The 57,671-nt window shown below is 39.2% G+C and carries 55 protein-coding genes (1 of these 55 running past the window's edge); 8 read left to right on the top strand and 47 right to left on the bottom strand.

Annotation, left to right across the window (positions count from 1 at the left end; genetic code table 11):
- The first annotated feature begins 185 nt into the window (after window positions 1-185).
- The gene (locus tag T498_RS15275; RefSeq protein WP_155951011.1) at window positions 186-1,604 is read left to right on the top strand and encodes an IS1182 family transposase; all 1,419 of its coding nucleotides are present in this window, start codon (window positions 186-188) and stop codon (window positions 1,602-1,604) included.
- Between the two features lie 134 nt (window positions 1,605-1,738).
- Here the strand turns inward: T498_RS15275 and T498_RS0107590 are convergent, their stop codons facing one another.
- The gene (locus tag T498_RS0107590; protein WP_028235388.1) at window positions 1,739-4,546 is read right to left on the bottom strand and encodes a glycoside hydrolase family 3 protein; all 2,808 of its coding nucleotides are present in this window, start codon (window positions 4,544-4,546) and stop codon (window positions 1,739-1,741) included.
- Window positions 4,547-4,798: 252 nt separating this feature from the next.
- Here T498_RS0107590 and lepA point away from each other — a divergent pair, with 252 nt between their 5' ends.
- The 3 genes from lepA (at window position 4,799) to rpsT (ending at window position 8,201) form a co-directional block, all read left to right on the top strand.
- Window positions 4,799-6,604, top strand: a complete 1,806-nt coding sequence (gene lepA, locus T498_RS0107595) for a translation elongation factor 4 (protein ID WP_028235389.1) — start codon at window positions 4,799-4,801, stop codon at window positions 6,602-6,604.
- 1 nt (window position 6,605) lies between these two features.
- The gene (gene hemW / locus T498_RS0107600; protein WP_028235390.1) at window positions 6,606-7,805 is read left to right on the top strand and encodes a radical SAM family heme chaperone HemW; all 1,200 of its coding nucleotides are present in this window, start codon (window positions 6,606-6,608) and stop codon (window positions 7,803-7,805) included.
- A 132-nt stretch (window positions 7,806-7,937) separates the two neighbouring features.
- Complete coding sequence (gene rpsT, locus T498_RS0107605; protein WP_028235391.1) at window positions 7,938-8,201, top strand: 30S ribosomal protein S20; 264 nt, start codon at window positions 7,938-7,940, stop codon at window positions 8,199-8,201.
- Between the two features lie 55 nt (window positions 8,202-8,256).
- On the opposite strand, the gene T498_RS0107610 is transcribed toward rpsT, so the two are convergent.
- On the bottom strand, window positions 8,257-9,132 hold the full coding sequence (locus T498_RS0107610) for a phosphotransferase (protein ID WP_028235392.1): 876 nt from the start codon (window positions 9,130-9,132) through the stop codon (window positions 8,257-8,259).
- A gap of 150 nt (window positions 9,133-9,282) precedes the next feature.
- On the opposite strand from T498_RS0107610, the gene T498_RS0107615 reads away from it, so the two are divergent.
- Entirely contained in the window at window positions 9,283-10,233 is a 951-nt protein-coding gene (locus T498_RS0107615; protein ID WP_028235393.1) for a phosphatase PAP2 family protein, read from the top strand.
- A 68-nt stretch (window positions 10,234-10,301) separates the two neighbouring features.
- Here the strand turns inward: T498_RS0107615 and T498_RS0107620 are convergent, their stop codons facing one another.
- The 20 genes from T498_RS0107620 to argC all read right to left on the bottom strand — a co-directional run bounded on the left by T498_RS0107620 (window position 10,302) and on the right by argC (window position 30,578).
- Window positions 10,302-10,760 (bottom strand): C-GCAxxG-C-C family protein, encoded by a 459-nt coding sequence (locus tag T498_RS0107620; protein ID WP_028235394.1) that lies wholly within the window; start codon window positions 10,758-10,760, stop codon window positions 10,302-10,304.
- A gap of 3 nt (window positions 10,761-10,763) precedes the next feature.
- The gene (locus T498_RS0107625; protein ID WP_028235395.1) at window positions 10,764-11,570 is read right to left on the bottom strand and encodes a PilZ domain-containing protein; all 807 of its coding nucleotides are present in this window, start codon (window positions 11,568-11,570) and stop codon (window positions 10,764-10,766) included.
- Window positions 11,571-11,614: 44 nt separating this feature from the next.
- Complete coding sequence (gene holA, locus T498_RS0107630; RefSeq protein ID WP_028235396.1) at window positions 11,615-12,595, bottom strand: DNA polymerase III subunit delta; 981 nt, start codon at window positions 12,593-12,595, stop codon at window positions 11,615-11,617.
- Window positions 12,596-12,661: 66 nt separating this feature from the next.
- Window positions 12,662-14,197, bottom strand: a complete 1,536-nt coding sequence (locus T498_RS0107635) for a methyl-accepting chemotaxis protein (protein WP_028235397.1) — start codon at window positions 14,195-14,197, stop codon at window positions 12,662-12,664.
- A gap of 124 nt (window positions 14,198-14,321) precedes the next feature.
- On the bottom strand, window positions 14,322-15,221 hold the full coding sequence (locus T498_RS0107640) for a radical SAM protein (RefSeq protein ID WP_081779723.1): 900 nt from the start codon (window positions 15,219-15,221) through the stop codon (window positions 14,322-14,324).
- A 24-nt stretch (window positions 15,222-15,245) separates the two neighbouring features.
- Window positions 15,246-17,012 (bottom strand): threonine--tRNA ligase, encoded by a 1,767-nt coding sequence (thrS, locus tag T498_RS0107645; protein WP_028235399.1) that lies wholly within the window; start codon window positions 17,010-17,012, stop codon window positions 15,246-15,248.
- 320 nt (window positions 17,013-17,332) lie between these two features.
- Window positions 17,333-17,971 (bottom strand): hypothetical protein, encoded by a 639-nt coding sequence (locus T498_RS0107650; protein WP_028235400.1) that lies wholly within the window; start codon window positions 17,969-17,971, stop codon window positions 17,333-17,335.
- A gap of 106 nt (window positions 17,972-18,077) precedes the next feature.
- Window positions 18,078-18,365 carry a hypothetical protein gene (locus T498_RS0107655; protein ID WP_028235401.1) on the bottom strand — a complete coding sequence of 96 codons (288 nt, stop codon included), beginning with the start codon at window positions 18,363-18,365 and terminating at the stop codon, window positions 18,078-18,080.
- A 19-nt stretch (window positions 18,366-18,384) separates the two neighbouring features.
- Window positions 18,385-18,852: an NUDIX hydrolase gene (locus tag T498_RS0107660; RefSeq protein ID WP_028235402.1), complete on the bottom strand. Its 468-nt coding sequence runs from the start codon at window positions 18,850-18,852 to the stop codon at window positions 18,385-18,387.
- A gap of 14 nt (window positions 18,853-18,866) precedes the next feature.
- Window positions 18,867-19,334: an NUDIX hydrolase gene (locus tag T498_RS0107665; RefSeq protein ID WP_028235403.1), complete on the bottom strand. Its 468-nt coding sequence runs from the start codon at window positions 19,332-19,334 to the stop codon at window positions 18,867-18,869.
- Window positions 19,335-19,454: 120 nt separating this feature from the next.
- Window positions 19,455-21,746 carry a DNA internalization-related competence protein ComEC/Rec2 gene (locus T498_RS0107670; RefSeq protein WP_028235404.1) on the bottom strand — a complete coding sequence of 764 codons (2,292 nt, stop codon included), beginning with the start codon at window positions 21,744-21,746 and terminating at the stop codon, window positions 19,455-19,457.
- 3 nt (window positions 21,747-21,749) lie between these two features.
- Window positions 21,750-22,745: a GerMN domain-containing protein gene (locus T498_RS15280; protein WP_051524670.1), complete on the bottom strand. Its 996-nt coding sequence runs from the start codon at window positions 22,743-22,745 to the stop codon at window positions 21,750-21,752.
- Complete coding sequence (locus T498_RS0107680) at window positions 22,745-24,187, bottom strand: sensor histidine kinase (protein ID WP_028235405.1); 1,443 nt, start codon at window positions 24,185-24,187, stop codon at window positions 22,745-22,747. Before T498_RS0107680 ends, T498_RS15280 begins: the two co-directional genes overlap by 1 nt.
- Window positions 24,188-24,198: 11 nt before the next feature.
- Complete coding sequence (locus T498_RS0107685) at window positions 24,199-24,897, bottom strand: response regulator transcription factor (RefSeq protein ID WP_028235406.1); 699 nt, start codon at window positions 24,895-24,897, stop codon at window positions 24,199-24,201.
- Window positions 24,898-24,918: 21 nt separating this feature from the next.
- Complete coding sequence (locus T498_RS0107690; protein WP_028235407.1) at window positions 24,919-25,488, bottom strand: ComEA family DNA-binding protein; 570 nt, start codon at window positions 25,486-25,488, stop codon at window positions 24,919-24,921.
- Window positions 25,489-25,571: 83 nt separating this feature from the next.
- Window positions 25,572-26,771, bottom strand: coding sequence for an aspartate aminotransferase family protein (locus tag T498_RS0107695; protein WP_028235408.1), 1,200 nt, complete (start codon window positions 26,769-26,771; stop codon window positions 25,572-25,574).
- Entirely contained in the window at window positions 26,764-27,660 is an 897-nt protein-coding gene (gene argB / locus T498_RS0107700; protein ID WP_028235409.1) for an acetylglutamate kinase, read from the bottom strand. Before argB ends, T498_RS0107695 begins: the two co-directional genes overlap by 8 nt.
- 11 nt (window positions 27,661-27,671) lie before the next feature.
- Window positions 27,672-28,895: a bifunctional ornithine acetyltransferase/N-acetylglutamate synthase gene (gene argJ / locus T498_RS0107705; RefSeq protein WP_028235410.1), complete on the bottom strand. Its 1,224-nt coding sequence runs from the start codon at window positions 28,893-28,895 to the stop codon at window positions 27,672-27,674.
- A 108-nt stretch (window positions 28,896-29,003) separates the two neighbouring features.
- The gene (locus T498_RS0107710) at window positions 29,004-29,504 is read right to left on the bottom strand and encodes a GNAT family N-acetyltransferase (RefSeq protein WP_242839218.1); all 501 of its coding nucleotides are present in this window, start codon (window positions 29,502-29,504) and stop codon (window positions 29,004-29,006) included.
- A 21-nt stretch (window positions 29,505-29,525) separates the two neighbouring features.
- Complete coding sequence (gene argC / locus T498_RS0107715) at window positions 29,526-30,578, bottom strand: N-acetyl-gamma-glutamyl-phosphate reductase (RefSeq protein ID WP_028235412.1); 1,053 nt, start codon at window positions 30,576-30,578, stop codon at window positions 29,526-29,528.
- Between the two features lie 265 nt (window positions 30,579-30,843).
- Between argC and T498_RS0107720 the strand changes: the two genes are divergently transcribed.
- Window positions 30,844-32,067: an argininosuccinate synthase gene (locus tag T498_RS0107720; protein ID WP_028235413.1), complete on the top strand. Its 1,224-nt coding sequence runs from the start codon at window positions 30,844-30,846 to the stop codon at window positions 32,065-32,067.
- Between the two features lie 122 nt (window positions 32,068-32,189).
- Here T498_RS0107720 and T498_RS16895 read toward each other — a convergent pair whose 3' ends face one another.
- The 14 genes from T498_RS16895 to T498_RS0107795 all read right to left on the bottom strand — a co-directional run bounded on the left by T498_RS16895 (window position 32,190) and on the right by T498_RS0107795 (window position 45,171).
- Window positions 32,190-32,357, bottom strand: coding sequence for a hypothetical protein (locus tag T498_RS16895; protein ID WP_207638273.1), 168 nt, complete (start codon window positions 32,355-32,357; stop codon window positions 32,190-32,192).
- Between the two features lie 65 nt (window positions 32,358-32,422).
- Window positions 32,423-33,178, bottom strand: a complete 756-nt coding sequence (locus T498_RS0107730) for an exodeoxyribonuclease III (protein ID WP_028235414.1) — start codon at window positions 33,176-33,178, stop codon at window positions 32,423-32,425.
- Between the two features lie 8 nt (window positions 33,179-33,186).
- Complete coding sequence (locus T498_RS0107735) at window positions 33,187-34,440, bottom strand: ABC transporter permease (RefSeq protein ID WP_028235415.1); 1,254 nt, start codon at window positions 34,438-34,440, stop codon at window positions 33,187-33,189.
- 10 nt (window positions 34,441-34,450) lie between these two features.
- Window positions 34,451-35,980 (bottom strand): biotin/lipoyl-binding protein, encoded by a 1,530-nt coding sequence (locus tag T498_RS0107740; RefSeq protein WP_028235416.1) that lies wholly within the window; start codon window positions 35,978-35,980, stop codon window positions 34,451-34,453.
- Window positions 35,967-36,671, bottom strand: coding sequence for an ABC transporter ATP-binding protein (locus T498_RS0107745; RefSeq protein WP_028235417.1), 705 nt, complete (start codon window positions 36,669-36,671; stop codon window positions 35,967-35,969). The genes T498_RS0107740 and T498_RS0107745 overlap by 14 nt, the downstream gene beginning before the upstream one ends.
- 2 nt (window positions 36,672-36,673) lie before the next feature.
- Complete coding sequence (locus T498_RS0107750; protein WP_028235418.1) at window positions 36,674-37,867, bottom strand: efflux RND transporter periplasmic adaptor subunit; 1,194 nt, start codon at window positions 37,865-37,867, stop codon at window positions 36,674-36,676.
- A gap of 133 nt (window positions 37,868-38,000) precedes the next feature.
- Window positions 38,001-38,459, bottom strand: coding sequence for an HD domain-containing protein (locus tag T498_RS0107755; RefSeq protein ID WP_028235419.1), 459 nt, complete (start codon window positions 38,457-38,459; stop codon window positions 38,001-38,003).
- Window positions 38,460-38,473: 14 nt separating this feature from the next.
- The gene (locus T498_RS0107760) at window positions 38,474-39,403 is read right to left on the bottom strand and encodes a hypothetical protein (RefSeq protein WP_028235420.1); all 930 of its coding nucleotides are present in this window, start codon (window positions 39,401-39,403) and stop codon (window positions 38,474-38,476) included.
- A 5-nt stretch (window positions 39,404-39,408) separates the two neighbouring features.
- The gene (locus tag T498_RS0107765) at window positions 39,409-40,071 is read right to left on the bottom strand and encodes a PilZ domain-containing protein (RefSeq protein WP_028235421.1); all 663 of its coding nucleotides are present in this window, start codon (window positions 40,069-40,071) and stop codon (window positions 39,409-39,411) included.
- A gap of 683 nt (window positions 40,072-40,754) precedes the next feature.
- The gene (locus tag T498_RS0107775; RefSeq protein ID WP_028235422.1) at window positions 40,755-41,606 is read right to left on the bottom strand and encodes a bifunctional 5,10-methylenetetrahydrofolate dehydrogenase/5,10-methenyltetrahydrofolate cyclohydrolase; all 852 of its coding nucleotides are present in this window, start codon (window positions 41,604-41,606) and stop codon (window positions 40,755-40,757) included.
- Window positions 41,607-41,617: 11 nt separating this feature from the next.
- Window positions 41,618-42,232: a cyclodeaminase/cyclohydrolase family protein gene (locus T498_RS0107780; protein WP_028235423.1), complete on the bottom strand. Its 615-nt coding sequence runs from the start codon at window positions 42,230-42,232 to the stop codon at window positions 41,618-41,620.
- A gap of 75 nt (window positions 42,233-42,307) precedes the next feature.
- The gene (locus T498_RS16735) at window positions 42,308-42,478 is read right to left on the bottom strand and encodes a hypothetical protein (protein WP_155951037.1); all 171 of its coding nucleotides are present in this window, start codon (window positions 42,476-42,478) and stop codon (window positions 42,308-42,310) included.
- Window positions 42,479-42,550: 72 nt separating this feature from the next.
- A complete protein-coding gene (locus T498_RS0107790) occupies window positions 42,551-44,230 on the bottom strand; it encodes a GGDEF domain-containing protein (protein WP_081779720.1) in 1,680 nt (559 codons plus the stop codon).
- 20 nt (window positions 44,231-44,250) lie between these two features.
- Window positions 44,251-45,171 (bottom strand): carbohydrate kinase family protein, encoded by a 921-nt coding sequence (locus T498_RS0107795; protein ID WP_028235425.1) that lies wholly within the window; start codon window positions 45,169-45,171, stop codon window positions 44,251-44,253.
- 129 nt (window positions 45,172-45,300) lie between these two features.
- Between T498_RS0107795 and T498_RS0107800 the strand changes: the two genes are divergently transcribed.
- Entirely contained in the window at window positions 45,301-46,233 is a 933-nt protein-coding gene (locus tag T498_RS0107800; protein ID WP_028235426.1) for a GTP-binding protein, read from the top strand.
- Between the two features lie 653 nt (window positions 46,234-46,886).
- On the opposite strand, the gene T498_RS0107805 is transcribed toward T498_RS0107800, so the two are convergent.
- The 4 genes from T498_RS0107805 to T498_RS0107820 form a co-directional block, all read right to left on the bottom strand.
- Window positions 46,887-48,122, bottom strand: coding sequence for a 3-isopropylmalate dehydratase large subunit (locus T498_RS0107805; protein ID WP_028235427.1), 1,236 nt, complete (start codon window positions 48,120-48,122; stop codon window positions 46,887-46,889).
- Between the two features lie 15 nt (window positions 48,123-48,137).
- Window positions 48,138-48,623, bottom strand: coding sequence for a LeuD/DmdB family oxidoreductase small subunit (locus T498_RS0107810; RefSeq protein WP_028235428.1), 486 nt, complete (start codon window positions 48,621-48,623; stop codon window positions 48,138-48,140).
- A gap of 129 nt (window positions 48,624-48,752) precedes the next feature.
- Complete coding sequence (locus T498_RS0107815; protein ID WP_028235429.1) at window positions 48,753-49,991, bottom strand: 3-isopropylmalate dehydratase large subunit; 1,239 nt, start codon at window positions 49,989-49,991, stop codon at window positions 48,753-48,755.
- A 3-nt stretch (window positions 49,992-49,994) separates the two neighbouring features.
- On the bottom strand, window positions 49,995-50,468 hold the full coding sequence (locus T498_RS0107820; protein ID WP_028235430.1) for a LeuD/DmdB family oxidoreductase small subunit: 474 nt from the start codon (window positions 50,466-50,468) through the stop codon (window positions 49,995-49,997).
- 168 nt (window positions 50,469-50,636) lie between these two features.
- On the opposite strand from T498_RS0107820, the gene T498_RS0107825 reads away from it, so the two are divergent.
- Entirely contained in the window at window positions 50,637-51,155 is a 519-nt protein-coding gene (locus tag T498_RS0107825; protein WP_028235431.1) for a YgjV family protein, read from the top strand.
- Window positions 51,156-51,173: 18 nt separating this feature from the next.
- Here T498_RS0107825 and T498_RS15290 read toward each other — a convergent pair whose 3' ends face one another.
- The 7 genes from T498_RS15290 to T498_RS0107860 form a co-directional block, all read right to left on the bottom strand.
- Entirely contained in the window at window positions 51,174-52,370 is a 1,197-nt protein-coding gene (locus tag T498_RS15290) for an EAL domain-containing protein (protein ID WP_051524671.1), read from the bottom strand.
- An 11-nt stretch (window positions 52,371-52,381) separates the two neighbouring features.
- Window positions 52,382-53,551 (bottom strand): alanine racemase, encoded by a 1,170-nt coding sequence (gene alr / locus T498_RS0107835; RefSeq protein WP_028235432.1) that lies wholly within the window; start codon window positions 53,549-53,551, stop codon window positions 52,382-52,384.
- 84 nt (window positions 53,552-53,635) lie between these two features.
- A complete protein-coding gene (locus tag T498_RS0107840; protein ID WP_028235433.1) occupies window positions 53,636-54,373 on the bottom strand; it encodes an amino acid ABC transporter ATP-binding protein in 738 nt (245 codons plus the stop codon).
- 9 nt (window positions 54,374-54,382) lie between these two features.
- Entirely contained in the window at window positions 54,383-55,888 is a 1,506-nt protein-coding gene (locus T498_RS0107845) for an ABC transporter substrate-binding protein/permease (protein ID WP_028235434.1), read from the bottom strand.
- Between the two features lie 104 nt (window positions 55,889-55,992).
- Window positions 55,993-56,736 (bottom strand): sce7726 family protein, encoded by a 744-nt coding sequence (locus T498_RS0107850; protein WP_028235435.1) that lies wholly within the window; start codon window positions 56,734-56,736, stop codon window positions 55,993-55,995.
- A 12-nt stretch (window positions 56,737-56,748) separates the two neighbouring features.
- Complete coding sequence (locus tag T498_RS0107855; protein WP_028235436.1) at window positions 56,749-57,570, bottom strand: hypothetical protein; 822 nt, start codon at window positions 57,568-57,570, stop codon at window positions 56,749-56,751.
- A 28-nt stretch (window positions 57,571-57,598) separates the two neighbouring features.
- A protein-coding gene (locus T498_RS0107860; RefSeq protein WP_028235437.1) for a hypothetical protein crosses the window boundary here: on the bottom strand, window positions 57,599-57,671 show its 3' end. The gene runs 839 nt beyond the window's last position; only the last 73 of its 912 coding nucleotides appear in the window; its start codon lies beyond the right edge, outside the window; its stop codon occupies window positions 57,599-57,601.

Genomic DNA, 57,671 nt, shown 5'->3' on the forward strand with positions numbered 1-57,671 from the left:
CAGAGTGTAGACAAAGTGTCGCGGGTTTCGCCGCGACCTTTTCTTTTTAATAAGGAGGAACTGGAGTCAGCGGACTCCAGTTCTTTCATTTTTTGGATATCCAAATGATGATAAAGCCTTGATTTTTCAAGCTTTCTCTCCTCTTTTTTGGTATAATAGAATTATCAAAACAAGGGGTTAGAATAATGATTACAGAGCAAAAAGAGAAGGCTAGAAAGCAGATTGCATTTGTATGTACAGATGATTTGGTTCCTCAAGATCATCTTCTTAGAATCATTGATAAAGCTATTGATTGGTCGTTTATATATGATTTAGTCAGAGATAAATATTCTCCTGATCAGGGCCGTCCAAGTATTGACCCTGTCACTCTCATCAAAATCCCATTGATTCAATATTTATACGGAATAAAAAGCATGCGCCAAACTATAAAAGAGATTGAGGTGAATGTTGCTTTTAGATGGTTCTTAGGTCTAGAACTCTATGACAAGGTTCCTCATTTTTCGACCTTTGGAAAGAACTATTCAAGAAGATTCGAAGGTACTGATTTATTTGAGCAAATCTTTCAGCACATTTTGGAAGAATGCTATCGCTTTAAACTTGTTGACCCAACAGAAATTTTCGTGGATGCAACTCATGTAAAAGCAAGGGCTAACAATAAAAAAATGCAGCGAAGAATTGCGCAGCAGGAAGCTTTGTTTTATGAGGAGATGCTGAGAAAAGAAATATTATCAGATAGAGCTGCTCATGGTAAAAAGCCATTAAAAGATAAAGACGATGATGACCACTCATCTGGTTCGTCAGGTGGTAATGATAAGTTTGAGGATTACACTGATGATGTTCCTTTGGATGGTAAAACAATCAAGTGTAGCACTACCGATCCCGAAAGTGGATGGTTTAGAAAAGGTGAGCACAAGCATGTCTTTGCATATGGAATTGAAACAGCTTGTGATAAGAATGGGTGGATTTTAGGCTTCGATGTTAATCCTGGCAATGAGCATGACAGCAGAACTTTCAAAGGTCTGTATGATAAACTTCAGGACATTGGTATGGAAAAATGTGTTGTTGATGCAGGTTATAAAACTCCTGCCATTGCAAAGCTACTTCTTGATGATGGAGTCAAACCAGTTTTTCCATACAAGAGACCTCAGACCAAAGAAGGATTCTTCAAGAAATATGAGTATGTCTATGATGAATACAATGACTGCTATATTTGTCCTAATGACCAGATATTAAAATACAGCACTACAAACAGAGATGGTTATAAGGAATACAAAAGCTGTGGTCACATATGTGAGAAGTGTGAGTTCTTAGGACAATGTACAGCCAGCAAGAATCATGTAAAAATTGTAACTCGTCATGTCTGGGAAGAATACATGGAAACATGTGAAGACATAAGACATACCTTAGGAATGAAAGATTTATACTCTCACAGAAAAGAAACCATTGAAAGAATCTTTGGAACAGCTAAAGAGAATCATGGTTTTAGATATACACAGATGTATGGTAAGGCGCGCATGGTAATGAAGGTTGCGCTTACCTTTGCGTGTATGAATTTAAAGAAGCTAGCAAAAATACAGCAAGAATGGGATTTAGAAATGGCCTAAAGAAAGGCCTTTTTTAACAAAAATCAGAAAAGAAGCTTAGAAAAAAGGAAAGGATGCTGCAAAACTCAGTTTTGCAGCATCCTCTTTGTCTACAGTCTGAAGGAGCAGTGATTACTCACTGCCCCTTTTCTTATCTATTCACCCATATTGGTAAAAAGGTTCTTAATTTCCTCTTCCTTAGATTCCTTTAAAGATACGCTTACATTTTTGATTTCCATTCCATCCTGAGCGAAGTACAGCTTTACATAGAATCCTGACATGCAGAACTCAAAATCTACTGTAATAGTCTGCCATTCCTTGTCAGCACCTGTAAGAGTAATCATCTTTACCATGTTGCCATCTCTGAAAATGCTAAGTGGAATCTGTGCCAGGTCACTGATTGCATTTGCTCTGATATCCATAGTAAGACGATAATCTCCTCTAGTCTTCACACCTACATTTATGATGTTTGTGCTGTTACGACTAGTCTTGATAAGACTTGCATCTACAGGTATAGGCTCTTCGTTTTCAAAGAGACATTCTATCATGTTGTCGTAGATTAATTCATCCTCATCTGTCTCATCTAACAGCTGATTATCAAGCTCATTGTTTTCTTGGATGTATCTGAAAAATACAGGCTTATTCATTATAAACTTGCAGATATTTGCTGCATTTCTTTGATATTCAGCCCTTGAGACAATGCCCTTTTCCAATGCTTCTACAGAATTATCCTGATTTGTGTTTTCTGCAGCATTTGGTGTTACCATATAAAGATCATTCTGGGCAGAAACAATAGCTGCCATGTTTCTGGCATCCCCTTCTTTGACCTTTCCACCTTTAGCCCACCAGTCAGTCATTACTATACCATCAAAGTGCCACTCGCCACGTAATATCTTTGTAACCAAATCATAGTTAGATGAAGAGTATACGCCATTAATTGGACCGTATGTAGTCATAACAGCATGAGCATTTCCCTCTTTAACTGCAATCTCATATCCCTTTAAATAAATCTCACGAATTGCACGAGCTGATGCTACATGCTCAACAAAATGACGTCTAGCTTCCTGTGTATTCATAGCAAAATGCTTGATTGTTCCTGTAACATCGTACTTATGCATTCCCTTAAGCTGAACTGCAGCACACTTTCCAGCAACAAGTGGATCTTCCGAAAAATACTCAAAGTTACGTCCATTAAGTGGATTTCTATGAATATTCATTCCAGGTCCTAAAAGTACATCTACCTTATTCTTGCGAAGCTCTAATCCTTCCCACTGGTATAATTCTTCCATTAATTCAAGATTCCAGCTGCAGGCAAGTGATGTTCCATTCGGCATTGCAAAAGCCTTTTTGCCAGAATCCATTCTGATACCTGAAGGGCCATCTGTACAACATGCAACAGGGATACCCTTTTCAAGTAATGATTCGGTGACACCGCCAAATGCACCGCCGCAACCTGGTGTAACCTTAGGAGAGCTCATGCCCTCACCTCTTACGATAGTCACAAGATCTTCATCACTAAACTGTGCAATGAATTCATCCATCGTTGCCTTGCCCTTTTTCACATCAACAAGCTTGATGCCCTTATCACCTGTTTGAGTAAGCTGTGCTGGCACATTGGCATCTCTGTGTTCAAAAGGTGTGACTGTCGCCTTTGGTGCTTTTTCGTATGAAACCTTGAAAGTGCCATCAGCACACACTTCCGGCTTCATTCTTTCGAAATCCATAATTGGAGCCAAGGCTTCATCTAGCTGCTCTACAACCTTTAGCTCTGGCAATTCAAAGCTTATATTTTCAGTAGCTCTTACATTATCTCCTACGTATATACGATATGTTCCCGCTTCCATTACATAAGCATTCTTGTGTCCTGTCACTCCAGAATCATCAAATGAAGACATAAAATAATCTGGTATAGTAACAACCACATTCTGAGCCTTACCTGCCTCAATAATGCCTGTTTTAGCAAATCCTACAAGCACCCTGGATGGATTTCCAAGCTTTCCCTGTGGCTTTTCTAGATAAACTTGAGCCACCTGGCTTCCAGCTCTGTCACCAGTGTTTGTCACCTTTACTGATACATTTACTTCATCATTTTTGTATTCAAAACCATCAATTTTAAAATCAAAATCAGTGTAAGACAATCCATATCCAAATGGATAAAGCACTTTGTCTTTGGCAAAGGTCTCAAAATATCTATACCCCACATAGATGTCTTCAACCTGAACATTAAGATCCTTGTCGCCAAAATTAGCAGTTGAAGGATAATCCTCTATATCGTAAGCGATTGTATCTACCAGATGTCCTGATGGATTCACATCACCTGATAAAACATCAACTGCACCACTGCCACCTTCCTGGCCTCCCTGCCAAATATAAAGTACTGCAGATGGGTTGTACTGCTTAACCCATTTCATATCGATGATATTTCCAACATTTAAAAGTACGATAGTCTTATCAAATGCGTCTGTAACGTTTTTTAGCATCTCATGCTCATCATCTGTAAGAAGATAGCTTCCCTGTGTTGCAGAGTTATCCTGGTCCTCTCCTGCTGTACGTCCAATCAATATAATGGCTACATCAGAATCCTCTTTTGCTTTAGCCGCAACTTCTGATGTTATCTGCATTTCCTTTTGAAACCATGGTTCTGAAGCCCAACCGCATCCAGCATCGAATGGATTTTCCTTTACCCAATCCTCGTATGTCTGTCTAAGCCATGGATTAATAGTAAATCTATCATCATCCTCAAGTGCCTCATACACACCTGTAACATACTTCGTATTTACCATACCTCCAGAGCCAGTTCCACTTTTGTAATAATTAAACTGGCTTCTTCCAAATAATGCGATTTTAGTACCTTCTTTTAAAGGCAAAACCTGATTATTATTTTCTAGTAAAACAACGCCTTCTGCTACTGCCTGTCTCGCCAAGCTGGCAAATTTTTCTGTGTCGAATAATCTTGATGTCATTATTATCCCTCTCCTACATTATTTCTTGTCTAAACTGTACATTTATTTTTCTATTATAGAATCTTTATTCAAATTTAGATACGAAGATTTTTACTCAAACATATCAATTTTTTAATATTTCTTATTAAATACTGCATTTCTCCCCATAGTATAATTGTTATTTTTACTAAGCTTTGGTAATATATTTAAGCAATCATTTTTGCCATCAGGCTAGATTTTTGGCAAGAATAATTACAATTTATGAGGTGTAAAATGGATCAAAGTAAAATCAGAAATTTTTGTATAGTAGCACATATCGATCACGGCAAATCAACACTTGCCGATCGTATCATACAGATGACAGGCACTCTCACTGACCGAGAGATGCAGGCACAGGTTCTTGATAACATGGATCTCGAGCGTGAGCGTGGTATCACAATCAAGTCTCAGGCCGTTCGTATTATTTACAAGGCAGATGATGGCGAAGAATATATCTTCAACCTTATCGATACTCCAGGTCACGTGGATTTCAATTACGAAGTTTCACGTTCACTGGCTGCCTGCGATGGAGCTATCTTAGTTGTAGATGCAGCTCAGGGTATCGAGGCTCAGACTTTAGCAAATGTTTATCTTGCCCTCGATCACGACCTTGATGTTATCCCTGTTATCAATAAAATCGATTTACCATCAGCAGACCCTGACCGTGTAATCGAAGAAATCGAGGATGTCATCGGCCTTGAGGCGCAGGATGCACCAAAGATTTCTGCAAAGACAGGTCTTAATATACACGATGTTTTAGAGGCTATTGTTCATCAGCTTCCTGCTCCAAAGGGCGATACTAAAGCACCTCTTCAGGCGCTTATCTTCGACTCACTTTACGATCCTTACAAGGGCGTTATCGTATTCTGCCGAGTAAAAGAAGGCACACTTAAAGTAGGCGACAGTGTCAAGATGATGGCCACAGGTGCACAGTTTGATGTTGTAGAAGTTGGATATTTCGGTGCAGGCCAGTTCATCCCATGTGACGAGCTTCCTGCAGGTATGGTTGGCTACATGACAGCATCTATCAAAAATGTTAGAGACACTCGCGTAGGTGATACAATCACTCATGTTGAGAATCCTGCTCCAGAGCCACTTCCAGGCTACAAAAAGGTCAATCCTATGGTTTACTGCGGAATGTACCCAGCAGATGGAGCTAAATACCCAGATTTGCGTGATGCCCTCGAAAAGCTTCAGCTCAACGATGCGGCTTTACAGTTTGAGCCAGAGACATCAGTAGCTTTAGGCTTTGGTTTCCGTTGCGGTTTCCTTGGTCTTCTTCATTTAGAGATTATTCAAGAGCGTCTTGAGCGTGAGTACAACCTTGATTTGGTTACCACAGCTCCTTCCGTTGTATACAGAGTTCACAAGACAGATGGCACTATGATTGAGCTTACCAATCCAAGCAATCTTCCTGATCCATCAGAGATTGATTACATGGAAGAGCCTATCGTTGAAGCCGAAATCATGGTTACAAGCGATTACATCGGCGCCATTATGGATCTGTGTCAGGAGCGTCGAGGCCAGTACATCAGCATGGAATACATCGAAGAATCCCGTGCTGTTATCAAGTACACTCTTCCACTTAATGAAATCATTTACGATTTCTTTGATGCTCTTAAGAGTCGTTCACGTGGATATGCCAGCTTCGATTACGAAATGAAGGGTTACATGAAATCAGAGCTTGTTAAGCTTGATATTCTTATCAATAAAGAAGAAGTTGATGCCCTTTCTTTCATCGTCTTCTCTGGCACTGCCTACGAAAGAGGTCGCAAGATGTGTGAAAAGCTCAAAGATGAGATTCCACGTCACTTATTCGAAATTCCTATTCAGGCAGCTGTTGGCTCAAAGGTTATCGCCCGTGAGACTGTAAAAGCTATGCGTAAGGATGTCCTTGCCAAGTGTTACGGTGGTGATATTTCACGTAAGAAGAAGCTCCTTGAGAAGCAAAAAGAAGGTAAAAAGAGAATGCGTCAGGTGGGCAATGTAGAGATTCCTCAGTCAGCCTTCATGAGCGTTCTTAAGTTAGATGAGGATTAAAATGACACCTATCGAACTATACATTCACATACCATTTTGTGTTAAAAAATGCTTATATTGTGATTTCCTCTCTGGGGTTTTCGATGAAAAAATGCAGCGGCGTTACGTCGCTGCTTTGTGCACTGAAATAAAATATGTCGCCAAGACTCATCCAGGCTGTCTCGTTAAGACGATTTACGTAGGCGGAGGCACTCCATCATGGCTTTCAGAAGATTTGATGGATGCCATCATTACAACTACAAAACAAAGCTTTAAGCTTGATCCTCTTGCAGAGATATCAGTGGAATGTAATCCTGGTACTCTCACTGCCGAAAAGCTAAATGTCTATCGGTCAATCGGAATCAACAGGCTTAGCATCGGTCTTCAGTCTGCCAATGATGATGAGCTCAAAGAGCTAGGACGTATCCACGATTTCAACCGTTTCCTACACACCTACGATTTAGTTCGCAAGGCTGGCTTTGATAACGTAAATGTGGATATTATGACAGGCTTGCCTCATCAGACAATAGAAAAGCTTGAGCGCACTCTAAATTCAGTCACCATGCTTCGCCCTGAACATATATCAGCCTATTCTCTCATTATTGAAAAAGGCACACCTTTCTATGAGAAATACAAGTTTGACGCTGTAAAACAGCAGGCTGGAATGGAAACTGAAGATTTGCCTACAGATGAAGAATCATATCGCCTATATAAGTACACCATGCAATATCTTGAAAGCAAAGGCTATAAGCGTTATGAAATATCCAACTACGCTAGAAACGGCAAAGTATGCCGCCATAATATAGGTTATTGGGACCGTGTACCATACTTAGGATTAGGTCTTGGTTCCGCTTCTTTATTTGACAATGTCCGCACAAACAATGTAAGAGACATATATAAATACGTAGAAACATCAGAAGCAATTGAAAAAGGGCTAGACCTAAACTACGAGCTATCTTCTCCTTATATCGAGTCGGAAGATGTTTTATCCAAAAAAGATGCAATGGCAGAATTCATGTATTTAGGCCTGCGCAAAATCGATGGTGTTTCACGTGCTGATTTCTTCCAGATGTTTGGAATAGATATAGAAGCAATCTATGGCCCTGTTATCACTGCCCTGAGAAATCAAGGCTTTATGGATGCAAAAGAGGGTCGTCTTTTCTTAACCGATATAGGCATAGATGTTAGTAATCAGGTTTTATCAAAATTTTTATTAGATTAATGGCTAAACCTATTGACAAAATAGCATCTATTCACTATTATATTTGAGTATGCGTTGAACTGTCCGTGTCCGGCTACAGCGCAATTTAATTAGAACATTTTATTTTTATACAAATTGGAGGTGTAGCAACACATGGCAAATATCAAATCTGCAAAGAAGCGTGTTCAGGTTACAGCTATCAGAACAGAGCGCAATAAGGCAATCAGATCAGAGGTTAAGACATACGTTAAGCGTGTTGAGGCTGCTGTTGAGTCTGGTGACAAGGCTGTAGCTGAGTCAGAGCTTAAGGCTGCTATCAAGGTTATCGAAATGGCTGGTTCAAAGGGTGTTTATCATGATAACACTGTTAGCCGTAAGGTATCACGTCTTACAAAGCTTGTTAACAAGTTAGGTTAATATAAGAAATATAAAATTTAAAGCATCGGTCCCGTCAGCCGATGCTTTTTTTGTTCTATATTAGTTCTTCTAAAAACTCCAAACACTTGGTTCGAACTATTTCTGACGTTGCCCCATCAGGGATTCCCCCTCGATTTACATAATCTAAGATTCTTACAATTCCAAGTATCTGACATCTAATCTTTTCTTTATCAATGTCTTCCTTACTCTTATCTTTTAAATAAAGCGAAAGTGTTCTGTCCCAAATATATTCTGCATCTTTAACAGATATGCCAAGATGCTGGACAGCGGCAGCCTCGTTGATATGCGGAAATATCAGATAGGAATTAGTAATGGTGGCCAAATCAAAAATCTCATCCCCATAGCACAGCGTATCCATATCAATAAGCATTAGCTCACCACCACTATATATAATATTTTTCATATGGAAATCACCATGAAGGAGCTTTCTGGAGTCCGGGATATTATTGATAATAGCTTTTATCTTTTGATATTTATCTTCTCCAATTAATTCTCTTATACTATCATTCCATTTGAGATGGTCTGCCTTCATATCAGGTAAGTCATCTGCGGTAACATCAATTGAATGAATTTCCTTTAGAAGCGTTACGCTAGATTCAATGAAATAATCTAGATTTGCTCTGCTTTTATTTACGAATTTATCTAAAGGCTCAGAATCAAGAAGCTCATATACTGCTCCGTAACATTCCCCTACCTTAACTATGTCAAAAGAGATAGCTGTAGGCACTCCCAAAATAAGAGCTCTTTTGGCCCTCTCCTTTTCCATTTGTACTTTTTCCAGTTGAATATCAGGCCTGTACACTTTTACCACTGAATCTTCGGCAATTTTATAAACCGTGCCATGTGCGCCCTGTCCAAGTATTTCGCATCCATCAATACTGAGAGTTTTAAATTCATGTTTGTTTCCCATATGTAACCCCTATCCCCAAAATAAAGTCTGTGCTAATAGCAGTTCTCTATCATATATAAAATTCTATCATATTTCACAGAATCTTTCCGCATTGATGATATAATTCAAGCATATTCACTATATTTTCTGAAATTATCAAAGGAGGCCCACATGGATATTGAGATTTTATTAATCTTACAGCAATTTAGAGAAGGTGCCGGTTCATGTCTTTTGGATTTCATGCAAAAAATGACATATTTCGGAGAAATGAACACTGTTCTGATCATCAGTGGGATTATTTATTGGTGCATAAGCAAGAAATTCGGTAGTTATCTTCTGATGGGTTGGACTTTCAATAGAGTTCTTAATGGCTTTTTAAAAGTAACAGCCTGCGTATACAGGCCATGGGTAAGAGATTCGCGTATTCTACCTAACAGTGAAGCTATGGCCACAGCAACAGGCTATTCCTTTCCAAGTGGTCACAGTATGAATGGCGCATCACTTTTTGGTGGTAGCGCAATACGCAAGGAGCTAAATATAGCACTACGAATTGTACTTTTTATCACCCTATTGCTAGTAGCATTCAGCCGTATTTACCTAGGTGTACACACTCCTCAGGACATCAGCGTCGGTGTAGTTATTGGCCTTTTTGTAATGTGGCTTACTACCAAATTGATGTATTGGATAGATAAACATCCAAAAAAAGATATAGTTGTATTGTATGTAGGTGTTCTAATAGCAGCAATTGTCGCTGTATACGCAGTGTTAAAATCATATCCTGAACACTACGATGAGCTGGGAAATCTTCTTGTAGACGGCTCGAAGATGGCAAAAGACACATTTAAGGGCGTCGGCTGGTGTATTGGATTTTTAGTTGGATGGGTTTTAGAACGCAGGTATATTAACTTTTCTACAGATGTTTCTATGATGACAAGAATGACGAGACTTGTCATAGGACTTCAGGGATACTATGTCATAAATCTTATATTGAATCATCAGCTTAAAATCCTACTTCCTTCTGTAGCCGCTACCCTTCTAACCTGCTTTATACAGATGTTTTATGTATCATTTCTATTCCCATTATGTATGAGATCTTTGGATGATGAGACGCCTAGGCGCTGATAATGAATTATAGGAGTCAGTAAATTTTTCATTTACTGACTCCTATGTTTTTATTTTTATATGGAGCGTCAGTGATTTAACGGATGTTCGTTGATGTACTGCTCTAGGATTTCAGCAGCATCCCCGATTATTTCTGCACATGGACGCTTTTTATAGTATTCAGCAGTACGCGCCTCTGGAACCGGAACGTCATGCTTAACATTTAAGCCTAGCATTTCGCGGCAAACAATTGAGCCATGCTTTTCTTCGAATCTGTGAGCCAACTCTTGTATTCGCGCATAATGATCGGCTTTTACTTGGCCAGTCTCTGGTCCATCATAGCCATACAAAAGCCCTGCAATCATAAACATTCCGCTTACAGAGCCGCACACTTCCCTGAGCCTTCCCATTCCGCCTCCAAAAGAAGATGCCAGTTTTAGCATCTGAGAGCCATCTACGGGCAATAAATCTTCAAATGCCAAAACAATTGACTGTGAACAGTTATATCCATTTTTAAAATTAGCCATTGCGGCTTCTCTTCTTGTCATAGTTTATTCTTTCTCTTCAACTCCATTAAGTGCGTCCACAATCTTCTCCTTCCAGTTTTCACCAGTCAGATTCTTTTCTATCTTCTTTCTAGGACGCTTTCCTCTGATTGCTTCGATTTGTTTTGTGGCAATATATTTCTGCAAGAATGATGCATGGTCCGCTGCGATGGTGCATCCATTTAGCACGCCACCATTTTCAAAATCTTTTCGATTATTTATTCGTCCACGAATCTTTGCAACAAGGACTTCTTCTCCTTCATCATCTTCATCAATCAAATGAAGAATAAACTCCTGATTTTCATCAAGCTGAGCCCCCAACGGCTCCACGAATCCCACTCCACAGTATGATAAATCTCTTACTATAACAGAGTAGACTTTTTCGCCCTGTTCAACCTCCATCACCTTATCTATATTAATTCTAACGCCACGACGTCTGTTGTATCTGTCTCCATCCAGACGTCTGCTAACAACTGCATGTATAGTTTTTCCTGTATTAAGGGTATATTTAGCAATCTTAACATTTTCCCAATGAAAGATTCCTGCCTTGCAAATCACAATAAGACTCAACTTAGAAAGGGTTCCTTTAAAATCCACTTCCTTCATTTTATCCTGCCATTTGTTTTTAATATTATCTAAAGGTAAAATCTTTTTACCATATTTTTCCTCTAGCTCTACAATCTCCTCTTCCGTCAATTTAGCATATTCTGCAGGAAGCTCAACCTTTCTATTATCCATAGTTGCAACTATAGAGATAGTTGAATCAGGTGTGATATCAGCTATATTTAATTTTGTATTTCTTGCCTCACTCATACTGTAATTATATCAAATCAATCACATAATAGTCGTGAAATTGATTACTTTCCTGCATACTTCATAATTATTAATTCTACGGCAAGCTTTTCATCGAGCTTGCCGGTTTTAAATTGTTCTTCAAAATCTGCTGAATCCTTAAGCAGCGCTGATATTTCTTTATCAGAGAAATTGTTTGAAAGCTGCATTACTCGCCTTACTGCAAAATCAGGCATTCCCATTTTAGAAGCGATTGTAGATGCATTATTTCCAAAGCTTAAAAGCTCTTTGATGACCTTCATCTGTCTAAACTGACGGATAATCATAGAAAGAATACGCATCGGCGGTTCTTTCGCCGATAGCATATCCTGATACAAATCCATAGTTTTTGCCATATCTTTTGCTGAAATTGCATTTAGCATATCAAATATCTTTGTCTCAACTCTGGCAACACATACAGCATTGACATCTTCTACGGTAATCTGATTTCTATCCCCTACATAAGAAATAAGCTTATCAAGCTCTCGGGACATGTTATCCATGGAATCATGGGTCATAATCAAAAACTGGGACCAGGCATTTTCTTTCATTTGCTTCCCTGCGGCATTTGCCTTAGCGCCTACCCACTTTTTTAGCACACTTTCATTAGGCATATTGATTTCGATGGCCCTATCACAGGCTTTCGCAGATTTATAAAGCTTACCCCTCTTATCAGCACTAGCCTCAACAAAAATAAAAATAGTAGCCTCTGAAATATGAGAAAGATAATCGCCAAAGTCTCCCGGCATTTTCTTTCCAAAGCCTGTGTTCTCAAGCAAAATCACTCTATGCTCAGCAAAAAATGGCATCGTCTCTGCCAACTCTATTATCTGTGGTGTATCAATATTATCATTATCAAACTTGGAGAAGTTCATATTATCGCCCTCATTAACAAGAGCCTTTATAAGCTTATTCTTATACTGAAGCTTAAGATATTCTTCCTCCCCATAAAGTAAATATAAGTTTTGAAATTGTCCGCTTTTTATATCTTCATCAATTCGTCTCATAGCAAAAATTATACCCTAAAATCCGCCGTACTTAAAGTAAGACTTCATTTAGGGTATAACCATTCTTTAGGCGTTGAGGAGGCGGCTGATTTCATCAACCATTTCGTTGATTGTGCGGGCTTGAGATGCAACTTCCTCTGTGTTCTTTGCATTGCTTTCTGCCATTGAACGAATAGAAACAAATTGCTCGTTCTCGTCACGAATGCTTTCAGCAATGTTTTGATTAATGTCTACTGTCTGCTTAATAATTTGTGACTGGCGCTTAATTGCCTTGTCCATTTCTGTTACAGCTTCCACTGATTCATTGAGCATTACACTCATTTCTCTAACATCAGAGAATACCTTCTTGAACTGCTCGCTCTGCTCATCAAGCTTAGATGCATTGTTCTCAACCTGAGTGGTGATTTCCTTAACATTCATCTGTACTCTATCTATTACGGCGCCTACATCATTCAGTGAATTAGATGTGCTTTCTGCAAGCTTACCAACTTCTGTAGCAACTACAGCAAAGCCCTTGCCGGCTTCACCAGCTCTGGCAGCTTCAATTGATGCATTTAAAGCCAGCAAACTGATTGAAGATGAAATTCCCTGTATAAGCTCAAGTGTGGTGCCGATTTCTTCAACAGCATTTGATAAGCGCTCAGCTATGTCTGTTGTAGTTGCCATAGAATCAGCAACCTCGGCATTGATGCCCTGCAAATCATTCAATGCCTTTTCATTTTCATTAGATTTATCTAATAAATTATCTGATGTGGTCTCAACCTTCTCAACATTCTCAACTACAATGCTTTCACAATCACTAAGCTCTGAAAGATTGTTCATACTCTCATCAGCCTTAGTTCCAAGAACATTGCTGCTTTCTACAAGGTCATCACTTGTCGCTGATAATTGTTCTGCAGAGGCACTCTCGTCTGATGCAATATCCATTAACGCTGAACCTGCAACTACCATCTTTTCGGAGATAGTTTTAACTGCATCCATCACTCCAACAACTTTACGGTTGTTTTCCTCTAGCTCGTCCTTCTTTGCATTAACAAGGAAATACGATACAAAGAAAACGAATAAAACTAGGCCTGCTATAGAAATAAACAAGCCAACCAAGCACATAATTATATCTGTAACAAACAACTCATCCTTAACAGGAAGTAAGTCTGTACCCTTAATAAACCATGCAATAATAAGAGATACAACCGAAATAATTCCTGTAGTTAATAGCTGTTTAATATCAAGGAAGAAGCCAATTAGCGTTAAGAAAAATGCCAAGAAACCCCAAAAAGTTCTAGTTGGAGTCATATAAATAATATAATTCCACTGAATAATTAGAACTACAGAACAGAAGATTTTACCTAACTGAAGCTTGCCTTCTAAAAGATAGCCGTCTTCATCAAAGGATGTTTTTAGGATTATCATTCCTGTAATTAAAAAGCATATATCCATAGCTGCAAAACAGATTACAGCAAGCCAAGAAATGCTTTGATAAAATCCCAAAACTTTTTCAGTAATAAACATACATGTTGCAAACATGCATGCACCAGTCAACGCTATTATTCCCCACTTAAAAACCGCTGAAAGATACACTTCAAAAGCCGACTTCTTGTTCATTTGATACCCCTCCTAACAGATTTAATAAATCAATTTTAACAAGTGATTATGATAAAACTGTTAAATAGAGTAACCAAAAAAGTAAAGGTCTTGATCATCATAAGAAAATCAAAACCTTTACTTCTTAATCAGGGCAGCCGCAACCTTCCAAAAAATCTGGAATAAAGCTCTCTTTCGCTACCTTTCTATCCTGTGTAAAAGCATTTGTTACACCTAGTTCTATAGCGTAATTAACCAGGGTATCATATTCTCTTTTCGTAACTCTTCTATCCAATTCTGGATATTTTTCCTTTATCTGAGCCATTGGAGTGTATTGGCTCATTAAGCTTAAATAAATGCTGTCTTTATATGTGCCGTACAGATATTCAACTATAGACTTGGCATCATTCACATGTCCCGGCAAAAGCAATTGCCTTACAATCACTCCTGAATTAATAAAGCCATTGTCATCATATTCTACCTCGGGACACTGTCTAACCATTTCTGCAATTGCTTTTTTAGCCACATCAGGATAATCAGCTGCATGAGAATACTTTGATGCAAGATTTGAATCCATATACTTAAAATCTGGCAAATAGGCATTTACGGTGCCTTCAAGCATTTGTAAGCTTTCCACTGTCTCATATCCGCTTGTATTGTATATCACCGGAATCGATAGCCCTGCGTTCCTTGCTATACTAATTGATTCCACTATTTCAGGAATATAATGGGTTCCTGTTACAAGATTGATATTGTTGGCCCCCTGCTCCTGCAGATTTAAATATATTTGGCTTAGCTGTTCTATTGTAATTTCTGCGCCCACTTTTCCATGGCTGATTTCCTCGTTCTGACAAAAAACGCAGTGGAGCGGACATCCTGAAAAGAATACCGCTCCACTTCCATTTTCTCCAGAAATGCATGGCTCCTCCCAAAAGTGAAGCGCTGCTCTAGCCACCTTCACTGTGCTGCTAACCTGACAAACCCCTAATGATTTGTCACGATTAACACCACAGGCTCTAGGGCAGAGCTTACATGTTTTGTGCATTTCCATATAATCCTTTATAAACGATTACTTACGTCCCTTTGACTTAATTTCATTAACAATAAGCTCTACAAACTCATCAAACTTAACTGTTGTAGTACCCTGCTCGCCGTGAAGTCTGTATGATACAGTTCCATCAGCCTCCTCATTCTTACCAAGAACAGCAAGATAAGGAACCTTCTGAATCTGTGCCTCACGCATCTTGTAGCCAAGCTTCTCTGAACGTGTATCAAACTCAACACGAACATCTGCATCGATAAGTGCATCAACAAGCTTCTGTGAATATGCGTTAAGCTCCTCATCATCATTCTTAACAGGAAGTACCTTTACCTGTGTAGGAGCAAGCCAAAGTGGAAGATTTCCCTTTGTCTCCTCAAGAATGTATGCCATAAATCTATCAAGTGATCCAAGAATAGCTCTATGAATAACTACTGGTGTCTGCTTGTTGCTCTCTGCATCTGTGTATGTTAGATCAAACTTAGCTGGTAAGCAGAAATCAAGCTGGCATGTAGAAAGTGTAATCTCGTTACCAATTGCAGGCTTAACATTAACATCAAGCTTTGGTCCGTAGAAGGCAGCCTCACCAATCTCCTCTGTGAACTCGATACCGATTTCTGTAAGAGTCTCACGAAGAGCCTGCTCTGCTGTGTTCCACATCTCATCATCCTGATGATACTTCTTTGTGTCTGCTGGGTCACGAAGTGAAAGCACGCATCTGTAATCTGTGATACCGAAATCTTCGTATGTGCTGAAGATAAGGTCGCATACGCTCTTAACCTCAGACTTAATCTGCTCCTGTGTACAGAAGATATGTGAATCGTTCTGGCAGAAGTGACGTCCTCTTTCGATACCCTTAAGAGTTCCTGAAGACTCGAAACGGAAATCATGAGCGATTTCTGCAATACGGATAGGAAGCTCCTTGTATGAGTGTGGACGGTTTGCAAAGATTCTCATGTGGTGTGGGCAGTTCATAGGACGAAGAACGAAGCTCTCTCCCTCAACTTCCATAGCTGGGAACATGTTCTCCTTGTAGTGATCCCAGTGACCAGATGTCTGGTAAAGCTGAACTGTACCAACGCAAGGTGTCATAACATGAAGGTAACCAAGCTTACGCTCTTTGTTACGGATGTAGTTTTCAAGCTCTGTCCAGATTGTATAACCATTTGGAAGGTACATTGGAAGACCCTTACCAATTAAATCATCAGACATGAAAAGCTGCATATCCTTACCAATCTTACGATGATCGCGTTCCTTAGCCTCCTCAAGAAGTGCAAGGTGCTCATCAAGCTGCTCCTGTGTAGGGAAGCAAACACCATACACACGGTTAAGTACCTGATTTTCTGCATCGCCCTTCCAGTACGCACCTGAGTGCTTAACAAGCTTGAAGTAACGGCAAAGCTTTACGTTATCTACGTGAGGTCCACGGCAAAGATCTGTGAAATCACCCTGATCGTAGCAAGAAATTGTCTGTGTGTCCTCATCCATGTTGTTGATAAGGTCTACCTTGTATGGGTCATCCTTGAACATTTCAAGTGCCTCAGCCTTTGAAATCTCTCGGCGATAAATCTTGCAGCCAGACTTTGCTACCTTCTTCATTTCCTTTTCAATCTTTGCAATATCTTCATCTGTGAGCATTACATCTCCAAGATCCATATCATAGTAGAAACCTTCTTCTACTACTGGTCCAACCCAGAACTTAGCATCAGGATAAAGATGCTTTACAGCCTGAGCCATCATGTGTGCACATGAATGATTGAGTGTGTTTAATGCTTCATCTTCTTTGAAATTTACCATTTTTCTACTCCTTCTTTACATTAAAAAGACCCTTAGGAAATACTATTTCTAGTAATTCCTAAGGGTGCTTAAATTTACATAATAAACACGGTTCCACCTTAGTGTTTCACTCATTTGTCTTTAACGGAACTACCCGGAGACGCTTCACCAGCAAAATGGCTTCTACGTTCAGCTCGAGAATGGTGTTCATATAAGTTTCCACTAGACGCTTCCAGCCTAGGCGTCCTCTCTCTTAGCTTCCACAAATACTACTGTTTCTGTCATCGCTTTTCGTGTCCTATCCTACCACAAATAATTCATTTTCACAAGACAAATAATCTTTAGAATAAAGACAATCCTTTTGCATTATAATTGCTTGAGCTCATTGCCAAAGCCTTACCAATAATGGTATTGATTGAACTGGCGCTTGCAGTAAGGTTACTTACATAACTAGATTCTTTTCCAAAAAGCTCTTTTATATCATCTATAGATGCAGCGTTAAGCTTTTCTCCATCAATGGCAAGTTTATTATCCTTATTCATAGTGATGCCTAGCTTTTCAAAGCTTTCCGCTTTTTCCTTAAATATGGCCTCAAATTCTGTTTTAAAGCTAGTGTTTAAGCTTCCACCGCAACTCCCTAGATTTGTGATTGTGCTATTATATGCAGTCACAAAGTTACTAACCTTTTTAATGATTGTAGATTTATCAAGTTCCTCGCCATTTTCAGCTGTATATAAATCTTCATTACCTAATTTTTCAAGGGCATCTAAAAGATTTGTTGCAGCTTTATCTACATTTTTATATTTGGATTGGCCACTTCCATTGCCTACGCCCATTGCTTCCATCTTCTGCTGATATTTCAAATCATTGTTTGAAACAATTTGGTTAATCAGCGCATTACCGCCTTTATTTTTGTTCAGCATGGAAAGCAGGCCTTGATTACTTTGATAATACTCATAGGAATTATTTATCTTACTCATTTTTACCCTCCAATTTATGAACCTAAAAACAAAAAGAGTTTTGCTAAGCAAAACTCCATCCTTGGATAATACTCGTTCCTACGTAATTATTATCGACACTTTTCTTCTATTGTTTAGATATGTATCCTAAAACATTTTTCATCCAGCCCAGCTCCCAGTTGATTCTAACTGTTAGAATCTCCAGCTGTTGCTTTAAAAGATTATCAATCGTCTCTTGATTAGTTGAAAGCAGCTTCATGCTTTCCACATTCTCATACATTTCATCATACTGAGAAACCTTGTTATTATATTCATTTTTCATAGCTGAAGGCACCTTTTGAGTCTCAAGAATCTGAGCCGCCTTGCCATGAACCATATCCTTCTTTTGATATAATTCTTCTAGTTTTGTCTCCATATGTTCTCCTAAATCATTCTTATTCAATGATTGAATCTATCAAATTATCATCTTTGTCATATACTAATTTTAGGGAAAAGAAAGCATATCCCTTCTGCTCCTGTTCCTGCAAAATCTTCAGAAAGACTTTATCGCCTTCCCATAAATTAAGGTCCATCACTTTATCAATATCTACCCAAGTCAGGACTCCTTCATCGCAGTTTTCTGTAAGCTGTCCATCAAAATCATCACTTGTAAAAAGAACTGCATGTTCAGTCTCATCCCCCATTACAAAAGTAATGTAGCCCCTTGTCTTAAGTGTATTAACAGTAAGGCCTGTCTCTTCTTTTATTTCGCGCTTAATACAATCAACTGGAGATTCGCCTTCCTCAACGTGCCCACCAACACCAATATATTTCCCGGCGTTAATATCCTGCTCTTTTTTGGTACGATGCAGCATTAAGTATTTACCATCTTTAATTAGATAACATAATGTAGTTAAAGTCATTTTTCTATCCCAAATTATTTTACTAAACCTAAAGCCTCACCATTAGCCCAATCTCTTATTGGTCTAGCATCTGGTGCAAACAGATTCTCAGGGATTTCATCTCTTGAGAAAAATCTATGCTCCAACACTTCTGAATCCTCATCAGAAATAGTTCCATCATAGGAATCAGTAACAAAAATAACTGCAAGCGAGTAAACAACATCCTTATTTGGATAATGAATCTCACGATCCTTGCCTGAATAAATTCCAAATAGCTTGAGATCCTTTACAGTGATGCCAACCTCCTCCTGAAGCTCTCTAATTGCAGCCTCTTCATAAGTCTCAATTGGCTCAAGAGCTCCACCTGGAATACACCACTGACCGTTATCACTTCTTTTTTGTAAAAGGACCTGATTCTTATCATTAACAACAAGAACTCCGCAGCCTACTGTCATGATCAAATCATGCCCCATAGTTTTTCTTAAATCACCTATGTAATTCATATCTTCAGCCTTTCTCCATTCATTGAAACTATATTTTACCATAACACTTTATTATTTTAATAGCTACAGCAAATACTTCTTAATTTTATTTTCCCCACCAGGCGTCTGCTTTAGCTTAATTCACCGCACAAATTCATCTACCCCCTGTTCATTTATGCGTACGCGGCCGGAGTCCATGGTGTAATATATCCTTCCTGCCGCGTTTTCTAAGCGTTCTATAGCTTCAGGCGACGGGTGGCCATAGCGATTGACTTTGGCGCAGCTTACTACTGCAATGTCTGGTGATAGCTTAGTCAAAAATGTATCATCCGAGCTAAATCGACTGCCATGATGGCTCACCTTCAGTAGATTTACATGATTAACAGACTCTGCTATTATTTGCTCCTGATCAGCTCCTATGTCACCTCCAAAGAAGCCACTATAATCACATGTTCCATCGGCATCCCTATCGTATTTCATCAAAAGAGATAAAGATAAGGCATTTATATCATCAGATGTAAGCCCGGCCGTAGGAAATACGCATTCAAAGGTGAGATGTTTCGTTCCACAAACATCCCCTTGGCTCATGTATATAATATTTGTGCCATTCGAGTTTGCTAGGGATAACAATTCAGAAAGCGTCTCACCCTGTGGCATTTCTGAAGATAAAACAATATTATCTATTCTGTAGCCAGATTCCAAAAGCTCCAAAACTCCAGACACATGATCTAAGTCCATATGCGATAGGAACCAATAATCGATGTGGGATGCCCCTTTATATTTCAAAAAGGGAAGCATGGTATACTTGCCTATCAAATCCGAACTGGTGCTTCCACCATCAATGAAGTACCTAATGCCATCTTCACTGGAAATGTAAATTCCATCGCCTTGTCCAACATCTAGAATATCGATTTCGAATTTTGGCTTGGATGGTGTAAGAAACAGTGCCACCATCATAAATAGCAGAATAATCTGTACAACTAATGCCTTTACAAGTCCCGCAAGTTCTTTTCTTGGATTCATGTCAATTTCTCTTCTGAATCTATGTTGAACTATACAAAAAGCTATGATGTAATAAACCACCGTAAATACGAAGTGCTTTCGTCCGGCAATAATAGTTGAAAATGGCAGTTTGGAAAAATAAAACGCGCATGCTTCTATAAAATAAATTAAGATATGACAAGGCCCTAAGATTATTTTTGCCAATGGAAGCATGTATAATCCTACTATTCCGCCAGTCAAACCAAAACCTAAAAGAATTGGCATAAAAGGTAGGATTAGAAGATTCAGCAGGATTGAATACAATGGTGTTTCATAGTACATATATATAACAATTGGCAACATGGCCACAGTAATTCCGAATGAAAATATAAGGCTAGCTGTAATCCATTCTTTAATCCTTATCCTTAATGGAAGCTTTTCATCGACGAATACGCCATTATCGGATTTACGAAGTCGCTTTTTCTTATTACATATTTCAAGATATTTTTTGCTTATAGGTTGAGCTACAAAAATGATTCCAAGGATTGCACTAAAGGAAAAGATAAAGCTACCGTTTTTTATATATAAGGGATTTTCTAAAAGTAGCATCACTGCCATCACAGCAAGAGCCGTTATGCTATCATAGCTTTCGCCGGTAATGTCTGCCAGCAGATATATTAAAAACATACCAATTGCCCTGACAGCAGAAATGCTTCCTCCAGTAAGAGCACCATACATAACTGCTACCGCTGCCGACATGCCCCCCGCAATAAGAAAGCTTAACCCACGCTTTCTAAAGATTCTATAAAGACTCATGCAAACAACCGACACGTGTAGCCCTGATACTGCAAGCACATGTGCAACTCCAACAAGTTGGAACAAGCTCTTTAAATCCGGGTCCAATTCACTTTTGTTGCCAATTGTGACGCTTGCCAAAAAGCCCGCCTCCTCTCCTGGAAGACAGAGTCTGTAGACCTCCATTATTCTCTCGCTGAGAGTAAATAAGCTATCTTTAGAAAATAAAGAATTGCAGCTTGCGCTAATGACAGAAGGCTCCTTTAATTCAAAATAATAGCCTAATGAACTATAGTAGCTTTTCATATCAAAGCCACCTTCATTTCTGGCACTGGTAAATAGTGACACAGTCCCTTCTATATTAACTTTGCTTTTGTTTGGAATCTTGTATGAATCAGATTTGAAAATAAAAGAATTTTGATTGAGCGTACCATTTTCACAGCTAATGGTAGCATCTTTGACGTAATAAACTGTTTTATCGTTTTTGATTTCTTTGCCGGCAATCCACCCAGTAGCATTAACATGCACGCCATCAGATAGATTATCATATACCAAATCAAGTTTTGTATATGCCCCCAGAAAATCCCAGGGGCCATATACACTTAATGCAATTATTAAAATGAATAGCAAAGAAATACTTGCAAGTCTTCGACCCACAAATTATTCCTCCATATCTATGTATTCCTCGTCGCTAAACTCCTGCTCTTCAGGAAACATTGGCTCCTCCTCATCAGAAAGAGTACTGATAATATCCTCATTTCTAGAAATTGCAGATGACAAATCCACATCCACATTAGATATATGAGGTGTATTTCCATTAACCAAAATCTGTACAGATTTTACATTATCAAGCTCTGTAAGAGAGTTGACGATCGAGTATATAGTTACATTTTCAGTAACACCTGTAAGGGATGTCTCGATTGCAGCATCAAAATTGACAATGCACACACCATCCTCAGAAACTGTAATTGAATTTAACTTTGTTCCACTAGGCAACGCTGATAAAAGAGTATCGTTATCCGGCCCTTTTAAAAGCTGTTCGATAACAATTCTATCCAGTGTAACGTTTCGGCTGTAGTAAACCTCTCTTGTCTCAGCTACGGTAGACATACCATCAGCACTAGCAAAATATAGTGTTAGCTCTGTCGATAAAAGCGCATCTGTTTCCTGACCAAAATCCTCGATAAAGGTGTCGGCGGTCATTGGCCCAACGCTTTCACCATTAGCATCAGTCAAAGGTGCGTTGTTAACATAGATTGACACCGAATCCACGCCATCAATCTGCACTAACGTCTTTACGATAGCAGCTCTCACAAGAATTTCTGTATAAACATCAAGTGCTTCGTAATCTCCAACCAGATAGATGCCTAAGCTTCCATCATTAAGCTCCCAGTTTTTAACCTTAACTCCAGATGGAATTGTATTTACAACCTTGATGTCATCAACGTCTTCAGTAAGCTCATTCAAGGCCTCAGATATCATTCCATCTGTGTCACTGCTCTTGAAATCATAGCCAACTGGCGCAATACCATTTTTATCAGTCCTAATGTAATAGACCGCATAATCAGGCTTTTCTTTATCTCCTTTACATCCCACAAGGCCAAGAGCTAAAACAAGGCTCAGAAGTAAAGAAATCGCAATCTTACTCTTTTTCATTATGCCTCGTCCTCCTTTTCGATGTAATTAAGTGGAATACGAAGATCAAAAGTAGAGCCCTCTCCAAGTTTAGAGCGAACCTTAATCTCACCATTGTGCATAGCAATAGCACTCTTTGTAATAGCAAGTCCCAGGCCTGTTCCACCAATCTCTCTAGAATGAGATTTGTCAGCTCTGTAGAATCTGTCAAAAATGAAGTCCACAGAATCCTCTGGAATTCCAAGGCCGTTGTCTTCCACCTTAATGTAAAAGAATTGATGGTCTGAGTTTAAGGTGATGTGAACCCATCCACCCTCATTGTTGTACTTAATGGCGTTTTCCACAAGATTAGTAACCACAAGGGTAAACTTAACTTCATCAACCTCTGCAACTACTGGTCTGAATGATTCGAAAACAACCTCTATATCAGCTTTGTCCGCAATTGGCTTGAGTCTCTTAAGAATGTGTTCGATCAGCTCATTAATATTTACAGCTGTAATATTAAGCACTGCTCCGCTTTTATCCATACGAACAAGGCTAAGTAGATCGTTGATGATTTTTGTCTCTCTATCAATTTCATCACCGATATCCACCATGAATTCCTTGTACATTTCAATAGGTACATCATCAGAACCATTAAGTGAATCAGCCAATACCTTCATAGATGTAAGTGGTGTCTTCAACTCGTGCGACACGTTTGAAACGAATTCCTGTCTGGATTCATCAATAGAATGAAGCTTGCTGATTACCTCATTGAATTTCGAAGAAATGTCTTCTAATTCTTTATATGATTTTGTCTCAGGTAAAACTGTCTCCGATTCCCTGATGATTGCATCTAATGACTTAGACATTTTCTTCAAAGGACGAGTATATCTAATGCTTGTAAGAACAGCGATAATGATTGTCAGGGACAGAATAATCACTACTCCAATCAGCATATAGGAGATAAACATATCCTTATTCTGATCCAGGTAATCCATAGATTTATTGACTACGTACACACCTACAGTGTCTCCATCTGAATTTGTAAGTGGCACCGTAACGATAAGGTAGTTTGTAACCTTGTCGTAGTAATAAAGAGACTGCCCCTGCATTGAATATATTATATTTTCCCAAATGACAGTTTTGCCAATATCTGCAGAAAAGGAATCCTTTACAATTTTCAACGAAGAATTGATTATAAGAATACGCCCATTATAGCTTTCTGCTACAGATTTAAGCTCGGTATCAAGCACTTCATTTTGACTATCGCCAGTCAAATATCCACTTGTAACGATTTGATTATTGTAGGATACGGCCTGGGCCATAAGATTGGTTGCATCTGTATGAATCGATACAGAATCATAGGCATGCAAAGAAATAGGCACACATACCAAAAATGGTATGATGCCTACACAAATTATAATGATTGCAATTTTAGATCCTATGCCGTGAAAAAATAAGAATTTATTTTTATTTTTCATTTCAACTCACTTTACATGTAATAGTATCCAACGCCCCATTTTGTACGAACGTACTTAGGCTCCTTTGGATTAGGCTCGATTTTTTCGCGCAGACGTCTTACGTGCACATCAACTGTACGCTCGTCTCCTGGATAATCATCACCCCATATTGTCTTAAGCAATGCTTCTCTAGAGAATACCTTTTTAGGATTTGTAACAAGAAGCACAAGCATTTCGAATTCCTTGGATGTAAGATTGTATTCTGTTCCTAGAATTGTCAATCTTCGGTTGCTTCTATCAAGTACTAAATCACCATTTTCGATGATGTTTTCTTCATTTTTATGTTCGGTAGCAACAGGCTGTCCTAAAGATGCACGACGCATAATAGCCTTTATTCTAGCCTTTACCTCGAGAATATTGAATGGCTTAGTAATATAGTCGTCAGCTCCATATTCAAGTCCAAGAATCTTATCCATATCATCGCCCTTGGCAGTAAGCATAACGATAGGTACGGTAGAATACTCTCTGATGCTCTGGCACACTTCGAATCCATCAAGCTTTGGCAGCATAACATCAAGCAAAATCATGTCATAATGATTTGCAAGTGCAAGATCTAAAGCCTCCTGTCCATCGTAGGCGCAGTCTACCTCCATGCCATCCTGCTCAAGTGAAAAACGAATTCCCTTTACGATAAGTTTTTCATCGTCAACAACTAATACTTTCTTAGCCATAGTTCTCCTCTATCCTATTATTTAAATCTTAATAAGTGAATTAATCTGATTGAAAATACCATCGCCTATGCCAGAAACATTTTTAATATCCTCTATTGAAGAAAAGCTGCCATTAGCTTCCCTGTGGGATACAATTTGCTGGGCCTTTGCCGCTCCAATACCAGGTAGCGTCTGCAGCTCAGCAGCGGTGGCTGTATTAATATTGATAAGTCCATCATCAGCTTCCTCAAGCATTTGCTGATTAAGGATTTCTTCAGCTTCATCCACAGTATAAATGTAGATTTTCTGGCCATCCTCTAAAACAGCTGCCTGATTGATATCGCTATCATCAGCAGATGAATCCAGACCTCCTGCAGCTTCTATTGCTGCATAGACCCTAGAACCTGTAGGAAGCTCATATACGCCAGGATTTGCTACTGCACCTGCCACCTGAACATAAATGTTTTCAGGTAAAAGCTCTGCAATAACTTCTTCCTCGGTCTTGGCTTCTTCGTCCTCTGCTACAAGCTCTGTTGATTGAAAATACGATGCTTGGCGGCATCCTGTAAAAAGAAAAATGCTACAACAAGCAATACAAATTAATCTTTTCATGTAATCTCCTATTCTATAACCCGTAGGAGATCCCAGTGTTGTCTTGCTTATTGTAGCGAATTTTTTTAGATATTACAAGAGTTTTACGAAAATGTGTCGAATACTCTCTCGATTTTTTCTTTAAATAAGTCGATATCCTGCTCTGTTATTACAAGTGGTGGAAGCAAACGAAGTACATCCTTACCTGCTGAAAGCACTACTAAATGCTCATCTAAGAGTGCTTTTGTAACCACTTCCTTAACTGGAACAGTAAGTACAAGACCTTGCATTAAGCCTAAGCCTCTTTTTGCTGTAATAAAATCATATTTATTAACAAGAACATCAAGCACCTGCTCGAAGTAAGGGGTAATCTTCTTAACATGCTCCAACAGCTTGTATTCATCAAATAAATCAAGTACCTGCGATACAGCTGCAGTGCACAGTGGATTGCCTCCGTATGTTGTGCCATGGTCACCTGGCTCTAATGAAGATACAGCTACCTTGTCAGTAACAGCGAACGCTCCAACTGGAACTCCATTTCCAAGAGCCTTTGCTGTTGTGAGGATATCTGGCTTGATTCCATACTGCTCGAAAGCATACATAGTACCAGTTCTTCCCATTCCACACTGAACTTCATCTAAGATAAGAAGAATATCTTCCTCATCACAGAGCTGTCTTACCTTTGTTAAGAATTCCTTGTCCGCTGGATATAAACCGCCCTCTCCCTGAACGGTCTCTAAAATGATAGCGCAAGTCTTGTCTGAAAGATTTGCAAGAATGCTTCCAAAATCATTGAATGTGGCAAATTTAACACCACTCATCAAAGGATAAAATGGCTCTCTGTAGTGTTCTGTTCCTGTGACAGAAAGTGAACCGACTGTTCTACCGTGGAATGAATTTTCCATGGCGATTACTTCATAATCACCTGCCCCCTTCTTTAAATATGCATATTTTTTAGCAGTCTTAAGGGCGCCTTCAATAGCTTCTGCACCTGAATTTGTAAAGAATACCTTGTCCATTGAAGATACTTTACAAAGCTTTTCTGCAGCCTCAATCATTGGCTCATGATAAAAAAGATTTGATGTATGAGTGATTTTTTTAATTTGAGCAACAAGAGCTTCCTCATAGTCCTCGTTGCCATAGCCAAATGCCATTACGCCAATACCTGATGCGAAATCAAGATATTCTTCATCCTCATCATCGTAAAGAAATACTCCCTTTCCATGATCAAATACAACCGGAAAACGATTATATACATGTAAAAGATTTTCCTCTGCCTTGTCCATAATCTGATTCTTATTCATTGAAATACCTCGTATCCTTATCTCCTATTATTGCTGTACCAATACCTCTGTTAGTAAATATCTCAAGTAATAGACAGTGAGCAATTCGACCGTCAAGAATATGAACTCTTGATACCCCCTGCTCAATTGCTTCAATACAATTATTAAGCTTTGGCAACATACCTCCGCCGATATATCCGTCTCCTATCAAATCCTTTGCTTCCTCAACTGTAAGCTCAGAGATTAATGTGTCTGGATCATCCTTATCCTTGTATACACCCTCAATATCTGTAAGGAATGCAAGCTTTGCTGCCTTTACAGCCTTAGCAATGGCACACGCTGCATCATCAGCATTGATATTATATGTCTGGAAATTATCATCCATACCGATTGGACAAACAATTGGTAAGAAATCATTATCAAGTAAATCCATGATAATCTTTGGATTAACCTCTGTAATCTCTCCAACAAAACCAATATCCTGGCCATCTGAAAGTTTCTTCTGAACCTTTAAAAGGCCACCATCTTTACCGGAAACACCAACTGCATCAACTCCAAGTGATTGAACGTTTTGAACCAGTGATTTATTAACCTTGTTTAAAACCATTTCAGCGATTTCCATTGTGGCTTCATCAGTTTTACGCAATCCGTTGATAAACTCTGGAACGATTCCATTTTTCTCAACCCACTTAGAAATTTCCTTACCACCACCATGAACAATGATTGGCTTAAAACCAACAAGCTTAAGCAATGTAACATCCTGTATTACCTGCTTCTTGAGCTCCTCATCAATCATGGCGCTTCCACCATATTTAACAACAATTATCTTTTTGCTAAAACGCTGTATGTAAGGTAAAGCCTCAATCAAAACTTCCGCCTTATCCATTACCTTTTGCATGCTCTTATCCATGACAGTCCTCCTTAACTTCTATAATCAGCATTAATCTTTACGTAGTCATAAGTAAGGTCGCAGCCCCAAGCTGTTGCTTCAGCTTCGCCCTCGTGCATATCAACGAAAACTGTCACAGCGTCAGCCTTCATTATTTTCAATGCCTCATCTTCATCAAATACAATCGGTGTACCCTTATCAAACACCTTTAATGTGCCATTTTCGCTCTTAAAGAAAAGCTCAACATCATTCTGATCGAAATCCACACCTGAATATCCCATAGCACATAAGAATCTTCCAAAATTGGCATCGCATCCAAAGATAGCAGCCTTAGATAGATTAGAACCAACTATTGCTCTTGCAAGTACCTTAGCATCAGCTTTTGACTTCGCATTTACGATAGTCGCCTCAAAAAGCTTGCTAGCTCCCTCGCCGTCAGCTGCCATTCTCTTAGCAAGATTCACGCAAACATAAGAAAGAGCTTCCTTGAATGTATTATAATCATCTCCCTTTTGATTAATTACATCATTTCCTGCAAGGCCATTAGCCATGCAAAGAAGTGTATCATTTGTAGATGTATCACCATCAACAGTAATCATATTGAAGCTATCTGCAACAACTTCACTGACTGCCTCCTGAAGAAGATTCTTTTCAATTGCAAGATCCGTCCCCAAAAATGCAAGCATTGTGCACATATTAGGATGAATCATTCCAGAACCCTTACTCATACCTCCAAGAGTTACTGTTTTACCACCAATTTCAAACTCAACAGCAATCTCTTTATTAACTGTGTCTGTAGTCATAATGGCCTTTGAAGCTGCTGTGCCGGCCTCAATGCTATCCTTTAATTCCTTGGACATTACCTTTACGCCAGACACAAGCTTATCCACTGGAAGCTGCATACCGATTACACCTGTAGATGCAACGGCAACAGTGTCAAAAGCAACGCCAAGAGCTTCTTCCACTCCCTTTGCTGTAGCTTCACAAGCGTCGAAGCCTTCCTTACCTGTACATGCATTTGCAATTCCTGAATTTATAACAACTGCCTGAAGTGGCTTATCGGATTTTACGATATTCATATCCCACTGCACACAAGCAGCTTTTACCACATTAGTTGTAAATGTGCCAGCGCTAACACAAGGCTTTGTAGAATAAACCATCGCCATATCTGTTCTGCCCTGATATTTTATTCCTGCAGCTGTACTGGCTGCCTGAAACCCCTTTGCTGCTGTAATTCCGCCCGTAATTGCTTTCATACGTAAAACGCTCCTTTTATTATAATATTTAATAACATTTTTCTAATTATTTTCGAGAGTATAGTGAAAACGATGAGAAAATAATTAGAAAATGTTATGGGACTATTCTCAACTATTGAATTTTATAATGTTCTCGTCGTTTAATACGAAGTCATAGGTATTATAGTCTTCACGTTCACGCCATCCCTCTGCGTGCCAGAATTGATTGCCAAGCTCATTTCCCTTAAATGCAACAAGCTGAATCTTATTGATTCCTTCATCCTTAAGACGAATCATAGCCGCTGTGACCATGGCTTTACCGATACCGTGATTACGATAATCCTCGTGAACACATACATGATAGAAACTTCCATGGCGTCCATCGTGGCCAGCTAAAATCGAACCAACTATTTTGCCGTCTGCGATAGCTACAACAGATGTATTCGGATTTCGCTTTATAAATTTAAGAATTCCTTCCTTAGAATCATCAATGCTTCTCATTGCAAAACCATGAATAGTGGTCCACAAATCATATACTTCTTCGTAATCACTTTCTTCCATGGTTCTGATTTGATATTCCATAAAAACTCCTAAATTTAAAGAAATCTTATAAGCTTCATTAACTACCATACCTGACCTCCGTATTGCCGCCTATGGGAACATTGGTGCAAAATCAAGTCCCATCTTTTCATCTAAACCAAAAATAATATTCATATTCTGAACTGCCTGTCCAGCAGCGCCCTTAACAAGATTATCAAGGGCTCCCATCATAACTACACGGCCTGTTCTTTCATCTATCATGCAACTAACATCAACAAAATTGCTGCCTTCAACCCATTTGGTTTCAGGACACTCCCCGTAATTCAAAACTCTTACAAAAAATTCATCATCATACATATCATGATATGCTTTCATAACCTCTTCCTTAGTAGGAAGCTTTCCATCCTTCTCTACAAGTGATGCATATTCAGTAACAAGGATGCCTCGATTCATTGGAACAAGATGAGGTGTGAAGTTAATCATAATCTCTTTACCACATGCATATCCAAGCTGCTCCTCTATTTCAGGAGTATGTCTATGGCTTGTAACTCCATATGCTTTGATGCTTTCGTTAACCTCACAATATAAATTAGGAAGCTTAGCTCCTCGACCTGCTCCACTGGTGCCTGACTTAGCATCTACTATTAATGTAGAAGGAGCAATCAAACCAGCCTTAACAAGTGGATATGCTGTAAGGATTGAGCAGGTTGTGTAACATCCAGGATTTGCAATAAGTCTTGCTCCCTTTTCCTTGTCACGATTAACTTCGCATAAACCGTAAACTGCTTCCTCTATAAACTGAGGACTCTTGTGCTCAATACCGTACCATTTTTCATAAACTGCTACGTCTTTAATTCTGTAATCTGCAGATAAATCGATAACCTTACAGTTATTAAGAATCTCTTCTGTAAGAACTCCTGCAAGATATCCCTGTGGTGTAGCTGTGAAAATAACATCTACCTGCTTAGAAAGCTCTACTATATTGTCATCGAGGCATTTATCCTCAACCAATGTGAACATGTTCTTATAAATAGAAGCAAAGCGTTCATCTACATAGCTCCTAGATCCGTACCAAATAATCTCAGCCTGTGGATGTGAATATAGAAGTCTTACAATCTCGGCACCAGCATAACCAGTGGCACCAATAATACCTACTTTGATCATAATAAATGTCCTCTCTTTAATCGTAATTTGATATTAATAATAGTACGCCTTCACTTTTGTAATGTAAAGTGTTACAGCAAAATTTTATAAATTAATCTTGCATAAATATACACCTAAAATTCAGTTTTTTCAACGTCATTTTTAACAAATCTCATTTTTATACCCTATTTATGCATAAATTCACACTTGAAATATGAGCATAGATGTTGTAAAGTAGTCTCAGTTGAAACAGTTAATCAATATTTATTCATAAAGGAGAACAGATATGGCACAGGAAAAAGTAGTATTAGCTTATTCAGGTGGTCTTGATACCACAGCAATCATTCCATGGCTCAAAGAAAACTATGGTTATGAAGTAATCTGCTGTTGCATCGATTGTGGACAGGGGGAAGAATTAGATGGTCTTTCAGAGAGAGCAAAGGCTTCAGGTGCTTCTAAATTATATATAGAAGATATTGTTGATGACTTCTGTGATAATTACATCGTACCTTGCGTACAGGCTGGTTCAATCTACGAGAACAAATACCTTCTTGGTACAGCAATGGCTCGTCCAGGCATCGCAGCAAAGCTTGTTGAAATTGCTAGAAAAGAAGGCGCTGTTGCAATTTGCCACGGTGCTACAGGTAAAGGAAATGATCAGATTCGTTTCGAGCTTGGAATCAAGGCTCTTGCTCCAGACATCAAGGTAATCGCTCCATGGCGTAGCGACAAATGGAAGCTTCAGTCTCGTCAGGACGAAATCGATTACTGCAAGGCTCACGGCATCAATCTTCCATTCTCAACAGATCAGTCTTACAGCCGTGACCGTAACTTATGGCACATCAGCCACGAAGGTCTTGAGCTTGAAGATCCTTCACAGGAGCCAAATTACGAGCATCTTCTTATGCTCACTACTCCTCCTGAGAAAGCTCCAGACAAGCCAGAGTACGTTACAATGACTTTCGAGCAGGGTGTACCTACATCAGTTAATGGAAAGAAAATGAAGGTTTCAGATATCATCAAAGAATTAAATAAAATTGGTGGTAGAAACGGAATCGGCATCGTAGATATCGTAGAAAACCGTGTAGTTGGTATGAAGTCTCGTGGCGTTTACGAGACACCAGGCGGCACTATCCTCATGGAGGCACACGCTCAGCTTGAAGAGCTTTGCCTCGACCGCGCGACAATGGAAATGAAGAAAGAAATGGGTGCTAAGCTTGCGCAGGTTTGCTACGAAGGAAAATGGTTCACACCACTTTGCGATGCAATTCAGGCCTTCGTAAAATCTACTCAGGAATACGTTACAGGCGAAGTTAAGTTCAAGCTCTACAAGGGCAACATCATCAAGGCTGGTACAACTTCACCATACTCACTCTACTCTGAGTCACTTGCATCATTCACAACTGGCGACCTTTACGATCACCACGACGCCGAAGGCTTCATCACACTTTGGGGCCTCCCACTCAAGGTACGCGCCATGAAACTTCAGGAAAACCAGAAAAAGAAATAACCCCTTGCCCCGCCAACTTAGGCGGGGCATTTTGCTGCCCGGGGGCTGTGGGGCCGGCAGATTGCAAAATTTAGGGTAGCAAAATGCCCCTAGGTATAACCTAGGGGCAAGGGTATTTTTCTTTATTCTTCTTCGGTGTTGAGGGCGGAGTCAATGATTGACATGAGTTCCATGGCGCTACGGAAACTGATTTTTTCGTCGCGGTCGGCCCATGTAACCTGGCCCTGCCAAGTGTCGTTCTCAACATTATTTACATGTACAACAAATGTACCTTCCTTTTTATCTGTCATAGTAACACCTCCCATTATGTATATAATACCACATAAAAACGTATTTTGCCGCTTAAATAATTTGATTACTGAAGGTCTAGCTCTATTGGACAATGGTCTGAACCCATGATGTCTGTGTGAATCTTGGCGTCAGTCATTCTGTCTCTTAGGTCTTCAGATACGATAAAGTAGTCGATGCGCCATCCTGCATTCTTCTCTCTTGCTTTGAATCTGTATGACCACCAAGAATAGATTTGCTCCTGATCAGGATAGAAGAATCTAAAGCTGTCAATAAAGCCTGCATTTAAGAGCTCAGTCATTTTATTTCGCTCTTCATCAGTGAATCCTGCGTTACGACGGTTAGTCTTAGGATTCTTGATATCGATTTCTTCGTGAGCTACGTTTAAGTCACCGCAAAGGATTACTCCTTTCTTTTTGTTAAGCTCGCATAAATAAGCCCTGAAATCATCTTCCCATGTCATTCGATAATCAAGACGCTTTAGTTCGTTCTGTGAGTTTGGTGTGTAGCATGTAATGAAATAATAATCGTCGAATTCAAGTGTGATAACACGACCTTCATGGTCATGCTCTTCAATGCCAATACCATAGCTGACAGATAAAGGCTCCTTCTTTGTAAAAATTGCTGTTCCAGAATAGCCTTTCTTTTCAGCATAGTTCCAGTAAATGTGATAGCCTTCCTTTTCACATTCAAGCTGGCCTTCAGAAAGCTTTATCTCCTGAAGACAGAAAATATCTGCATCTACCTCATCAAAGTATTCCCAAAAGCCTTTGCCGATAACAGCTCTAAGGCCATTTACATTCCATGAAATGAATTTGCTCATTGTCCCTCCTAGTTAGTACGTAATGCATCAATTGGATTAAGGTTAGCCGCCTGATGGCTTGGTAATATACCAAATACTATACCAATTACCATAGAAAATGCAACAGCTACAAAGGCTGCAGGCCAAGAAATTGCAACAGGTGTACCACTCATTATAGAAATGATTTGAGCAAGACCGATACCGCTGACTACTCCAAGCACACCACCCATAGATGTAAGCACTGCTGCTTCAGTCAAAAACTGAGCCATAATTTTACCTTTTCTGGCTCCTATAGCCTTTTTCAATCCAATCTCAGCCGTTCTTTCAGTGACGGATACAAGCATGATATTCATAACGCCAATTCCACCAACAAGTAGAGAAATAGCTGCAATCCAAATAAGCATTGAATTGGTAGATGAAGAAAGCTGCTGTAACTGCTGTGCCTGTTCTAATAAATCTGTCGCCTCATATTTGATTGTATCATCTGTTGGATTGATACTTCCGTTAAGTATATCAGCACTCTTCTTTCCTGCAGCTGTCATATCATCTGTAGATACAGCTCTTACAAGAATATTTTCTGGTTCATCATAGCGATAGCTTATAGGCCAATCCGAAATAGGAATATATACAACGCCAGACTCATCCTGCATGTATGTCTCGTAGTCAGAGATAGAATTGATTGTAGGCTCAAATGTAGAGCGGGTTGCTACGACTCCAACAACAACATAGGAATCTCCTCCTATCTCAAGCACCTTTCCAATAGGGTCCTCATTATTTAATAAATCAGTGGCTACTGAATCCTCTATAACACAGACCTTTTTATAGTCAGCCACCTCATCAGCAGTGAAAAGACGGCCTTTTTTCACTGTAAGATTATCTGTCTCGAAATAATCTGTTTCTACACCTTTAACATATCCGCCGTTCATAGAATTATTCATATAATACACGCCATCATAAATTTGTCGGGATGTGTATTTGCTGGCAGATTTCACCTCATCAAGGCTTCGAATATCTTTTAAAACATCGTCACTTATCTGAGGCACTCCGTAAGGTGGATCATTATAACTCATATCACATGGCCAATCATTCTGATAAAGTTGAATGTCCACAGTGTTTGAGCCTGAGCCAATAAGATTTTGTTTTATCTGCTGATTCGTTCCTTCGATAGTGGAAACAATGGCAATAATTGCTGCAATACCAATGATAATTCCAAGCATCGTAAGAAAAGATCTAAGTTTGTGTGTCCAAATACCTCTAAAGGCTAATCGTAAATTCTCAAGCATAGATTCTCCCTTAATAATCAAGCTCATCAACTACTTCACAGCTGATGCCTTCGATTTCTCCGTTTCCATATGGAAAAGCCAGATATTCCTCTGGAGCAACGCCCTGTTTTACTTCTGTCATAGAACCCCAAAGCACTTTGCCCACTTTTACATATTCCTTTTTAAGCTTTCCCTTAGAATTCATTTTCATAACAAAGCTGCCTGAAGCATCTTTTCTGATAAAATGCGACGGTATATAGTACCCACTAGACTCCTGGCCTGCAGGTGTGATTGAAATATCTACAGCAGAGCCAATTTCGATTCCACAGCTTCTGTCAAAGGTTGCTTTAAACTCATAGTTACTGCTGTTGCTATTACCACCGCCACTGTAAAAATTGTTGCCAGTGCTAGGATTTTCGCTGATTGACGCTATCACAGCTTCTGTAGAAACTCCATTATCCCACGACATGACACTTACAGTATCGCCAACATTTACACTATCCAAATAAAACTCACCAATACTTCCCGTGATGTAATACTCATCTGTGGCAGCCACAACCACAAATGGCTGTGTGTTATTGTAATTATCCTTATTTTGAATCTTTGAAACAGTACCAGAGACCTTAGCTATAATCGCACCATCATCAGTAGTGTTTTTCATAACTTCCAGCTCATTTTCAAGCTTTCGACATTCTAAATCTTGTCGTTCAACCACGATTGTCTGATTCTTGATTTCCTCCGCAAGCTCGCTAGGCTTTAGTCCTTCTGGCATACCAGTGTGAACACCTTCCCCCTCGTAGGAATCCTCTCCCACAATTTGCTTAGTCTCGCCATCGAGATAGAGGGTTGATGCAAGAAAATCGAAGGTTTCCTCTATTTCAACTTTCTTGAAGTTTTCTTCGTTGTCCTTATTAGCAAGATATGATTTGATAGGATCAATGTCAGAATCCTCCTCAAGCTCCTCATATCTTCCTCCATTTTCTGTATATCCTGGCTTAAGATAAGAGGTATACAAAATCTCACCATCAGTATCAAAGCTTTCAATTGCGATAATATCATCAGTAAGATAATGGAAATCTCCAATATTCACATCAGTAACTGCAATATATTCTTTTTCTGCAACAAAAGTCTTTTCTCTGTAAACCTCCTGAGTATGAATGTATTCAGGAATAGGCTTTGTCTTTTCTAGACGCTCTAACTTCTTTTGCTCAGCCTCTAGATTCTGGGTTGCTTTCTGAAGCTGCAAAGTCTTGCCGTTAATATCCTGAGTTCCTTTATTTACAGTCATAATCACATCACCAGCATTAACATGGTCTCCTTCGGCCACATTTACGCTCTTGATTTCTGTACCAGTTGCAATATAAACAGATTGTGATTTATCAGCAGTAACATCTCCATAGCTCTCTATGGTATCGCCCCAGTAGCCATCCATTCCATAATTTGCAAGTGATACTACCTGAGCAGTCTTCTTCCCCTGACTATATTTATAGCCTGCAAATAGACCACCAACTGCCAGGGCTACGATTACAAGGATAATAATGAATGGTTTAAGCTTCTTCATCTTCACCCTCCTGTTCCAGCCCATGATAGAGCTTGCCATCAACAATGCGATAAGTCTTCTTCGCATGGCTTGCTATATTGGCATCATGAGTAATCATTATGATAGTGGTGCCTTCGCTGTTTAGTTTTTCAAAAAGCTCCATAATAGCCGCTCCAGATTTTTGATCAAGAGCACCTGTAGGCTCGTCTGCAAGAAGTACCTTTGGATTATTTACAATTGCTCTTGCTATGGCAACACGCTGCTTTTGTCCACCGGAAAGCTGATCAGGACGAAATTTTACTCTATCTGCAAGTCCAACTCTCGTAAGAGCTTCGATTGCTCTACGTTCTCTTTCTTTTTTAGGCACCCCTGCATAGCTTAAAGGCAAAGCCACGTTCTCGATGGCATTTTCTTCATTCATCAGATAAAAGCTCTGGAATACAAAGCCAATTGAGTGAAGCCTTAAATCAGACATCTGCCTGTCTTTAAGGCGAAGCACATCCTTATCCTCGAAATAGTATTCGCCAGAAGTAGGCTTATCCAGGCAACCAATGACATTCATTAAGGTACTCTTTCCAGAACCGGAAGGCCCCATGATTGCCACATACTCCCCTTCATCTACCTGAAGCGAAACATTATTAAGTGCTGGAACCGATGTTTCCGTGCCTGTTTGTCCATATACTTTATTAATGTTATTAAGCTTTACTATCATGATTATTCGCCCTCAATACTTGATACTGTCTTCATGCCTTCAGTGTAATCCTCCATTGGATAGGCAATTAAATCGTCATTACTGATGCCTGAAACACTGTAAACCATCTCTGTGTCATAGTATTCCCCTAGTTCAATAGGCTGCTTACATAGTTTTCCCTTTTTACTTACCCAAACAAAAGGATTTCCCTCTTCATCATATGCAATGTAATAATCATAGATATAGGTTCCATCTGAAAAATCCATTTCTGATGTATCCCCTGCGCCTATTTCAATGTAAAGATGCTGCCCCATCATCAAGCCTTCGCTATTATCCAAAGTGATATAAAATGGATATTTTGTAGAAGAACTGTCTGAAGAGCTACTGCCATAGCTGTCATTGTTGTTCTCCTGCTTAGATTCAGTATCGATTTTGGTGATTGTTCCTGTCCATGTCTGTGTCTTATCAACACGTGAGCGAAGTGTTACAGGCTCATCAACATTGATTGCCCACACGTTTTGCTCGTTAATCTGACCTTTAACGCGCATCTCCTTCGAGCCCAAAATAGTAATAAAAGAACCATCTGTGGTGTAAGGATTCGTGTCATCAGCAATCTTTGTGATAGTACCTGCAACAGGTGATGTTACAGTAGAATTACCGATTTTCTTATTGTTTTCCTCGATTTTAGCAGTAGTCTGCTCAATAGAATTGTTAGCGATAGCGATATCAGTATTAAGACCAGTAATCTGATTTTGGATATCCTCTCTATCTGCTTTATCTTTATCAGTCTGCCCTTTTATCTTGTCATAGTCAGACTGTAGCTTTGTAATCTGGCGATTATAATCATCAATGCTAAGCTTGTAACCCTCAATATCAAAACCATACTGGGTGTTTTCAGCCTCCAAGGATTCTGTTTTATATGAGAATAATGGTGTTCCCTTCTCTACTATATCTCCTTCAGACACAAAAATATTATCAAGCTCACGCTCTGAGCTTTTTGTGATGCTTGTAGATTCCTGTCCTTCCACAACTCCCATAAATACATCAGGCGTGTAGCCAGAACCTTCACCCATAATGTCTGCCAAAGAAATAGCATATATTTCTGAAGAATCATCTGAATTTGCTATCTTTTTACCTATTAGTCCAGACTTCCAAACAAATCCCGCACCTATAGCCAAAGCTGCAATAAGCACTAAAGCTACAATCTTCTTTTTCATAATCATTCTTCCTTTCAAACGAACATCAACTGTTCTATTCCCGATAATACAGTTATAGCATTAAAATAGGGACAATGCAACACCTACATTGTCCCTTGTGTTTTATTAATTCTATATATAATTTTAATGATTTTCACCTACATAACAAGGTTTCTTTTGTTGAAATACATTTATCAGCTATACATACGATCCAAGCTTCTCTACTTTTTGGAATTTTTGTGAATGTAAGTGGCCACATATGGCTCTCTATAACAGCTTGAGTGCGTTTTCCAATACCAAAATGATTAATGGCATTTTCCATAGCTGTATTGGAATGTGAAAAACCATGTAGCCCATGTCCCTCATCAGTCAAGTGCCAATCATATAGATAATAGTCATGAAGGAAGGCGCCGATAGTAAGTACCCTCTCATCTGCGCCTATATGGAGTCTTTTATTCATCCAATAGCTGAGACGAGTGACACTTTCAACATGCTCATAGGTAGAGATACGACCATGTTGCATAAAGTTTTTCATTTTTTGTACTCTTGTATCGTTTATGTAAGGAGCCAAAATATGATTTATATTTTCTTCCTCTTCTGGTCTAAGTTTCATAAAACCTCCTAGACTTATCTAAACTTATAGAAAGAATCTGTACGTCTTCCATCATTAAATGAACCTTCTATGATGATTGATCCATCTTTATTTATCTCTGCAATTCCAAGCTTTCCAGTGTGCTCTTTAAGATAAGAAATGTAGAAAACGTATACCTCTTCAGTAAGGAAATAATCGTATTTCTCCTCGTCTGAAAGCTGTTCCTCGATTTCTAAGCAACAGTCCCCTTTATTCAAAAGGAATCGGCCAGTATAATCCACATCCATTCTTGAATATGTAATGGTATATCCTTCTTCTTCAGGAAAATCCAACTCAAGCTGGGCGTATGCCTCCTCCTGGTAATTAACAGGCACCTGCTCATGCTCAGATACTCTCGCCTTTTCCTTTGGATTGTAATCCGGAATTGTGCGCCATACACTAAAAATGTAAACCTGTAAAAATAAAATCAATGTTAAACAAACGATAGCAAAGGCTTGTAATACAATCTTTACCTTAGATACTTTGATATCGCTATTATCTTTTACAATAGATTTATCGTTAGCCTCCTGAGGCTTTTGAAGCTTTAGCTTTGGAAGCCTAAACTTATGAAGATTAATCTTAGGAAGCTTTAGCTTTGGGAATTTTAGCTTATTTTTTGATGCTTCTTCCTCAGCCTTAAATTTGCTTTTAGCGTACTCGCTACCACCTATTGTGTCAATACAATGTTGACATATTATATGATTTTCAGCATGCTGACCACAAATTACGCACTTGTCATCAGTGGCCACTCCAGCAGCCACATCAAATATTCGGCCTTTAAATCTCTTACCAAAAACTGAGCCTAGAATCTGTCGTTCATTTTCTAGCCTCAGTATTCCCTCAACTACCTCCATTCTACTTAAATCGTACTTAGAGGTAAGCTTGACCATATATAATAGTTCTTGTCGTAACTTATCGTCTGCCATGTGTTTTACCCGTTGTTAATTCCACTTTTAACATCTAAGCCTTTAAAGCATAAATAGGCTAAAAGCTTGTTATCACGCTCAAGAATCTTACCTGCATAGAAAATACCATCCTCTGCAGCTTCAGCTCTAACAATACGAGCTGTAACTGCCAGGCTAAAATCTGAATTATTGGCATTATCTGCAAAATTTACTTCTACAACATCTCCTATAGTAACTCTATATGAATTTCCAATAAATGAGATTCCGCTGTCACTAACATCTAGAACAGACACTGAAAACCTATGCTCATCATCCATGAGAGCTGAGCCAGGCTTATGAACTAAGACTCTGACATCTTCTCTTCTTTCTGATGAAGCCGCAATCTTTCCAAAGGCTTTTGCATCAATAGCATAGTAATCAACGCCCTTGAAGTTCACTACAGTAACAGAAAGATTCTTCCAAACAACTCTACCACCTGAATTTGGATCAATACAGTGTAAAGAAAAGCTCATGCTTTCAGGAGAACCATTTGTAAAATCTACAACCTGATCATTGTAAATATATGGTTTAACCAATGCTCCTGTGCCATTATTAGTCCCAACTACCTCTGTTTTGAACTCAAATGAGGAATCGCCTATTAAAATTTCAAGTGTGACCTCCTGTCCCGCCACCAATTTATCAATAGTCATAATCTTTCTCCCTTATATCTATTATTTTACATAATTAATCGGAAAGATGATACAAAAAAGTTACCATTTTTTATAATAAAACTAATTGCTCCCCTCCCGGTAATTTTGTAGGACGGCTTATTAATACTGCTGGAGGCTGTCCAATGAGGTGTGATTTTGCGAATATTACTGTTTTTCTTATGGACCAAATTTATGCATTAAACATGTGTCTTGTTGCGGAATGAACTGTATGAAAAAATGTGTTTAATTTGGCGGACACTGAAGTTTTCAATGTACTTCTTAGACTAAGGGGACTTGGTTTCATATTACGTTTGCTAAGTAACATGACAAAGCAGGTTTTGCATATCTAGGTACCGTGCTCCATGTGACGTCCTGTCACTTACGCACTTGCGCTGCCATCCGTGGCAGCGCATACCTATATATTGCAAAACCTGCTTTTATGTTACTAAGCGCGCTCCAAAATCAACCAAGTCCCCTTCAGCCTAAGAAGTACAAATAGTATTAAGCTGTGTGTCCGCCACCCAAAAACCTTTTTCAAAATTGTACAGGCCTGCAAAAGACACATGTAAATAACAGATGCATAAATGGTCCATTAGAAAAACGCAATATTCATGCAATACACCCCAGCGGGCAGCCACTAGCAGCGTGTATAAGCCGGCCTATTATACAGTGCTTGGGAGTAATTAGTTTTGGCGGCTGGCTGCTTCCACTACATGCTTAACCAATATGCTTGTTGTGACACCACCAACACCACCAGGCACTGGAGTGATAGCATCAACTATATCTACGACTTCGTCGGTCCTAACATCGCCACAAAGTTTGTTTTTCTCGTCATTCCAACTGATACCAACGTCAATAACAGTTTGGCCTTCTCTAAGATATTCCTTGCCAACGCTTTCCATCTGTCCAGAGGCTACCACTACAATATCTGCATCCTTAGTAATTGCTGGAACATCCTTTGTTTTGGTGTGACAAATTGTAACAGTGGCATTTTCGTGCATTAAAAGCATGGCAACTGGTCGACCTATAACAAGGGAGCGGCCTATTACTGCAACTTTTTTGCCAGCGACTTGTACATCATAGTATTTCAAAATTTCCATGGCTGCCTCAGCTGTGCATGGAGAAAATCCAAGCTTAGTGTTTGTGAAAACTCCAGCTAGTGACAAATCTGTACATCCATCAACGTCCTTGTCAGCTGAAAGCATTTTTCTAGCTTTTTCGCCATCTATATGCTTAGGTAATGGTCTAAACATAAGGATTCCATGGATATTTATATCGTTATTTAATTTATCTAGTGTGGCAAAAAATTCATCTGCTGATACATCTGCTGGTAATGCTGTTACTTGAACTTTTACACCTACCTGCTCGCATCTTTTGATTGCGCCGCGCTCATAAGATAAATCATCTGCCCTATCTCCAACACGAAGAATTCCAAGAGTAGGATTTATCCCTCTATCATTTAATGCTTCAACCTCTTTTGATAATTTATTATTTAAAGCCTCTACGACTTCTTTTCCCTTAAGTAATTTTGCCATTGTGTACTCTCCTATAATCTATTCCATACGTCCTCGTATATTTCTCTTGCAAGAACAGTGTATTTTGAAACAAGCTCACTAACCTCAGAATCAAGAGCATCGGCATACTGCCTATCTTTCATGGATTTTGTATTTATCTTTACATTTACAGCAGCCCCTTTTATAGCTCCCTCTAAAAGAGCTGAGCCTGTAGCTGCATCACTAATCATGATTACAGAGCCTTTATCAGAAAAATCTCTTTGAAGCTCCACTGCAGAACATGCAAGCTTTAAGATTTTAAAAGGAACCTTTGCTGCATCCTTCAAGCACTTTTCCATTATTTCATCTCTGCCAGGCTCCTCCTTTGGAAGCGAATAAGCTTTTGATAATGGTTCGAAAGCAACAGCATCCTCATCGATGCATTCAAGCAAAGCCAGACGAATTTCATCAGCCCTTTTCATCAAATCCTTTATGTCATCCTCTACGTTAAGATATTTTTTCTTTCCAACTGTAAATTCACCAACCATGCTTCCTAAAGCTGTGCCTATCGCAGCTGCCAAAGCGCTTGCTCCGCCACCACCTGGTACAGATTTCTTTGCAGCAAGCTCACTTGTAAAATCTTTAACGCTTATGTTCACCAAACTCATATCATTATCTCCTAATACATTAATATAAACCAAAACTCCAAAGCCTTGAAATACATCAAAGCTTTGGAGTAATAATCATTTAATATAGTCAAATATTGTCATCTGGTTGGCATCAGAAACCAATGTGTCATATTGCTTTTGTTCTTCTTCTGTCAACTCTCTGTTAAAAACATAAGTCTCCTGTCTGATTGTACCATCTAAATCAAAGTACAACTGACGGAAATCCACGTTGTCATTTTCAAACATTATTCTTTGTCCTATCTAAGTTTTGCCCTAAAATCAAGGTCATAGACAATTTTACCATACTATACAATATTTTCAACGTGATTCTCGTCGGTCAAAACCTGTATTCTCGTAGAATTTACTTTTATCTTTATACATTTCATCATCTGCTATTTCTAGTAGCATGTTTATGTTTTCATTAGGATAATCCCTATAGCTGGCATAACCCACGCCAGCATAAAGTTCACTAACAAGTGTTCCATGCCAACATTTCATTGCATTCTTAAAGTTTGCAATAGCTGCTTCTATCTCTTTTTTAGATGCAACAAGTGAAATAGCAAATTCGTCGCCACCTACACGGCAAATATTAGCATCTGGAAAATCTATAAAAGCCGATTCTAAACATCTGGCGGTAGCAATAATCAATTCATCGCCAGCCTCATGCCCAATCGTATCGTTGTAATACTTCAAACGATTTGTATCCACCATTACAATAGCAAAATCTTCCGGCATATTGTTCTCATCATAGTTATCCAAAACATGATAAAATTTTCGTCTATTTCCAAGCTTTGTAAGTTCATCGGAAAAAGCATATATCTTCGTCTGAGCCAGCTCACGTTCCTCTTTTATACTATTGGAAATACGCTGATAAATCAGACATATCTGCGCAACCACATAAATATGTAAATCTAACAGAAATACCGAATCATAATTTGATGTAACATTTCCAATAAATAGCATAAGAGCTGCTAAAGACAGTATGAAAAATACAAGGTTTGCCAAAGATACTGCCACATAGCTGTATTTATCTCTATGGAATATAATTGTTTTTATCGAATATAAAGATACACATGCCAACACAATCATCGCAAGAACCTGGGCTAAATATATTAAATCACCCCAATTAATAATACCAACTAACGCTAGTACTAATGCTATGACACCAACAATTGTAATAACATTATCTATAATGATTGAGACCTTATTATTATCCCGCTCATACAAATACATCTGCATTCTGAAGAAATATATAGGCATCACTAAAAAGGCCACGATATTAACAATTGAAAATCCAACAATATGTCCAAACACAATGTATGGCAATCTACAGTCGTTTATAAGCCACTGTGCGGAGAATACAGCAAACAATCCACAATACAAAAGGGCTTTAAAAATCTTTTTTCTTTTCTTAAGAATATTTTCCCCTACAAAAGTGGAAGCAATGATAATCTCAACAACACCAATAACTGTAAATGAAGAATAAACAATCATGGTCATAATGTTGCTCTTCAATACTTGTGATGCATATTCTCCACGAGTAGTGATAAAGACTTGAGTAATAGAAGCCCCGTAAATCTCCTTTTGCAGAGTCATGGTTATAGTTATCGGCTTTCCGGAATACTCAGTTCTAAGCTTAAACCAAATCTCTTTCTTTCCAGCATCTGTGGACACACCAGCAAAAACATTGTCTTTAGACTTTTCGATAGATTCACCATCAACAAAAATCTCATAATTGTCATAGTAAACCCACATAACAAGCATCTGATCTGTGAATACTTTAGGCAACGTGTTTGTGATAGTAAATGTCTCCTGGCTATCACCATAGGGAAAGGCGACAGCATGTCCTTCCAACTGCCATCCGTCATCATAAGGAATATAATTTTCCCCATACACGTTATCCAAGTCGTTGGAAAAGCAAAAGCCTACAACCATAGATATTATGATTAACAGCATAAAAATCGCTGAGAATATTTTTCTAAATCTACTCCCCGTCATAGACCACTCCCCGAAAAATATTAAATCTCTATGCCAAATTCACTAGGTAAAAATCTTGGACAAACATTGTCAGAAGTAACGATAACTGATGCAGCAAGTGTTGCACCAATCTCGCAAGCTTCCTGAATTGTCTTGCCATAAGTAAGGCCGATTGTAACGCCAGCAAAGAATGAGTCTCCTGCTCCTGTTGTGTCTTTTACATCAACCTTACGTGCAGGAACAAAACCTGAATTTCCATTAATATCTGCATAAACAGCACCTGCACCACCTAAAGTAACAATCATCTTGCTAATCTGTGCACCCTGAATCTTCTTTGAAAGAATCTCCTGCATCTCCTCTGGAGTCTTATCTGAATAATCATCCATGAAAAGAATGCCAGCCTCCTGTTGATTACATACGAAGCACTCAACATTCTTAAGGAAATCACGTCTTTCTACTGCTATACTCATATTTGAAACTGCAGCATAAACCTTTAAATTATACTTTTCTGCATATTTAAAGATTCTCTTAATAGAATCCTTTTCCATATCTATCTCAAGGGCGATACTATCAGCATCCTTAAAAATCTCGTCTCCCTGTTCATCAAGGATATTATTAATCTCAGATAAATCCGGTCTCTTTGAAATAGAAGCTACCACATCACCATGATTATCAAATACAGCAAGCCACTTGCCCATTCCATCAGGTGTACGACGTACAAATCTTGTATCAACCTTATGATTATTAAGCTTTTCAAGCACTCCTGTACCGATTCCGCTCTCATCTACAAGACTAACAAATGTAGGACGAAGCTCAACATTTGCAATATCTTCAACTACGTTTCTACTAACGCCGCCATGAACCTCTTCTACTGTTCCAACATTTCTTCCAGCTGGAATATAGCTAGATGTTGAATGACCTTTAATATCAATAAATACTGCTCCAAGAACAACAATTCCCATTTTATAAATACTCCAATCTTTGAAAAATCACTCAAGTGATTATAACACGCTAATTTATAATATCAAATGTTTGTGTATTTTTTATTATAAGAATTTGATAGAATTCAGGATAGAAAAGAGGAATTTACAATGATTAAAGTAGACTTAATTACAGGATTTTTAGGAAGTGGCAAAACCACATTCCTTAAATTATATGCCAAATATTTTATGGATCAGGGCTTACGCATCGGAATCCTTGAAAACGACTACGGTGCCGTAAATGTAGATATGCTTCTATTAAACGAACTCAGAGGTGACAACTGCGAACTAGAAATGGTTGCTGGTGGCTGCGACGCTGCTTGCCACAAACGTCGCTTCAAAACAAAGCTCATATCAATGGCCATGAGTGGCTACGACCGCGTAATAATCGAGCCCTCAGGTATATTCGACGTAGACGAATTCTTCGATACCATCAGAGACGAGCCACTAGACAACTGGTACGAAATAGGTAACGTAATCACCATCGTGGATGCCCGCCTGGAAGACACCCTTTCCTCAGACTCTGACTTCTTTTTAGCCTCCCAGCTAGCTAACGCCGGCACTATCCTTCTTAGCCGAACTCAGCTCACTGATGCCGCTCAAATTGAAGCCACCAAGCAGCACCTAAAAAATGCCGCTGAAAAGTCCAACTTAAGCATAGACATCGATGCCCTAATCACCACCAAAGACTGGGCCGACTTCTCCACCACCGATTTAGAAGCCATCGCCAACTGCGGCTACGCTACCCGCTCCTACATCAAGCGAATTCACATGGACAACAGCGACTTCGAAACAGTATACTTCCTCGAAGTTCCAATGAAAAAGTCTCACATTCAAGATAAAATCAAGACCCTCATGTCCGACTCATCCTTCGGCTCCATCATGCGCGCCAAGGGATTTTTCCATGACGAGGGCCAGTGGTATCAGTTCAATGCCACCCAAAACGAATTCGAGCTTAGCACCATCCCTGTTGGCCAGGCCGTATTCATCGTAATCGGCGAAGCCCTAGCCAAAGACGCCATCCGCACCTTTATCGAAGGCTAGCCCGGCCCTAGGGCCCGCCCCCATAATCAGTCTTGCCCGCCCCAAATATCAGTTACGCCACCGCTAGGGCCTCTGTGCTGGCACCTTCTGGGGGCTGCTAACAATTTTGCGAATATTTTTAGTTTTTTCAATGGGCAAAATTTAGGCAAAGCACATGTGTCTTGTTGCGGGATGAACCGTTTGAAAAAAATGTTTTCTAAGTGGCGGACACTGAAGTTTTTATTGTACTTCTTAGGCTAAGGTGACTTGGTTTCATATTACGTTTGCTAAGTAACATAACAAAGCAGGTTTTGCATATATAGGTACCGTGGCACATTCAACATCGTGTTTTAAGTGACCACTTGCGCTGCCGTCCTTGGCAGCGCATACCTATATATTGCAAAACCTGCTTTTATGTTACTAAGCGCACTTCAAAATCAACCAAGCTCACTCTTAGTCTAAGAAGTACATTTTAATTTAAATATTTGTGTCCGCCAATTGAAAACATTTTTTCAAACTGTACAGACCTGCAAAAGACACATGTAAATAAGCGTGCCTAAATTGCCCATTAGAAAAACAAAATATTCTTGCAATGTTAGCAGCCCCCAGACGGTGCCAGCACAGTGGCCCTAGCGGTGGCGTAGTTTTTACATGGGCGGGCCCTAAGGGCCGGGCTAAGAAATGACGCCTGCGATGGCGGTTTTTGCTGCGGTGATAGGGCTTGCCAGGTAGATTTGTACCTTGCTTGTACCCATGCGGCCAAGGAAGTTGCGGTTGTTGGTGGCAACCACTACTTCGCCATCAGAAAGAATTCCACCGCCACGTCCACAGCAAAGGCCGCAGCCTGGTGTTGTGATGATGCAGCCTGCATCCAAAAGGATTTCAATGGTGCCATCGTGTAAGGCTTCGCGGTACACTTTGCGGCTGGCAGGAGTTACTATCATCTTGACGTAGTCGGCAACGTGATTTCCTTTGAGGATAGTAGCTGCTGCCCTAAGGTCTTCTAGGCGGCCATTGGTGCAAGATCCTAAGAATACCTGATCAACCTTTGTTCCTTTTAGCTCGCTTACTGGTTTGATGTTGTCTACCAGTGATGGACAGGCAAGTACTGGCACCATGTCCTCTGCTTTGTATCTGAGAATGCGTGTGTACTTTGCATCATCGTCTGGGCGAAGTGCCTTTACAGAATCATCGTAATCGATTCGGCAGTAGTCACATGTCTTTTCGTCTGGTACAAAGAGTCCGCATTTTGCGCCGGCTTCTACAGACATGTTGGACATAGTCATACGGCTAGCTACACTCATTGCGTCTACGGTGCTTCCTGTAAATTCAATAGACTGATATGTGGCACCTGATGCAGTTAAGTCACCAATTATTCTAAGTATGATGTCTTTGGATGTTACATTGCCAGGAAGTGTTCCATCAATTTCTACCTTAATAGATTCTGGTACTCTGATCCAGAGCTGGCCTGTTCCAAGAATTCCAGCCATTTCAGTGTATCCAATACCTGTAGAGAATGCGCCTACGCAACCGTAGGTTACGGTGTGGCTGTCTGTTCCAAATGCAATATCGCCAGGCTTTACATAGCCGGCTTCTGTCATAAGCTGATGGCAAATTCCGTCTGTTCTGTGGACGTTTTTGATTCCATATTTTTTGGCAAATTCATCACCGATTTTGAAATGTCTGGTATCATCAACCTGTGTTGCAGGAAGAAAATGGTCATATATTAATACAACGCTGTCAGGATTTGCAACCTTGTCAAAGCCCATTTCCTCAAATTTCTGTACGGCAAAAGGTGCCATTATATCGTCAATCATGCACCAGTCAACATCTACAGTGACAATATCTCCAGGCTTTACTTCGTGCCCAACTTTATTTCCAATTATCTTTTCAACTAATGTGTGTCCCATAGGCTCTCCTAAATCTTATTCCAATCCGTTTTTCTTTCGCATTGCCTTTACAAGGCCGCCTGCATTAAGTATTTCCAAAAGATTGTCAGGTAATGATGCGATTGGATATGATTTTCCATTTACTTTTATACACTCACCTGGTGTAACCTCGGCTTCGTCACCTTCATTGACTTCATCATATAAATCTGGCTGCTCAATCAAAAGTAGTCCATTGTTAATGGCATTTCTAAAGAATATTCTGGCATAGCTCTTTGCTACAATGCACGATATTCCAAGAGCCTTTACTACCTCTGGGGCTTGCTCTCTAGATGAACCACAGCCGAAATTATATCCTGCCACAATCATATCTCCAGGCTGAATTTTGCCAGCCAGCTCTGGTCGAAGTGGACTAAAAGCATATGGCTTCATTTCGTCTAAAGTCTCGTATGCTAAATATTCTGTAGGTAAAATGATATCTGTATCAATATCATCTCCGAGTTTCCAAATCTTAGCTTTAAACATATTATCTCCTTAATATCGCAAAATCTTACATTAACAATCATTAGTCTTTCTTCCTTCGACTAAAAATGTCTCATTCAGAAAGCAAATAGATTGTTAATTAGATTTTGCATCCTAATTCATCCTTACACGCTATGCACGTGTTATATACCCCTTGATTGCGGATGCGGTTACGGTTGCTGCGCTGGCAAGGTATACAAATGAATCCTTATGGCCTGCGCGACCTTTGAAGTTACGGGTACCAGTCGAAATAAGTGTCTCCCCCTCTCCGATTACACCCTGGCAAGCGCCCCAACATACAGAACAGTTAGGATTCATAACCATTGCTCCAGCTTCCATAAATGTATCAAGTATGCCTTCTTTAAGAGCCTGTTTGTAAACCTGTCGGCTGGCAGGCACAACTAAAAATCTTACGCCCTCAGCAACGTGTTTGCCCTTTATAATCTGAGCTCCTACACGAAGGTCTTCGATTCGTCCATTGTTGCAGCTTCCAAGGAATGCCTCGTCAATCTTAACATCCTCACATTCTGAAACAGGTACAATATTATCAACAAAATGAGGCTTTGCCACGATTGGCTCGATTTCCTCTAGATTGATATCATAAACCTCTGAGAATACTGCATCATCATCTGACTTATATAAAGCCTTTGGCTGTCTTCCATGTTCCTTTAGATATTCAAGAGCAACATCGTCTACTTCTATAAGTGCTGTCTTTGCGCCAGCTTCTACACATAAATTGCAGATAGCAATTCTATCAGCAATTGAAAGCTCCTTTAAGCCATCGCCTACAAACTCCATCGCCTTGTAATTGGCGCCATTTGCACTAATACGGCCAATGATTGTAAGAATCAAATCCCTTGCATATACGCCCTCTTTTAGCTTTCCATGAAGGTTGAATCTAATTGTCTCTGGAACCAGAAGCCATGATGTACCTGTAACCATAGCATAAAGATAGTCTGTGCATCCAACACCTGTTCCAAATGCTCCAAGAGCTCCATAAGCGCATGTGTGTGAATCGGCGCCGAAAATAAGCTCTCCTGGGCAAACGTGGTTTTCCATCATAATCTGATGACAAACACCTTCACCTTCGTATAGCTTGATGCCATTAGCCTTTGCGAAATCGCGCATCTTTTTGTGGCTGGCAGCTGTCTTTGGGCTATCAGCTGGAATATTGTGATCTATAATCCATACAAGCTTATCCGGGTCAGCAATACGTGGATTTTTAAGATTGTTGTACATATCGATAGTAAGATGTGTTGTACCATCATTACTCATAAGCTTATCTAAAGTGACTGTCTCAATATCGCCAGCCTTAACTTCTTTCACGCCTGCAGCTGCAGCGATGATCTTTTCAGCCATTGTCATTCCCATAATCTAGTCCTCCTTATTGAGGGATGCAATCAATCCCCCCTGATCCAAAATCTCCTGCATCTTCGCTGGAAGCTTTGTGCAGGAATACTCCTTGCCGCCTGTTGTAATGATACCTTTTTCGAAATCTAATTCCATTTCGTCGCCTTCATTTACAACATCATATAGCTCTTTGCTAACGATTACCGGAAGACCAATATTGATAGAGTTTCTATAAAAAATTCTAGCAAATGATTTGGCAATGATAGCCTTTACTCCAAGTGCCTTTAGAACACTAGGTGCCTGCTCTCTTGATGAACCACAACCAAAATTTTCGTCTGCCACAACGAAATCGCCTGGCTTAACCTCTCCTGCAAATTCTGAATTTAGTGACTCAAAAGTATGCACCTTCATTTCATCTATAGTAGGAAATAGTAGATATTGAGATGCGATAATCTGATCAGTATCTACATCTTTGTAAAATTTGAATACCTTGCCCATGTTTTCTCCTTTGTAAATATTCTCAGTCCTTTTACATATTTCTAATCATTGTACCTTAATTCTTTAGTGATTTAAAGAGGTAAATCGCCTGTTTTCCAAATAGAACTTTAAATAAAAATGGCTATGCTATATTATAATAAATATTATTTGTTTTAGGAGTAATTAAATATGAATTTAGCTTTAATTGGTAGAATTTTTTCTCTTTTGGCTTGCATCCTCATGGTTCTCATAGGATATCTCAAGCACAAAAAGACAATACTTTGGGCGCAGAACCTTCAGTTTATTCTGTTTTCAATATCTTACGCCTGTTTAGGTGGAATTGCCGCTGTTGTAGGCAACATGGTCAGCTTACTTAGAAATCTCATTTGTTTAAAATGGAATCTTACACTTCCACTTCAGATATTCTTTATTGCATTCCAAGGTGTATTTACTTTCATCACCACTGAAAACAGATGGATTGATTGGCTTCCATTTATGGCTGCAACTTTCATCACAATCACACTTAGTTCCAGAAAAGATATCGTTATAAAGCTTGGCTGTATCGGAAGCATCCTTTGCTTCGGTACATACGATTTCTTCTTAAAAAACTGGCCAGTATTTGCATTTGATTGTTTCTCTATGATCACAAGCTTAATTGGCGTTTATCGAATTACAAATGACAAGAAAGAAAAAGAAGAGGTAATCTAAACCTCTTCTTTTTAATATCTATTTATCTTTTAACTGTCTTGATAATCCAACCATAAGAATATCATCTTTATATGGATGCTTTAGTAAATGAACTACATTGTAGTATGTCTCTATGTTTCCTTCTTTGTTTACAAGCCTCATGGTTACTTCCAAACGTTCTTCACCTCTGTGGAAGGCTTCAATCATCGCCCTTCTACTAAGTGTGCTCTCATAAAGCTTGTAATCCTCCTTTACACAAATGGCAAGTGAGGCTTCAGTTAAATCATCAATAACACCTGCTGTAGCAGCCTTAAACTCTCTGCCCTCTTCCTGAGACATAACATAATAACTGTTCTTGTAGAGATTTCCAAAAATAATAAGAGGAAACTCTCTTTTGATTGCCTTAAGAAGGATGCTGTGTGAACTGAGTGTCCCCTGACGCTTGATGTAATCGTCATCATCCATAAGAGGCATTGTGTCCATCATTGCTACAACAATGAAGTCTTCTTTTTTGATTGCCTTAGAAAACAGAAATCCCTGTATTCTGTCGCAATCCATGCTCTGCATAAACTTAAGCTGCTCGATGGTTTCTACACCCTCGGCAATAGTCTTAAGATTAAGCCTGTGAGCAAAATAGAAAACTGTCTCTAATGTACCTCGTCCTCTATCATCCTGACAGTTATCCTTAAGGAATGCCTTATCGACCTTCAAGTATGTTACCGGCATGTCCTTAACAAACTGAAGCGATGTAAAACCAGCGCCAAAATCATCAATGGCTATGGTTACACCTACATCAGCAACTGACTTTGCCCATTCGATAATATCTTCGAATTTGGCTGATGATAATGCAGATTCGGTAATTTCAACCTCAAACATTTTCGGTTGAATACCATAATTGGCAAGTAGAGAGGAAAGCTTTCTGGCAAAATCAGGCTCCTTCACATGCCATCTAGAGAAATTAACACCGATTGGCACAGCGGAATCTCCAAGCTCAAGAATAGTCTTGCAGGCTTCCTCTGCCATAAACCAATCCAATACGTTAATGTCCTGAGTCTTTTCCAATTCAGGGATAAACTGATCTGGCGGAATAATATCGCCATTAGGCTTAACCCAACGTACTAGCGCCTCTGCACTGACTAATCTTCCTGAATTACAGTCGTACTGAGGCTGGTAATAAGCCCTAATCTCTTTGTTCTCAATTGCGGAAACTACCTGGTCGATGAAATCAGTCCTCATGCTAAAATCTCCTACATTCTAAGCATTAACTCTCTTTCCACAACTTCCCCTTTTTTATAGTAAACTCTAGGTACTCGCTTGCTTACAGCACAAGTGAGCTCATATGGAATAGTGCCGGCATTTTCCGCTATTTCATCGATTGAATTCTTCTCTCCGAAGATTTCTACTTCACTGCCGACATCCACAGTAGGCATATCTGTAATATCTATCATACACATATCCATGCAAATCTTTCCACGAAGCTTTGCTGGACCTTCCTTTGTGTACAATGAACAGTTATTGGATAGACTCCTTAAAAATCCATCTGCATAACCGTAAGGTAAAACACCTATTCTTGTAGTGCTATCAGTTACAAATGTACCGCCATAGCTTATGGCTGTACCCGCTGGATATATCTTGATAGTGCTAACTGTTGTCTTAAGTGTCATTACTGGCTTTAAGCCCATTTCACGAGCAAACTCACCATAGCCATATAGTAACAGACCTGGGCGAACCATATCAAGATATGTTTCAGGAAAACGTGCTGTTGCACCAGTGTTTGCGCAGTGTCTAAGCTTGAATTTGTGGCCAAGTCTATCTTCTACCGCTTTGATTACTCGGGTAAATAAATCGAACTGATGCTTAGTGTAATTATCACACTCTTCACCAAATTCATCCGCCACTGCAAAGTGAGTGAAAATACCCTCTGCATCCAAACCAGGCATCATGCAGGCTTCAGAAATGCCATTAACTCCGGTCTCAAAATTAGTGTTATCGCAAAGATAACCTAATCTAGACATTCCTGTATCAACCTTAATATGAACCTTTAAAGTGCCACCGCATCTGACTGCCTCAGCACTATATTCATCGGCCTTTGCCTTGCAAGTGATTGCCTGTGTAATATTGTATTCAATTAATCTACCGACCTGCTCCTTTGGTGTGTGTCCCAAAATCAGAATCGGCATTGTAATACCATTTACTCTAAGCTCGATAGCTTCATCTGCACTACTAACTGCAAGATAATCTGCTCCAAGCTCCTGAAGTGTCTTGCCTACCTGAATACTACCATGGCCGTAGGCATCAGCCTTAACTACACCTAAAAACTTTACGTCACTGCCTATCTTTTGGCGGATAACGTTATAATTATGCGCAATAGCATCCAAATTAACGTCTGCCCATGTGCGTCTAAGTGTTGATTCCATTTTAAATTCTGCTCCTAAATACTCTAGTTTAATAACCCTATATAAATCGAGTTATGTATTTATTATAGCCGAAATTTAAAAAAACTAAAGTACCTTTGATAAGAAGTCTTTTAATCTTTGACTCTGTGGGTTGTCAAATATGTCAGAAGGAGTACCTTCTTCCTTGATTCCCTTCTCATCAAAGAATAAAACTCTATCTGCTACTTCCCTTGCAAATCCCATTTCATGAGTGACAACAACCATTGTCATTCCATCATCTGCAAGCTCCTTCATAAGATTGAGAACTTCACCAACCATCTCTGGATCAAGAGCTGATGTTGGCTCATCAAACAAAATAACCTCTGGATTCATAGCAAGAGTTCTAGCGATTGCTATACGCTGCTTCTGTCCACCTGAAAGGCTATCAGGATAAGCCTCTGCTTTATCATTAAGACCTACTCGCTGTAAAAGCTCTATTGCTTTTGCATCTGCCTCTAATTCAGACATAAGTCCAAGCTTTACTGGCGCAAGTGTTAAGTTCTTTTTAATTGTAAGATGAGGGAAGAGATTAAAGTGCTGGAAAACCATTCCTACACGTCTTCTTACATCGTTTATATCTACTCCCTTTTTAGTGATATCCTCACCATCTAAGTAAATTACACCATCTGTAACATCCTCAAGCTGATTGAGAGTACGAATAAATGTAGATTTACCACAACCTGAGGGTCCAATAATTGCAATAACCTCACCCTTTGAGATTTCCAAATTTACATTTTTTAATACTTCATTGTCACCGAATGACTTTGAAAGATTTTCTACTTTTATTAAAATTTCATCTGCCATTTTGATATTTTACCTTTCACTCTTTCTAAGTTTCTTCTCTAATGCACCTACTCCTAAGTTAAGAACCTGCACAATAATGAGATAAATAATTGCAACTGCAACTAAAGGTAAGAATGCCTCGTATGTGATACTTCTGATGATATCACCACCACGAGTTAAGTCGATCATTCCAATGTAACCGCAGATAGATGTCTCTTTGATTAATGAAATAAACTCATTTGCAAGTGCTGGTAAAACATTCTTAATTGCCTGTGGCAAAATAATTGATGTCATTGTCTGCTTATAGTTAAGACCAAGGCTTCGTCCTGCCTCCATCTGGCCTGCATCAACAGACATGATTCCACCACGCATAATTTCAGCAACATAAGCACCTGAATTAATAGCGAAAGCAACGATTGCAACAACAACCTTAGGAACATTAACAGATTTGAATACTACATAGTAGATAATCAAAAGCTGAATCATGATAGGTGTTCCTCTGATGATTGCAAGATAAAGCTTACAAATGCAATTTAAAAGCTTAAGATTTCCTGTCTTATCGTATGTAACTCTCACGATAGCAACAAGGAAACCAATAATCATACCTGCAAGAACCGCACAAATAGCGATGATTAATGTATTTCTAAGACCTTGTGCTAAGAAAGTCCAACGATTATCATCAACGAAGTTACGCTTAAAATTGTCTATAAAGCTGATTCCTTCACCTGTAAGAGTCTCATCCCTAACAATCATAACCTGCTTAGATGTAACATAAGAATCAGAGAAGTTAATTGACTTCAAACGCTCTTCTGTCTTTGTCATTCCAGCGATACCAACATCAGCTTTGTGAGAATCAACAGCATTGATAATACTATCGAATTCCATATCTTCGATCTTAACTTCCATGCCAATCTTATCACCGATTGCCTTGATAAGTTCCATATCGATACCGACAGGCTCACCATTTTCGTAATACTCATATGGTGGGAATGCTGCATTAGTAGCAACTACTAAAGTACCGTTATCATAAGTTGTTCCCTCTGGAGTAACGTAAGGGCATGTTCCCTTTGTATCATCACCAATATAATTATCAGTAATCTGATCAACAACACCCTCTTCTTTAAGCTCGGCCAAAGCACCGTTGACCTTTTCAAGGAGCTCATCATTATCCTTTGCTATACAGATTGCATACTCCTCTAATGTGAATGGCTCATCCAAAATTACAAGTGTGCTTTCGTTAGCTGTTCCAGCAATAGCAGGCTGCTCATCAACGATTACGCAGTCAACCTTTCCCTGCTTTAAAGCCTGGAAAGCATCAGCGATTTTGTTGTAACGCTCAACAACTGTTCCTTCCTCGTCACCTTCGTAGTCAGATGCATAAATATCACCTATTGTACCAAGCTGAACACCGATCTTTGAACCAGGAAGATCGTCTACGGTCTGAATAGTCTTTTCTTCGCTCTTATCAGCAGAGCCGCATCCAATCAATAATGCTGCCGCAAGCATTATTAATGAAGTTAAAAGTTTTTTCTTCATTGTATTTTTATCCTCTTTTAATGTATTTTTATAAATAATATCACATTATTGTTATAACAGAAAGTGTTTATCTAACAAAAATTAACTTCTTTTTTAATTAATAATTAGTCACTTTTTGCACTACGCCTAATCCTTCGCACTTTTGTAGATCTTTTCGGTCCTCTACGCCTAGGCGTGTGTTCCTTACGATATGCAGCAATTTCCGCCAACAGTTTTTCATAATCTCTTTCGAATAATAATTCACTAATTACGCAATTTAATTCATTTGGATTAACCCTTGTTTCAGGAATGATTGGATCAACTCCTTCAGCCTTTGCTGCCCTTTTAATACGTGTAATCTCTGCTTTCGTAAGTGGCTTTTTGGTCCATTCAAGTATTGTCTTTCTAACAAATGGCTTGCTTCTTCCTTTGTATTCAGGCATTTCAAAATGCTTTAATACAAGAGAAAGCTCTGGGCGCCATAAAAGCTCCAGCTTTCTATTCAGCCTCATCTTTTTATTAAGCTCAGGCTTTCGCATAAAATAGAAATCAGCCTTGCCATCCACCTCTTCCACTGTAATGATTCCCCAGTAATCAGGAACATGCTCTCCTACATGAGTAGCGTGAGACGAGCCTACCACTACAATGTTGTAATCGAAGTACTTATCATAATCCTTTATCTGACTTTCAAGCCTCGTATAAGTATCCGCATCTGATTTTATCTCAATTCCAACAAGCGCCCCTGTGATAACCATTATCACATCTGCCCTTGAAAGCCCCATCATTTTCTCTTCGATTATTCTGGTCTTGCCGTAGCTGGCCTCTAAAAAATCAAATAACGGCTCTCTGATATCTTTATCTTTAAGCATATTGCTTCACCTTTATAATGAATCGATTTCAGAGAAAATATCCTCTGCATTTACAAAGGATTTAACTTCTTTTCCCTGAGATGTAACATCGTAGTATTTTGCCAATGTTTCATCATATTGCTTCTGGGATTTAAGCTCTTCTTCATTAATCTCCCAATAAGAAATTATCGGATTTCCGTTTTCATCAAAGCTATCTTCTGCCCATTCATCAAGTGGTCTTCTAGTACCATATGCTATCTCAACCCAATAACCATCCTTTATAGCAACTACATAGTCATTAAGGCTGGCCTCAACAGCTTCGCTAGCAAGGCAGGCATTGTTCTTCTCATCGCAGTAAAGTGTGTTTATTTTGCTGCTGAATAGGTTAAGATATCCGTCTGCATAAGAAGCTATAATAATGTTATTATCATCAGAGTAGTATGCAAGTTCTGGAATTTCATCTTCGTTTACATAAATTAAAGCATACTTTGTATTAATTCCATCTTCCTGCATATCGTTAACAAGAGACTGATAAGCATCCTTCCAATCACCAAATTCAGTAACTTCACTATCACCATTTTTTATATAGTTTGCTCCGACTCTCTCATCTAAATCAAATCTTTCATTGAATTCATCTGAATGAGCAACATTTTCAACTACCTCAATTGACACATCTTCATCAGTATTTTCTTCTGTAGCTTCTTCCTCTTCTTTTTCAGATGAAGAGTCAGTCTTATCTTCTTCCTCCACTTGAGTGTCCTCATTCACATCTGCTTTAGGTTCATTAGCTCCACATGCAACAACTCCTGCAGCTAATGCTCCCGCCATAAATAAAAGTAAAAATCTCTTTTTCATTTAAAGTCCCTCTCTTATAAAAATCTTATTAATAATACATAACCGAAATTGTTAAATTTGGCGCCTCATCGCCCTCATAAAAGTAGCGTGAATAGATAATG

Origin of the sequence: Pseudobutyrivibrio sp. MD2005, assembly GCF_000621865.1 — a bacterium.
Taxonomy (GTDB): Bacteria; Bacillota; Clostridia; order Lachnospirales; family Lachnospiraceae; genus Pseudobutyrivibrio.

Excerpts from the sequence above, each read along its gene's own strand:
- T498_RS0107745 (WP_028235417.1), bottom strand. The coding sequence starts at position 36,671 with ATGATAGTAAAGCTTAATAACATTAATAAAGTATATGGACAAACAGGC.
- T498_RS0107855 (WP_028235436.1), bottom strand. The coding sequence starts at position 57,570 with ATGAAAAAGAGATTTTTACTTTTATTTATGGCGGGAGCATTAGCTGCA.
- T498_RS0107780 (WP_028235423.1), bottom strand. The coding sequence starts at position 42,232 with ATGAGTTTGGTGAACATAAGCGTTAAAGATTTTACAAGTGAGCTTGCT.
- T498_RS0107655 (WP_028235401.1), bottom strand. The coding sequence starts at position 18,365 with ATGGAGACAAAACTAGAAGAATTATATCAAAAGAAGGATATGGTTCAT.
- T498_RS0107625 (WP_028235395.1), bottom strand. The coding sequence starts at position 11,570 with ATGAGTGAGGCAAGAAATACAAAATTAAATATAGCTGATATCACACCT.
- T498_RS0107820 (WP_028235430.1), bottom strand. The coding sequence starts at position 50,468 with ATGGGCAAGGTATTCAAATTTTACAAAGATGTAGATACTGATCAGATT.
- T498_RS0107805 (WP_028235427.1), bottom strand. The coding sequence starts at position 48,122 with ATGGGACACACATTAGTTGAAAAGATAATTGGAAATAAAGTTGGGCAC.
- T498_RS0107635 (WP_028235397.1), bottom strand. The coding sequence starts at position 14,197 with ATGAACAAGAAGTCGGCTTTTGAAGTGTATCTTTCAGCGGTTTTTAAG.
- argC (WP_028235412.1), bottom strand. The coding sequence starts at position 30,578 with ATGATCAAAGTAGGTATTATTGGTGCCACTGGTTATGCTGGTGCCGAG.
- T498_RS0107825 (WP_028235431.1), top strand. The coding sequence starts at position 50,637 with ATGAATTTAGCTTTAATTGGTAGAATTTTTTCTCTTTTGGCTTGCATC.
- T498_RS16895 (WP_207638273.1), bottom strand. The coding sequence starts at position 32,357 with ATGACAGATAAAAAGGAAGGTACATTTGTTGTACATGTAAATAATGTT.
- T498_RS0107765 (WP_028235421.1), bottom strand. The coding sequence starts at position 40,071 with ATGACTATTGATAAATTGGTGGCGGGACAGGAGGTCACACTTGAAATT.
- holA (WP_028235396.1), bottom strand. The coding sequence starts at position 12,595 with ATGAGACGAATTGATGAAGATATAAAAAGCGGACAATTTCAAAACTTA.
- T498_RS0107790 (WP_081779720.1), bottom strand. The coding sequence starts at position 44,230 with ATGACGGGGAGTAGATTTAGAAAAATATTCTCAGCGATTTTTATGCTG.
- lepA (WP_028235389.1), top strand. The coding sequence starts at position 4,799 with ATGGATCAAAGTAAAATCAGAAATTTTTGTATAGTAGCACATATCGAT.
- T498_RS16735 (WP_155951037.1), bottom strand. The coding sequence starts at position 42,478 with ATGTTTGAAAATGACAACGTGGATTTCCGTCAGTTGTACTTTGATTTA.
- T498_RS0107640 (WP_081779723.1), bottom strand. The coding sequence starts at position 15,221 with ATGCACAAAACATGTAAGCTCTGCCCTAGAGCCTGTGGTGTTAATCGT.
- alr (WP_028235432.1), bottom strand. The coding sequence starts at position 53,551 with ATGGAATCAACACTTAGACGCACATGGGCAGACGTTAATTTGGATGCT.
- T498_RS0107650 (WP_028235400.1), bottom strand. The coding sequence starts at position 17,971 with ATGAGTAAGATAAATAATTCCTATGAGTATTATCAAAGTAATCAAGGC.
- T498_RS0107690 (WP_028235407.1), bottom strand. The coding sequence starts at position 25,488 with ATGAAAAGATTAATTTGTATTGCTTGTTGTAGCATTTTTCTTTTTACA.
- T498_RS0107795 (WP_028235425.1), bottom strand. The coding sequence starts at position 45,171 with ATGGGAATTGTTGTTCTTGGAGCAGTATTTATTGATATTAAAGGTCAT.
- thrS (WP_028235399.1), bottom strand. The coding sequence starts at position 17,012 with ATGGTAAATTTCAAAGAAGATGAAGCATTAAACACACTCAATCATTCA.
- T498_RS15290 (WP_051524671.1), bottom strand. The coding sequence starts at position 52,370 with ATGAGGACTGATTTCATCGACCAGGTAGTTTCCGCAATTGAGAACAAA.
- argJ (WP_028235410.1), bottom strand. The coding sequence starts at position 28,895 with ATGAAAGCAATTACGGGCGGAATTACAGCAGCAAAGGGGTTTCAGGCA.
- T498_RS15280 (WP_051524670.1), bottom strand. The coding sequence starts at position 22,745 with ATGAAAAAGAGTAAGATTGCGATTTCTTTACTTCTGAGCCTTGTTTTA.
- T498_RS0107750 (WP_028235418.1), bottom strand. The coding sequence starts at position 37,867 with ATGAAAAAGAAGATTGTAGCTTTAGTGCTTATTGCAGCTTTGGCTATA.
- T498_RS0107850 (WP_028235435.1), bottom strand. The coding sequence starts at position 56,736 with ATGCTTAAAGATAAAGATATCAGAGAGCCGTTATTTGATTTTTTAGAG.
- T498_RS0107685 (WP_028235406.1), bottom strand. The coding sequence starts at position 24,897 with ATGGCTAAGAAAGTATTAGTTGTTGACGATGAAAAACTTATCGTAAAG.
- rpsT (WP_028235391.1), top strand. The coding sequence starts at position 7,938 with ATGGCAAATATCAAATCTGCAAAGAAGCGTGTTCAGGTTACAGCTATC.
- T498_RS0107730 (WP_028235414.1), bottom strand. The coding sequence starts at position 33,178 with ATGAGCAAATTCATTTCATGGAATGTAAATGGCCTTAGAGCTGTTATC.
- T498_RS0107660 (WP_028235402.1), bottom strand. The coding sequence starts at position 18,852 with ATGACTTTAACTACATTATGTTATCTAATTAAAGATGGTAAATACTTA.
- T498_RS0107680 (WP_028235405.1), bottom strand. The coding sequence starts at position 24,187 with ATGAAAAATAAAAATAAATTCTTATTTTTTCACGGCATAGGATCTAAA.
- T498_RS0107615 (WP_028235393.1), top strand. The coding sequence starts at position 9,283 with ATGGATATTGAGATTTTATTAATCTTACAGCAATTTAGAGAAGGTGCC.
- T498_RS0107735 (WP_028235415.1), bottom strand. The coding sequence starts at position 34,440 with ATGCTTGAGAATTTACGATTAGCCTTTAGAGGTATTTGGACACACAAA.
- T498_RS0107710 (WP_242839218.1), bottom strand. The coding sequence starts at position 29,504 with ATGGTAGTTAATGAAGCTTATAAGATTTCTTTAAATTTAGGAGTTTTT.
- T498_RS0107590 (WP_028235388.1), bottom strand. The coding sequence starts at position 4,546 with ATGACATCAAGATTATTCGACACAGAAAAATTTGCCAGCTTGGCGAGA.
- T498_RS0107815 (WP_028235429.1), bottom strand. The coding sequence starts at position 49,991 with ATGGGAATGACAATGGCTGAAAAGATCATCGCTGCAGCTGCAGGCGTG.
- T498_RS0107755 (WP_028235419.1), bottom strand. The coding sequence starts at position 38,459 with ATGAAACTTAGACCAGAAGAGGAAGAAAATATAAATCATATTTTGGCT.
- T498_RS0107665 (WP_028235403.1), bottom strand. The coding sequence starts at position 19,334 with ATGAATTACATAGGTGATTTAAGAAAAACTATGGGGCATGATTTGATC.
- hemW (WP_028235390.1), top strand. The coding sequence starts at position 6,606 with ATGACACCTATCGAACTATACATTCACATACCATTTTGTGTTAAAAAA.
- T498_RS0107610 (WP_028235392.1), bottom strand. The coding sequence starts at position 9,132 with ATGGGAAACAAACATGAATTTAAAACTCTCAGTATTGATGGATGCGAA.
- T498_RS0107620 (WP_028235394.1), bottom strand. The coding sequence starts at position 10,760 with ATGACAAGAAGAGAAGCCGCAATGGCTAATTTTAAAAATGGATATAAC.
- T498_RS0107740 (WP_028235416.1), bottom strand. The coding sequence starts at position 35,980 with ATGAAGAAGCTTAAACCATTCATTATTATCCTTGTAATCGTAGCCCTG.
- T498_RS0107845 (WP_028235434.1), bottom strand. The coding sequence starts at position 55,888 with ATGAAGAAAAAACTTTTAACTTCATTAATAATGCTTGCGGCAGCATTA.
- T498_RS15275 (WP_155951011.1), top strand. The coding sequence starts at position 186 with ATGATTACAGAGCAAAAAGAGAAGGCTAGAAAGCAGATTGCATTTGTA.
- T498_RS0107695 (WP_028235408.1), bottom strand. The coding sequence starts at position 26,771 with ATGAATAAGAATCAGATTATGGACAAGGCAGAGGAAAATCTTTTACAT.
- T498_RS0107840 (WP_028235433.1), bottom strand. The coding sequence starts at position 54,373 with ATGGCAGATGAAATTTTAATAAAAGTAGAAAATCTTTCAAAGTCATTC.
- T498_RS0107810 (WP_028235428.1), bottom strand. The coding sequence starts at position 48,623 with ATGTTTAAAGCTAAGATTTGGAAACTCGGAGATGATATTGATACAGAT.
- argB (WP_028235409.1), bottom strand. The coding sequence starts at position 27,660 with ATGGATAAGAGCATGCAAAAGGTAATGGATAAGGCGGAAGTTTTGATT.
- T498_RS0107720 (WP_028235413.1), top strand. The coding sequence starts at position 30,844 with ATGGCACAGGAAAAAGTAGTATTAGCTTATTCAGGTGGTCTTGATACC.
- T498_RS0107800 (WP_028235426.1), top strand. The coding sequence starts at position 45,301 with ATGATTAAAGTAGACTTAATTACAGGATTTTTAGGAAGTGGCAAAACC.
- T498_RS0107775 (WP_028235422.1), bottom strand. The coding sequence starts at position 41,606 with ATGGCAAAATTACTTAAGGGAAAAGAAGTCGTAGAGGCTTTAAATAAT.
- T498_RS0107760 (WP_028235420.1), bottom strand. The coding sequence starts at position 39,403 with ATGGCAGACGATAAGTTACGACAAGAACTATTATATATGGTCAAGCTT.